The organism is Acinetobacter sp. YH12043, from assembly GCF_013419915.1.
In the GTDB taxonomy this organism is placed as follows: Bacteria; Pseudomonadota; Gammaproteobacteria; order Pseudomonadales; family Moraxellaceae; genus Acinetobacter.
Genome location: NZ_VOZD01000008.1, coordinates 1 through 57671 on the forward strand (window position 1 = coordinate 1; position 57671 = coordinate 57671).

The window sequence follows — 57671 nt, forward strand, 5'->3', positions numbered from 1 at the left end:
TGGTGGGGTATTGACTGTTGAGGGCGCAGGGGCTTATCTAGTCAATCAGCGATTCATTGATTTCAGCAATAATATGTACTTCCGAGCTTTAAACTCTAATAATGTTTTTAGCGAGTGGATTAAGATTGCAAGTGAATCAAATCCAAAAATCAAAACTAAATCAATCACTAATGCTATTGACTTCGATACTTACAAAACTGAAGGCTCTTATGCAATTGCTCATGATTTAATAGCAACTTCTACAAACAAACCTATAGGTGCTGTTGGTGGGGTATTGACTGTTGAGGGCGCAGGGGCTTATCTAGTCAATCAGCGATTCATTGATTTCAGCAATAATATGTACTTCCGAGCTTTAAACTCTAATAATGTTTTTAGCGAGTGGATTAAGATTGAAAATCCTATTTCACCATTAAAAAACAAAAAATGGCTTGCAATTGGTGACTCGATAACAGTCGGCTACGGTTCAAATAATAAAAGTTATGCTGATATTCTTGCTACGAAACATAATGCAATTTTGACAAAACTTGCAAGCAGTGGTTCGACTATTAACGGCGGAATTAATATGCCAGATAATCAGACTTTATCTAAGCTCATAGATAGTTTAACGTCTGATCAAAACTTTGATTTAATCACAATTGCGGCAGGTACAAATGATCCGTTTGACAGAGCGTTTGGAGTTTTTGAAGATAGAACGAGGGATACATTTTACGGCTCTCTTCACTATATGATGATTCAACTAAAATCAAAATTCCCGAATGCTCGGATGCTTTTTATTAGTCAAATTCCGCGAGTAAATTTACGTTCACTGCATGACAAAACGAGTGCTTTAGATATTAAATTCAAAGCAATTTCAGAAGTTTGTGATTATTATTCTGTACCCATTTTTGTTGGTCACAGAAACTTTGGATTTCATCCTGATGATAATACTGAGTTCAAAAACAAATACATGCCAGATGGCCTACATCCGAATGATGCAGGTCAGATCTGGTACGCGAACAGGCTAGAAAATTCAATTTTGCAAGCTTCAAAATAATAAAAGAGTTTTGCTTATGAAAAACCAAAAAGCCGTTGAAGAGGCTAAAACTTGGCTCGGCACACCATACCATCATCAAGGACGTGTCAAAGGCGTGGGTGTCGATTGTGGAACGCTGATCTGTGAAGTCTATGAAAAAGTGGGCTTGATGGATCACTTAGATCCACGGCCATATCCACCAGATTGGCACATGCATCAGCTTGGTCAACGATATTTAGAGCACGTTTTATCCGTGTGCTATGAAGTCGATGAACCACAGCCTGGAGACATTGTTTTATACCACTTTGGCAAATGCATCAGTCATGGTGCAATTGTCGTCGAATGGCCAACGATTATTCACTCCTATATTCATCAAGGAGTAATACTCCAAGATGGCACAAAAGGAAGTCTAGCTCGCAGAATTGCGGGCTTTTTTCGTATGAAGAGGCTAAAAGAATAATGGGCGGAATATTTGGGACTACGACAGTCAGTACATCTGATAAGCGCATCAATTCGATGCGCATTCAGCAATCTGCTTATGGTCTGACACAGCCATTGGTCTATGGCAAAAACCGTGTCGCAGCCAATATGTTTTGGTACGGGGATTTTAAATCCACTGCTCATACTACGACGACTAAATCTGGTGGTAAAGGGGGTAAAACCAAGACCAAGAACACGACATATACGTATTCAGCATCTTTGATGTTGGGTCTATGTGAAAACAAAATCAAAGATATTGGGATTGTATGGCGTGATAAAGAACAGATCGTCACCAAAACTGAAGGCGGTGTGCAACTCAAGCCAATTGATCAGATCGGCTTTGAATTGTTCGATGGTGATCACAATCCTGTTTGGGGATATTTAGCATCAAAACATCCAGATGAGGCGGTGCATTATCCGTTCCTTGGATATGTGGCATGTGCCAATTATGATTTGGGTGGTAGTGCAGCATTATCGAATCATAATTTTGAAGTGATCAGCAATACTACATTTTCAGAAACAATTCATGATGCCAATCCAGCTGACGTGATTGAAGACTTCATCACTAATCCACGTTATGGTGCAGCACCAAGTCTGAATATGGCAGATTTATCTGAATTTCGAACCTATTGTGCAGCCACTAATTTGTTGATCAGTCCCGCTTTGACAGAACAACGTGAAGCATTTGAAATCATCAGTGAAATTGTGGAAGCTGTGAATTGTGCAGTGGTACCAAGTCCAGATGGTTTAAAAATCCGTTCTTACGGTGACAGTGCAGTGACAGGAAATGGCGTGACATTTACGCCAAATCTTGAACCTGTATATCACCTCACTGATGATGATTTCTTGGGTGAAGATCAGCCAGTACGTGTGCGTCGAAGCCGTGATACCGATGCATACAATCATTGCCAGATTGAGTACGTGAATCGCTTCAACCAGTACAACACTGAAACGGTTGAAGCCAAGGACCAAGCAAATATTGAAATGTTTGGGCTGCGTACACAAGATCCCGTTAAGTTCGACTTTTTCTGTGAACCAAAAATTGCACGTCATGCGGTGCAATTGCTATTACAGCGAAAACTTTATGTTCGAAATGAGTATGAGTTTGAACTAGGTTGGAAGTACTGCCGACTTGAGCCGATGGATATTGTGACCATTACAGATGAATCCTTAGGTTTAAATCAGTTTGCAGTACGAATCACACGAGTTGAAGAAGATGAAGAGGGTGTACTTTCGATTACCGCTGAAGAGTTAGCAGTCGGATCTCGTTCAGCAGTTGAATATGACCTGCAATCATCGAATGGGTATCAAGGTGGCAATGAAGAACCAGGAAACGTGAATGCACCGGCAATTTTTGAGCCTCCTTTAGAATTAACCGGTGGCAAAAATCAGATCTGGGTAGCTGCGTCAGGTGGGATCAATTGGGGTGGCTGTAACGTCTGGGCGAGTATAGATAACACGACTTATGAAATGATCGGGACCATTTATGGTTCAGCGCGTTACGGTACATTAGTTTCAGCCATTGATGCGGATGACACATCGATGCAAGTCCAATTGAATACTTCTAGCCAGATCTTTGGCGGGACTTTGCAGGATGCTGAAGTTGATGCAACCTTGTGTAAAGTCGGTGATGAATATATCAACTACATCGATGCAACCTTGGATGGATCAGGGCGTTATACATTAAGTGGCATGCTTCGTGGCCGTTTTGATGATGCAAGTACACATAATGCAGGTGAATCATTTGTTCGTATTGACCGAGCCATTTTTGAATATGACTTCAACTCAAATATGGTGGGAAAACAGATTTGTTTGAAGTTCACAAGCTTCAATGGTCTTGAGCAAAAAGAAGAAACTTTGGATGAGGTGACGGCATACAGTTACACAATCAATGGTGGTCGTCCTGCAGGTGTCAAAGGTTTATCTCTGCAGTCTGCATTTGAAGGCACAAGCTTTAAAGTTCAATGGCAAAGTGCAGCTGGGGCGACAGGTTATATTGTTCAGATTTGGTCGAATGGTGTATTGCTTAGAACTGTTGATACAACGAATACCGATTATTCATACAGCATGGATGAAGCAAAAATCGACGGTATTCAACGTGCTTATACAGTACGTGTTGCAAGTAAAAACGGTTCGATTGTCAGCACTTTTGCAGAGCTGAATATCAGTAATCCAGTGCCACCACAATTGTTGAACGTGTATACATCGGCAACTGCAGATTCGATCACAGTGACTTGGATTCCAAGTGAAGTACCGGATCTGAAAGATTACCAGGTGTGGATCAGTACCAATGCGAACTTTGATCCTGATGCAACGGCAGCACGTTGGACGGGTACTGAAAATGCTTGCACGATTACGGGCTTGCAATCAACGACCACATATTATGTGCGTGTTGCTGCGCGGGACGTGTGGAAGCCGACCTCGTGGAATTATTCATCACGGATCACACAGGCAACTGCTGATAGTTAAAATCTTCAACTATATAGCACCTTCGGGTGCTTTTTTAATGTCAATTTTATAGGGGGGTGTATGCCTGAAAATAGGCCGTACAACAATAATGGATGGGAGGGAAAAATTGATTCCATTCATAAAGACATTCGATTGATCCTGGAACATGTTGCACGCCAAACCTTTATTAACGAACACCATGAGAACGCAATTGCCAAAATCCAAAAAGAACTTGATGCCCTTGAGTTAAAAGTATCAAGTCTTGAAAACAAGTCTGCAACTCAGGATGGAGGCCTTGGGGTTTTAAGGGTTTTGCTCGGCCTTTGTGGTGGTTCGATTCTCGGCGCATGTATTTGGGTTGGTGCATCAATCATTCAAATCAATCAAACACAATCACTAATGAAAGAGAAAGTCACTCGACTTGAGGAAACCTTAAAATGAAACTAATCCAAGAAAGTGCACTTCAGTACTTATCCGTAAAGCTCCCACTACTGGGGGCTTTTTTAATGCTTGCAGTTTTAGTTATTCAGTGGGCATTAGACTTTAATTTTATCCCTGAGCAATATGCGCCTTTTATTATCGGTACTGTGTTGCCAGCTTTGAGTTGGATAGGTCGTAAAATTGCACAGCCACAATTACACAATCAGCCTTTAGGCTTAGCCACCATTACGGCAGGGCATAGTAATACAGATCCTGGTGCAGTAAATGACAAGATAAAAGAATCTGAGCTTATGACAAATTTCCGCAATGCAGTGGCTTTTTATTTGCGAGAAGCAGGAATTACGACTCGAACGGATGGCACTGGTACCCAAAATGATCCGTTATCGTCAGCGTTAAAACTGATTAAAGGATCATCCACGGCTGTTGAGTTTCACATGAATGCAGCAGCTTCAAAGCAGGCAAACGGAATTGAAACAATTGCACTGCCACAAGATAAAAAATTGGCTCAGGACTTGTCGGCAGCTGTGGCTACAGCCTTGGGTAGTCGTTTGCGTGGGGATAATGGCTGGATTGATCAGAGCAAATCGGCTCGTGGCAGTTTGGCATACATCAATGCTGGCGGTTTGATTGTCGAATTGGGTTTTATCTCAAATGAAGCTGAGTTGGCAGCATTCCAGGCACGTTATTGGATTGCAGCAAAAGCAGTGGCCAAGGTTCTAATCGAATATGACAAGGGGGCATAACCATGGCAGCATTAAGTATCGCTGGTGCAGTTTCAAATATTGTTGATGCAGTAGATGTTGGTCGTGAAATCTATGAAACAACAGTGAATGCAATGGATGCAGCGGAAAAAGAGCGTGATTCAGGTGCTGATAAAAAGGCATGGGTATTGGCTTTCGTTAAATCATTCGTGGCTGATTTAGGTCAAAATTGGGAACGTTGGGCGAAGGTGATTATCACGTTTATTGACTTCGCAAAGTCCGTCTTTAACAGCAAGCGTTATAAGTAAGTGGTCCAATTTTATAGATGCCCTTGGTCTTCGGACTGAGGGCATCTTTTTTGTTTGTCTTGCAACTATTTTGCAACTATTGGTTTTTATAAAAATTATAAATTATTGAATAAATTAAAATTATTTTATATTTACTGCCAATCCATCATCGGCGCAACACTGATGCGAGGTTGAAGTTTGTTTTCAATGGTGCTGAGATCAGTCATTCAAAATCACGCCTTAAATGAAATGGAAGAGAAATAGCAGTACTAGAATAAGCAGGAGTTGCTGGAAATCTGCTCAAAAAAAAGCAGTACTGCAAAAATAGGGCGTAATACTAGCATAAAATTTGCATGACCAAAGGCTGAACTGCATGAGGATCTATAACTGTCATTCCAATAAAGATATTTAACAAGAGAAATTGTGGGAATTGAAAAAATAAACTCCCAGTCATTCTGCAATGCTATATTTTGAGATAATTAAGATTAAGATAAAGAAAACGAGATAAATAAGGAGAATAACGATGTTCATGTTGGAGGAGATTTATAAAAGCAAAAAACCTCAACATTCAAACTATTTTAATTTACGGATTCAACGGGGACTTAGCTGGTTTAAAAAAGCATTAGAGCTGGATGAGGAATTAGAGTTTAAGTTTATTAGCCTGTGGATCAGTTTTAATTCGATCTATGCACAAGAAACAGAGGTTCGTCAGGATCAACAAAGCCTGCATCAATTTCTGGAAACCCTCTGTCAAAAAGATGTGGAACAAAAACTTCAGCATATTGTCTGGGAAAAATACAGCCAGCCAATTTCTGCGCTACTGGATAGCCCCTATACCGATCAAGGTTTCTGGGATTATCGCCATCATAAAGTCAGTCTGGAAAGCTGTCGTGAAGCATTAGATCAGCAAAAGCAGAAAATACAAAAGGCTGTACAGGAACGGAATTTAAGTGAAATCTTATTGGTGATTTTTAACCGTCTTTCCACCTTGCATTATCAGCTTATGCAGGGCGGTGCGACTTATCAGAGCTCATTTAACGTCAAACAGCTCCAAGACAGTTGCCGGGTTCTGGCCGGGTTACTGCCCACTTTTATCTGCATTCTTTTGGAAAATGCAGCGACTTGGGATTCGGGTAAACCTTACTATCCCGTGGTACAAGTCAGCTAAATCTGCTTAAGCTTTTGCTCGATATTGTTGCCATTGATCCATCAGCGCAAACAGGGTGGCACATAATGCCAAGCCAAGTCCAAACAGACAGGTCATGCTCCAGCCACCATGATGCCAGGCATATACCCCCAGAGCTGAACCACAGGCACCACCAATAAAATACAGCGTCATGTAAATAGAGTTCAGGCGTGATTTGGCATCCGGGCGCAAGCGGAAAATCACGTTCTGATTACAGCTATGAGTAATCGCCAGACCTAAGTTAATCAGGGCATAACCCAGAATATAACTGAGCAGGGACACGCCACCAAAATATAAGAATAGCCAGCTTCCTGCCAGAATTGAACAGCCAATCCAGGTCAGGATCTTGATATAACCACGATCTGCCCATTTACCTATAACTTGAGTCGATAGCGCACCGAAAACACCAACTAGGGTTACTAGGCCCACCATCACATCAGAAAGATGAAAAGGTTTTTGGGTCAGCAGCAGGGCAATGGTTGAAAAGAGCATGCTCATGGCTGCAAAGGCACATGCACCAATCAGGGAGCGTAAGCCCAGTCGCGGTTCCTCACGCATTAGCATACCCATGGATTTAAAAATTGCTGCATAGCTGATACGCATACGCGGCATGCTGGGTAATTGTCCTTTTAAATAAAAGCCCAAAACCAGCAGTGCCATACTACTGAGCGTATAAATCGTTTTCCAGTGAAACAGATCTGAAAGCAATCCGGCAATACTGGTCGACAATAAGATACCGACTAATAAGCCACTCATGAGAAAACCGACCACTTCTCCGGTTTTTTCAGGTCGGACAGCCATCGTAGCTAAAGGAATCAGAATCTGGGCAGCAACAGAAAATAGCCCAGCAATAATAGTCCCCACCCAGAGCATCGGCAGGTTGACTGCTGTGGCACAGATCAGCAAGCCTAATGCGGCACCAAACATCAAGAAAGGAATGAGTCTGGACTTATTCAGCATGTCTCCCAAAGGCACAATAAACAGCAGGCCCAAGGCATAAGACACCTGCGCAAAGGTCACGGTCAGCGCCACTTGGGATTCTGGTACCTGATAATATTGCTGAATTGAGGAGATAAGCGGTTGGCAATAATAGTTTGCACCTGCACATAAACCACATGCGATCGCCATCAGCCATAACAGGGATTTATTTTGACTGATATCGAGAGGAGGAGACATGGCAAGTACCTTAAGCTCAGAGAGAATTTTTATAAAGAACATCAAAGATGATGCAGAAGTTGCAGGCACTATAGGCGAAAACCCGTCAGGATAAAAGTAGAAAAATAGTGCAAAGTACTCAAACTCATACAAGAGAAATGCCACAAAAAAGTACTTTTCTGGATGGAGAAGAGATGAAAATTCGCTAGAAATTTAACTTTTTCACTTAAGAAAATGTACGTGGAAGCGCTTTGTATTAAGTCATCTCATTTAAGACCAAGTGACAGAGATCAATCTGAATCAGTGATTGCCCAAAATTGGTGCAAAATGAAGAGTTCGTAAATCTAACAGTGGACTGAGTATTAATATAATAAATGTTGCAGAATATTTTTTTCACCTATTTCAGGCAAGTCTTAAGACTTGAGCTGAATAAGTCAAGTAAGAGAATCCCAAATCAATTTTTTCATCATCAATTCATATTTTTTATGAGTGAAAAATGAAAAAGTTATAGGAAAACAGTATTTTTTGATCTTAAAAATGAATATTCCAAAGTAGATTAAATTTGTCAAAAAGGTCAAAAACAGAAAACTGCCCTAGAAAAGTGCCTTAATTTAGGCTTTATCAGTTCATTTGAAATAAAGATTTGCTGAGCAGAAAAAATGAAATATCTGTCAGAATGATCAATGTAACAAAATAAAACAAAAAGTAATCTAATAAAAAATAACCAAGAAAACAGTCATCGTTCAAGAGAATGAATATCGTTTATAAATTCAGCAAATCAAAATAATCAGGCTCAACTAATAAATGCTATATGACAGCATCATTTTTATGAATCGTCAGTTCAAAATATGGGTATTTATTAAATAAATAATAGGTAGTAATTTCTAGAAGTTTAATTAGAATCCAAAAATTCAACAAAAACACATCCTGAGGGGAAGCACCGTAAATCACGGTGTTTACTTAAGAAAAAATTAGCTTGAGGGACGCTCATGCAGATTGGAATTCCAGCCGAAACTGTCGTCGGTGAAAATCGCGTCGCTGCGACGCCTGAGACAGTAAAGAAATTGATCAGCGCTGGTCATAGTGTGGTGATCGAACGTGGAGCAGGTGTTAAAGCTGCTTACATCGACAGTGCCTATGAGCAAGTTGGTGCCAAAATTACGGATGATGCCTACACCGGTAGCCAGATAGTTTTGAAAGTTCGTGCACCGAAGGGTGAGGAAATTCAAAAGCTGTCAGCCAACACCACGGTTGTAGCGATGTTTGACCCATACCGCAATACCGAGCTTGACCAGTTCGCGGCACAGAATGTGTCTGCATTTGCTCTTGAGCTTTTGCCACGTACTCTATCACGTGCGCAAAACATGGACGTATTGTCTTCGCAAGCGAACCTTGCAGGTTATAAATCAGTGCTTTTAGCTGCTGCTGAATATCAGCGCATGTTCCCTATGCTGATGACAGCGGCAGGTACGGTAAAACCGGCTCGTGTCGTGATCATGGGTGTCGGGGTAGCAGGCCTTCAAGCAATTGCAACAGCGAAACGCCTGGGTGCAGTCGTAGAAGCAACTGACCTTCGTCCGACTGCCAAAGATCAGGTTGAGTCTTTGGGTGGTAAATGGCTAGACGTGCCAATGTCTCCTGAAGAGCAGGCACGTGCTGATGAAGCAGCTAAAAACGGTTATGGCTGGATGCCAGGTGAACAGTACATCAAGGATCAGGCAGCGATTGTCGATAAAGCGGTATCGAATGCCGATATCGTGATTACCACTGCATTGTTACCAGGTCGTGATGCACCACGCTTAATCCGTGCTGAAACTGTAGCCAAGATGAAACCAGGCTCAGTGATTCTGGATATGGCAGTGGAATCAGGCGGTAACGTGGAAGGTTCTAAGTGCGGCGAAACTGTTGTGACTGAAAATGGTGTGAAGATTCTGGGTGTTCCAAATATTCCATCAACGGTGTCGACTGAAGCTTCAGCGCTATATGCACGTAACGTCTATAACTTTGTTGAAACACTTTTTGATGCAGACAAGAACTTTGTCCTGAATCAGGAAGATGAAATTCAAAAAGCCCTACTTGTCACTCACGGCGGCCAAGTGCTGTTAAAACGTGGTTAAGGAGCAGACTCATGGTTGAAACAATTACGATTTTCGTCCTGGCCATCTTCGTGGGTTACTACGTGGTTTGGGGGGTAACACCAGCACTACATACGCCATTGATGGCGGTGACCAATGCCTTGTCTTCGATCATTATCGTGGGCGCAATGATTCAGACTGTTGGCCTGCCAATGGTGGGCGTTGAAGGCAGCGTGGATTTCCAGACCATTAACGTGGTGAGTGTACTGGGGGCAATCGCAGTATTTCTGGCGAGCATTAATATTTTCGGTGGCTTTGCCGTGACTGCACGTATGCTGGAAATGTTCAAACCTAAGCAAAAGAAAAAAGAGGGTTAAACCATGGAATTTATTCGAGAGTATGCGGATTGGTTCTACCTGATTGGCGCCGTTCTTTTTATCTTAACGCTACGTGGTTTATCTGGTCCTAAAACTGCAATTGCAGGTAACCGCTACGGTATGATCGCCATGGCGATTGCTGTAGTGACCACATTCTTTGTTGCTGAAAATCCAGTAGTCTGGATGATTCTTGCAGCAATGGCTGCGGGTGCAGTGGTGGGTATTGCGCGTGCACGTACTGTACCAATGACCCAGATGCCAGAAACAGTAGCACTCATGCACTCACTGGTGGGTCTGGCTGCGGTACTGATTGCAGTTGCGGCAATTATCCATAACAACAAGCTGGTTGAATTGGGCCCGGACCTGTTAGCTGCAAATGGTGTGACTTTCCATGAAATGAGCAAGGTTCACCTGTTTGAACTGTTTGTGGGCTGTTTTGTTGGTGCGATTACCTTTACTGCTTCTGTATTTGCATACGGTAAGCTGGCTGCAAAGAAATGGGCAAAAACCATTTCAGGTGGCTGGGTAAAACCGGTTCAGGCTCTGATCTTTATTGCAATGCTGGCAGCAGGGATTCACTTCTTCCTGACAGGTAGCATGACATCTTTCTGGGCAATGACTGGTCTTGCACTAGCATTTGGCTGGGTATGGATTGCGCCAGTAGGCGGCGGTGATATGCCGGTTGTGGTTTCGCTGTTGAACTCATTCTCAGGCTGGGCAGCAGCAGGGATTGGTTTCACACTCGAAAACAACATGCTGATCGTTGCGGGTTCGCTGGTCGGTTCTTCAGGTGCGATTCTGTCTTACATCATGTGTAAAGCGATGAACCGTTCAATCATCAATGTATTGTTTGGTGGTGCGATGGGCGGTGCAGCTGCACCGACAGCAGCTACGGGTGCACAAGTGCAACGTAACTACCGTTCAGGTTCTGCAGATGACGCTGGCTTCCTGATGTCAAATGCAGACAGCGTTGTCATTGTACCGGGTTATGGTATGGCACAAGGCCGTGCACAAAACGCAGTAAAAGAGCTGGCAAACTTGCTGAAAGAGCAGGGCGTGACTGTACGTTTTGCGATTCACCCGGTAGCTGGTCGTATGCCAGGTCATATGAACGTATTGCTTGCAGAAGCTGATGTTCCTTATGAAGACATTCTGGAAATGGACGAGATCAACTCGGACTTCCCGGCAACTGACGTAGTGCTGGTCATTGGTGCAAACGATGTCGTAAACCCGGCTGCAAAAGACGATCCGAACTCACCAATCTATGGCATGCCAATTCTGGAAGCTCATAAGGCACGCACCATCATGGTCATCAAGCGTTCTATGGCGACCGGTTATGCAGGTCTGGACAATGACTTGTTCTATAACGACAAGACCATGATGATTTTCGGTGATGCGAAGAAAGTTGTGGAAGATATGACTAAAGCGATTAATGGTACAGGTCACTAAGACTTTCCATTCGCTGGATCATCTTAAATCCTCCTTTTAAAAGGAGGATTTTTCTATTTAAATAAGAGAGAAATTTTCCCTCCTATATAAAAGATTAAAAGATGAATCGGGAAGAATTACAAAATAAAATTAGCTACGGTGTTTTATTTTTAGAAAATTGGTCTGGATAAAATTGCAACAAAACGTTTAAAAAATAGGCTGACTAATTAAATCTGATCGAAAAGCGAATTTCATTAAAGTTGCTGATCCATGAATTTCCTTTTTGATTTAAATCAAAGGATATAAAAAAAGCGACCTACATAGGTCGCTTTTTTTGAATATTCGATGTTTATGCTACAGAATCTGCAGGATTGCGCCATAGGCTTTCTAGGTCATAGAATTTACGCGCTGTAGGCAGCATGCAGTGCACTACAACAAAACCTAGATCAATCAGGATCCATTCTGCATCACGTTCGCCTTCGATACCAAGCGGACGGAAACCTGCTTTACGTGCTTCTTCAGCAACATTATCTGCAAGTGATTTAATATGACGGGTTGATGTACCGCTTGCAATCACCATGGCATCTGCCACGTTACTGATGCTAGCAACATCAAGCTGAACAACTTCTTTAGCCTTTACATCTTCGAGGGCTGCATGTACAACTTTCAAGCATGCGTTTACTGCTTGTGCATGAGAATTCATAGTGTGATCGTGAGAATTAGAAGCGCTGGGCGATGGTTCTAAATTCATAGGGAGTATAATTTCCTAACAATTATGCATGATCTAATATAGCGGTTTTAGCCCAAAATTTCAAATGCACCTTCCGCCGCTTTAGTCATACTCCGGGAAGAACTGTTCTTTCCAGCCAAAGGATTCTTCCGAAGTCCCCAGAGGTTTATATTCGGCTGCGACATAACCATTGTATTGGCTATTCTCTAACCATTGAAAAATCTCATAATATGGAATGGAAGCGGTATTGGGTTGATGACGCCCCGGGCAGTCTGCAAACTGGATATGACCAATCTCAGCAATATTTTCTTTTAAAGCTTCAAGCACATCTTCACCCATCATGGCCATGTGATAACAGTCATATTGCATTTTCAAGGCAGAATGATTGACAGCTTCCAGCATCTCCTGAGCTTGAGCCACATTCTGAATCAGGAAACGTGGCATGTCCTGACCGTTGATCATTTCAAAGACTGGCTGAATCTGATAATCAGAGAGCATGGAGCAGGCAATTTTCAGATTACTCGCCAAGGTGTTCAGGCAAGGAAGCAGGTCACAATCCAGTGGCTGTTTGCCGGCCAGAATATTGACACTCGGCACATTCAGAGCAGTCGCATATCGAATGGCCTGCTCTACAGCATGACGAAACTCGATTTCCTGTCCAGGAATACCGGCCAGACCGTGTCCACCTTGCATCAGATCACCAGCAGGCACATTAATCAGGCAGATGTCCAGATCATGCAACTGAAGCTGCTGCTGAATCTGCTCAATGCTCAGTTCATAGGGAAACTGGATTTCCACATGTTTAAAACCGTGCGCATGAGCCAAGGCAAAACGTTCTAACAAAGGTACTTCCGTAAAAATCATGGAGAGGTTAACGGCGAGTTTGGTCATGGACTTTTCCTTGCTCAAGGCAGAATATTGAAATGAAATATTTAATGGTCTACGTGCTTGATTACAGTAGCCAGATCGGCCTCAGCAAATCCGTCTTGCTGATGGGCTTTGAGCTGAGACAGGGCCTGGCTTGCCACAGGGATATCCAAAGATAAAGTAGCAGCCAGTTGCACCGCATTGTTCAGGTCTTTAGACAGTGTCTGCACTTTCCATTGCACGGGTTCAAACGTCTGGCTGGCCATACGTGGGGCCAGAATCTGAAAAGGCTTGGAGTCAGCAAAACCACCGGCTAATGCTGGTGCAAGCAGGGCAGTATCTACACCGGCACGATCGGCCAAAACTACTGCTTCAGCGATCAGGGTACTATTCGCTGCCACAATCAGCTGGTTACAGATTTTAGTCGCCTGACCGGTTCCCGTATCACCCATGCGAGTGACACGTTGTGAAAGCACGGTATAGATGAGATCAAGTGCGGTAATAGTTTTTGCATCACCACCCGCGAAGATGACTAGCGTGCCTTGTTCTGCACCGGCTGTACCGCCAGACACAGGAGAGTCAATCCAGATCGCTTGTTTAGCTTGGGCCTGTTCAGCTAGAGTTTTGGTTTGATATACGGAAAGACTGGAAAAATCGACAATAACCTGTCCAGCCACCAGATAGGGCTGAATCTGCTCAAAGACCGATTGCACTGCGGCATCATCTGCCAGACAAGTCAGAATAACCGGATAATTTGCAATTTGATCTAGAGATAGCGGAGTGGCTCCAAGAGCAAACAAAGGATCGCAGGCACTGGCCGTACGGTTCCAGACTGCAACTTGAAAACCTGCTTTTAGCAAGCGGGTTGCCATACGACTGCCCATGAGTCCCATACCTAAAAAGGCAATTTTGCTATCATGATCGAATTGCATTTTATCTCTCATCTTTTGATTTTGCTTCAGCCATAATTAATTATATTGGCGTGGTACAAACTGCACGTCCGGATTTTTATCCTTCTTGCGTGCCAGTTGACTGTTTTTACCGAGTAACAGTTTAAGCTGCCAGATTTTTTCCATACGCAGTGACTTGTTGGGTTTGTGTTCCATCGCATCCAGCACAAATTTAGAGGCCATCAAGGCATCTGGAGAGCGTTGTAACATTTCTTCAGCCAAAGCTTGTGCTTTTGCTAATGGCTGTTCATCAACATGGGTGATCAGGCCAATTTCTTTGGCATAGGCACCTTCAAAAATACGTGCGGTTAAGGTCAGCTCTTTGGCCAGATCAATCCCGATCAGACCTTTGAGTGAACGCGTTAATCCCATGTCTGGTACTAGGCCCCAACGAGTTTCCATAATTGACATTTTGGTCGCAGGGTGAGCGATCCGGATATCCGCAGCCAGCGCAAGTTGCATACCTGCACCAAAGCAGAAACCTTCAATGGCTGCAATGACGGGGACAGGCAGTTCCTGCCAGACCAGAAAAGCTTTCTGGAATAAGCTCTGTCCAGGACGGATCAGTTCCCAAGCCGCATAGGCCCGATTTTTAGGATTATTTAAATCGGCCAAGTCAATGCCGGCACTAAAGACCTGCGCTTCACCGGTTAAAATGACACAACGCACTGACTTGTCTTTTTTAATCCGGTTCGCAATCTGCACCAGTTCACGCAGCAGGGCAAAGCTCATAGCATTACGTTTGTCTGGACGGCTGAGAGTAACCGTGGCAATTCCATTATTTTTTTCAAAGCGCACAAGTGACATGGTATTCATCCTTAATTTTTCTGTAAGCGAGCATAGCATGAGCAATCTGTGCTTGCATGACAGCGCAGTCATACAGATATGAGTGATTAAAACAACAATGATTTAACCACTATGCTTGTTTAAGATTTGCTGGGCTGCCTGTTCTACCTGCTCAATTACGGCTTTCAGTTCATCCAGATATTTCAATACTTCCTGAACAAAACTGTCATCGGCCTTACGGCGTTCCTTACGCAAGGTCGAGACAAACTGCTCAAAACTTCCGGTAACTTTTTGCAGAGTCGGTGTGCCGACATAACGAGTAGCCCCATAGAGACGGTGCAAAACATGTTCCAGCTGCGGAAAATCTTCCAGCTCAATTAATTGCTCAATTTCATCCAGCTCTTTTTCAAAACTGTCGACCAGCATGCTGAGCAGATCGACGGCCAGATCTTCTTTATTGGCCGCCAGTTGCAGGCTTTGCTGCCAGTCCAGAATATTCGGATCCAGCGCATCAATGACATTGGCACGTTCCAGCACCGGAATCTTTTTAAAACTCTCAGTCGTCCAATGCGTCAGGATCTGCACGATCTGATCAATCTGAATAGGCTTAGTGACATAATCATCCATACCATTTTGTAGCAGTTTCTGTTTCTCATCGGAAAGGGCATGTGCCGTCAGGGCAATAATCGGCAGACGCTGATGATTTTCAAAAGTTGATTCCAGTGAACGGATTGCACGCGTGGTATCGATACCGGACATCACTGGCATCTGGATATCCATAAACACCAGGTCAAAGGATGGCAGGCCCTGTTCATAACGGCTCTGGATGATATCAATCGCTTCCTGTCCGCTAATGGCTTTGGTCGTGGTGACATTCAGTTCGGCCAGTAAAGCTTCCAGAACAATCAGGTTGGGCAAATGATCATCCACGGCCAGAATATGCAGTCCCTGACCATTAAAGTCTTCATGCTGTTCCTGATCGAAGACAGGTTGATTACCAAGTAGCTGAATCAGAGCACTACGACTCAGTGGCTGATGCAGGGCACGGGCACGATGATCATTCAGCATGCTCGGATCAAGCTGCATTTGATAACCATACACAGCCAGATGTCCCTGATAGCGAGAGCGAATCTCTGTCAGGAGAGCCTGGCTATCGCCACTATGGTCAACAATTAGCCAGGTATTCTCGATATTTTGTAAATGGTTCAGACGACTGAACAGATCCAGAATGGACGTCGATTCAATATGTTTAACGCGATAATTTTCCAGATAATGTCTCAAGACATTCGCTGTTGCCGGATGGGCAAGATAAGACACAACGGTCAGATCACTGAAGTCCGGATGTTCATGAACAATATCTTCATCCACCGGGAATTGGGCGGTAAACCAGAAGGTTGAGCCTTTTTCTGTTGGTGCACGTTCCTGGTTATCTTCAAAGCCGATTTGACCATGCATCAGGTGAACCAGCTGTTTAGAAATGGCCAGTCCTAGACCTGTACCACCGAATTGGCGGGTGACCGAGGTATCGCCTTGCGAGAACGATTCAAACAGTTTCTTGCGGTCAGTTCCGCTCAGGCCAATGCCGCTGTCCTGAACACTAAAATGCAGCAGACATTGTCCGATATCATCATGCTCCATGCGTGCCCGAACAATGATTTCGCCATCTGGAGTAAACTTGATCGCATTGGAAATCAGGTTGGTCAGAATCTGCTTGAAGCGTAGTACATCACCAATCACATGTTTTGGCACATTGTCTGCAAAGTAGAACGCCATATCGATATGCTTCTGTGCAGCCAGTGGTGAGAGCATGTCCATCACATCGAAAATGGCTTCTTCCAGATCAAAAGGTGCGGTTTCCAGTTCCAGTTTGCCGGCATCGATCTTGGAGAAATCCAGTACATCATTGATTAGGGCCAGCAGATGCGCAGAAGATTTGCGGATGGTCTGTAAATACAGGCTTTGCTCATTGCTAAGATTGCCTTGACGCAGCAGCAGGTGAATAAAACCATCAATACTATTTAAGGGTGTGCGTAATTCATGGGAAATATTGGCCAGAAACACCGACTTGGCCTGGTTGGCCGAAATCGCCTGATCACGTGCCTGACGATAAGTAATATTTTGAACTTCTAAAGTATCTAGAGTACGGCGCAAATCATCTTCAGTCTGTTCGGTATGCTCGCGCAATTCCAGAAAACTGAAATGCAGACGTTTCACCACATTGGCAATATCACGCTGCAAAAGACGCAGTTCACCGGTACTGTTAATCACCATATGCTGATCTAGGGTGTCGGCATTCAGGCGTTGTAGCTGCATGCGAATCTCATACATCGGTGCAATCCAGCGACGAGAATAGAAATTCAGACATAACAACAAGAGCAATAAGGTCAATAAGCCGGTCGCAATCAAAACGATCAGGACCCGGTAGCGGGCAATTTCTAAGGGCTGATTGTCCAGTTCGATCGCCAGCCAGCCTGCATTCATGCCATTTTCATTTACTTTGACTGCATAAATATGATTGTTTTTATCTAAGATTGGGCCAACAAAATTGCCGTCTTTTTTAAAGTCCGGCCAAGGCGCCTGTTCCTGAAACCCAATACCGAGTTTACTTTTACCATTTTCATCCAGAATAGCCGCACGAACCAGATGCTTTTCATTCAGCATATTTTGCATGGCGTCATGAGCTTGTTCATATTGCCATGGATAAAGGCTCAAAATGTCCAGCGCATATTCAGAAGTGGCCTGAAAACGGGTCAGAATCGCAATGGCCATCTGCTTTTGCTGGGCACGGGCCGCATTGGAAGTTTCCGAGATGGCCAGAGCAGCACCAACACAGGCCAGAATAGTAATGGGTACAAAAATCAGTGCAATCAGCTGTCCATAAGCATGATTTAAGTGTAGGCGTTTAAACAGCTTTTTGTTGATATTTGACATGATTCAAGCAGTATTTTCCTTATGCTTTGCATATTAGCATGCTTTAAATCTACTGTTAAAATTTCAGTATTATTTTTCTAAAGCTCCAGATTAAGGCAGAAAATAAGAACCATTGCGCTGAACAGTCATTATGGGTGTTTGAGCAAACCTTTTCAGGAGTAGAGGTGAGCTAAGTCACTGTCACGATTGAGGAGTTTTATCAAGCTAAAACGGGATGAATTGGCCATGCCGATTGTGATTTATACAGTTTTATGCAAAAGCACTGCTATAAATGGGTGCAGGGAAATGCATTTTTTCATACAATAGCCGCACCTCGATATAGGTGCAAATAATGAGTAATACCACCCCTGATTTTCAAGCAGACGAATTTTTACTGGACCATTATGTAGGCAAAACGCCACTGGTGCGTTTGCAGCGTCTGGCTAGTCACACTCAAGCCACAGTACTCGCAAAACTCGAAGGAAATAATCCGGCAGGCTCGGTCAAGGACCGTCCAGCGTATAACATGATCATGCAGGCGGAAAAGCGCGGACAGATCAAACCGGGTGATACCTTGATTGAGGCGACCAGCGGAAATACAGGGATTGCATTGGCGATGGTTGCGGCCATGCGTGGTTACAAGATGCAGCTGATTATGCCGAATAACATGAGTCAGGAACGTAAGGACGCAATGCGTGCTTATGGTGCTGAACTGATTGAAGTGACCAAAGAGCAGGGCATGGAAGGTGCACGTGATCTGGCCTTGCAAATGCAGGCTGAAGGTAAAGGTCTGGTGTTAAACCAATTTGGTAACCCGGACAATGTCGAAGCGCATTACCTGACCACAGGTCCTGAAATCTGGCAGCAAACAGGTGGCAAAATTACACACTTTGTCAGCTCAATGGGTACGACTGGTACGATCATGGGCGTATCTAAATATCTGAAAGAAATGAATCCGGATATTCAGATTGTGGGCCTACAGCCATCTGATGGTTCTAGTATTGCCGGTATCCGCCGCTGGCCAGAAGAATATTTGCCAACGATTTTTGATCGTAGCCGTATCGACCGTATTATTGATATTCCACAGATTGAAGCGGAACGCACCATGCGTAAACTGGCGCAAAAAGAAGGTATCAGTGCCGGTACATCTTCTGGCGGTGCAGTTTGGGCATCCATCAAGCTCGCAGAAGAAAATCCGGATGCAGTAATTGTATGTATTATCTGTGACCGTGGTGACCGTTACCTGTCTACAGGCTTATTCTCTGTACAAGACCCTGAATAATTTTTGAGAAATCTTTTATGCGCCTGCCTGTTTTAACTTTCGATATTGAAACCCAAACCGATCTTAAATCAGGCGCGCATCTGTTTGGTCTGGATCTGCCCGAGGCTGATCTGGATCAGGCCCTGACCAAGTTACGCCGTCAGGAATCAGGCTCGGACTTTCAGCGTCTGCCTTTGCATGAGATTGTCTGTATTTCCGGTTTATGGATGGATGAACAGGGTATGCGCCTGTTTTCTTTCAGCCGTGAACAATACAGTGAAGCAGAGATTTTAAAAAAATTCTTATCCATTTTTGAAAAGCGTCATCCAACTCTAGTCAGTTGGAATGGCTCACAATTTGACCTGCCGGTTATTCTTTATCGGGCCATGTATCATGGTTTATCTGCCCCAAGTCTGTTCGATCAGGGCGAAATCGATACGCAAAAGCGTTATAATAACTACCAGAATCGTTACCATCAGCGTCATGTTGATTTGATGGATGTTATGGCCATGTTTCATGCCCGTCATTTTCAGAAACTGGATGATGTTGCTCATTTACTGGGTTATCCAGGCAAGCGTGGTGATGGTGGCTATCATGTACCTGAATATGTACGTAACCAGCAATGGAACGCACTCACCAGCTATTGCGAAGGTGATGTGCTCAATACCTGGTTGGTCTATATTCGCTGGCTGTTGCTAAAAGGCCAGTTGATGTTGCCTGATTATCAGCATCTGGTGCAGAGTACGATTCAATACCTGCATACCCAGCCGCAACATGCAGATTTTTTATCAGTCTGGCGTGAAACCTCACAAAGAACTGAATTTACCCGTTTTGATTTTCCCATCTCCACATCCTAGGTTTTCATGAAACGTCGAGTACAACCACGTCCAGCGCCGCAATCCGAGTATATTTTTCAGGTTGAATCACTCTCACATGAAGGACGTGGCATCGCTCACTATGGTTCACATCCGGATCATCCACTTGAAAAGCATGGTAAGAAAGTCTTTATCCGCTATGCCTTGCCGGGTGAAACCGTACGTGCCCGCATTACCCGTGAAGTCAAAAAACTGGAAGAGGCGGATAGCCTTGAGTTGCTCAGTGAGGCTTCCGAGATCAGGGTCAAACCTGTGTGTCCACATTTTGGCGTATGCGGCGGCTGCAATATGCAGCATATCCATCCAGATGCCCAAATTGAACTTAAGCAGAATGTTCTGAAATCACATTTGCAGCATTTTGCCGGGATTCAGCCTGTAGAATGGCTGCCACCGTTACGTTCACAACGTGAAGATTACCGTCGTAAAGCCCGGATTGGGGTGCGTTATCTGCCTCAAAAAGAAAAGTTGGTGGTTGGTTTTCGTGAAAACCAGTCCAATAAGCTGACCTCGATTGACCGCTGCATGATTCTAGATCGCGAGTTTGGATCGGTTACACGTCTTAAACAATTGCTCCAAAGTCTCGATGGTCAGGCAGATATTGGTCATATAGAATTGGCTATGGGTGATCATGACATTGCGTTGCTCATTCGTGAAACCGCAGAATTATCGGTAACAGATGTCAACCGATTGCGCCAATTTACGTTAGAGAAAGGTTGGCAGCTTTATTTGCAGCCTGCAGGCCAAGATTATTTGAAGCGGATTGATGAGCCTGAACAGGCAGCACGCTTACACTATGGTCTTGATGACTTTGATGTGGAATTCGGTTTTAATCCATTGGACTTCACTCAGGTCAATTCAACGATCAATCCGCAAATGGTGCGCTTGGCATGTGATTTGCTTCAATTACAGCAGGGCGAACGCGTTCTGGATCTGTTTTCTGGATTAGGAAACTTTTCTTTGCCACTGGCGCGCTGTGTTGGTGCGTCTGGTCAGGTGGTTGCGGTTGAGGGAAGTGAGGAAATGGTGCAACGCGGTGCGGAAAATGCTAACAATAATGGTATTGCACAAGTTTCGTTCTATTCACAAGATTTAACCAAAGATTTTTCGCACCAGTCTTGGGCAAATCAAGGATTTGATGCATTATTAATCGACCCGCCACGTGCTGGAGCAGAAGAAGTCATGCATTATATTCCTCAGTTTGGTGCCAAAAGAATCGTTTATGTGTCATGTAATCCTGCTACGCTTGCAAGAGATGCAGGGCTACTGGTACAACAGGGTTATCAGCTAACGAAAGCCGGTGTGATGGATATGTTTACGCATACCGGACATGTCGAGTCGATTGCCTTGTTCGAAAAAGAAAATTAAATAAACGATCAAAGAGATGATGTATCTAAAAGTAGGAGAAGGGTATGGTCACAGTACGTGAGCAACTGCCTGGGCGGCTCACTGAGTTGTCACAGGAGGCGACTGTAGAACATGCCGAACAAGCACAGCAGGATCTGACTGAATGGTTAGATCGGGTTCGTGGCATATTAGACGGGGCTCCCCTGAAGCAGCTCGAAGAAGTTGCCCGTTTAACCTTAGAAAAAGAGCTACAAAGTACGATTCAGCATCGCTCTAATACCTTCTATACCGGTATTGAAATGGCGGATATTCTCGCGCATCTCTATGTCGATGAAGATACCTTATCCGCTGCCATGCTTTACCGCGCAGTACGTGAAGGCGTCATGCCACTGGCAGAAGTGCAGGAAAAATTCGGTGAACAGGTCTACAGTCTGGTCAAAGGCACGCTGTCCATGGGTAAGCTGTCTGAGCTGATTGAAAAAAATAAACGCCTGGAAGATCACTTTAATAATAACCAGCGTGAACATCTGTCTGGCATTTACAAGATGCTGATTTCGGTGACAGAAGATGTCCGCGTCGTGTTAATCAAGCTGGCAGAACGTACCTATGCACTGCGTGAGCTGGCCAATTCTTCACGTGAACGGCAAGAACGGGTCGCACGAGAAATTCTCACCATTTATTCTCCTCTAGCGCATCGTCTCGGGATTGCCCAGCTGAAATGGGAACTCGAAGATCTGGCCTTCCGCTATCTGGCACCAGAACGCTATAAAGAAATTGCCTCTTTGCTGAATGAAAAGCGGCTGGAACGCGAACAATATATTCAGTTTGTGATTGATAAATTGCGTGAAGAGCTGGCAGAACACGGCATTGAAGCTGAAATTAACGGCCGGGTGAAGCACATTTATTCGATCTATCGGAAAATGAAAAGCAAAAGCCTGAGCTTCGACCAGCTGTATGACATCCGTGCGCTGCGTGTACTGGTGAAAAGCGTGCCTGAGTGCTATCACACGCTCGGGATCGTACATCAATTGTGGCGACATATTCCGCATCAATTTGATGATTATATTACCAATCCAAAAGCCAATGGCTATCGCTCTTTACATACAGCTGTGATTGCGGAAAACAAGTCACTTGAAGTGCAGATTCGTACTTATACGATGCATGAAGAGGCCGAGCTTGGCGTATGCTCGCATTTCAACTATAAGGAAGGTTCGAAAAATACCGATACTTCCTTTAATCATCGTCTGCATTCCTTGCGTGCAGTGATTGAGCATTATCAAGAACGCAATGAAGCCAGTGCACATAAGGATGAAGAAGAGGAAGTTGAAAATTTTGAGCATATTCAAGATTTTGAAGGCTTCGAAAAAATCTATGTGTTCAGCCGTGATGGTGATATTAAAGAGTTACCACGAGGTTCAACCGTACTCGACTTTGCCTATCATGTGCATACGGAAGTCGGCAACAAATGCTATGCAGCCCGGGTCAACCAGCGCTATGTACCTTTAACCTATGCCTTGAAAACTGGTGAACAGGTTGAGATTCTGACCAAGAAAGACCGTGAACCAAATCGGGACTGGTTGGTTAATTCACTGGGTTATATCAAGACTGCACGTGCCCGTGACAAGTTACGTCACTGGTTCCGTCAGCAGGATCGCAGTAAGAATCTGGAAGTGGGTCGTGAAATTCTGAATAAAGAATTGGCACGTCTAGCAATTCACCCGAAATCAATCGACTTGGGTGATTATTGCAACCATTTCAATGTGAAAAGTGGTGAAGACATTCTGATTGGTCTGGTGAATGGTGATATCAGCCTGCATGCCCTGATCAATCAGGTGAACCGTCATATGCATCTGGATCAGGATGAGCCTGAACTGGTGCTGAAACCGGCGTTGAATCCGCGTGCCAGCCATACCTTGTCTGCACATGGTATTCTGATTGATGGTCTGGATAACGTCGAACTGCATGTAGCCCAGTGCTGTCAGCCGGTGCATGGTGAATCGATTGCGGGTTATATTACGCTGAATCGCGGTGTAAGCATCCACAAGGTAGCTTGTCCGGATTATGTACGTATGATCAGCCAAGAACCGGAACGTGCAGTAGAAGCCGACTGGGAAATGCAGCCGACTCGCGGTCAGAGCGTACAGATTGTGGTGGAAGCCTATGACCGTCGTGGTTTACTTAAAGATCTGACTCAGGTGATTTTCTCAGATCAGATCAATATCCGTCAGGTAAACACCATTTCAGAAGCAGATGGTATTGCCAATATGAAATTATTGATCGAAGTTAAAGGCCTGGCTCAACTTTCCAAATTGCTGGCCCGTCTTGAACAGCAGCCGGGAATTATCAGTGCCCGCCGTCTGGTACAAGGCAACTGATTCTTTTTAGGCATGATTAGAAAAGCCCGCAATTCAATTGCGGGCTTTTTTGTTATAAGGTGTGCTGAAGAGAGAAAAGGGCAAATAATAGACATGAGTGCCACGGAAATATTTGAACTGAGACGAAATAATCTGGCCAAAGTGATTGATCAGTTGATTGATAGCCAGCAGTTTAAAAATGGCAAAGAGATTTGCGAGCACTTTGGTCTGTCTGCAGCTTATATTACCCAGCTATTGAACAGTAAACGCCAGATTGGAGAAAAGGCCGCACGCGAGCTGGAGCAGCAACTGGGCTTGGAAAGTTTAATATTGGATCGTGCTGAAGCACCTGTCATTGAAGTGGTATCTAGTCCTGTAAAAATAACTTTGTTCCAGATGCAGGTTGTTGAGCAGCAAGCCTTTAAAATAGAAGTTATAGATTCGGCAGAAAATCTTGTATCTTGGCTGAAATTGGAACCTCAGCATTATGCCATTCAGGTGACAGGACAGTATTATTTTCCGAGCCTAAAAGCAGGCTGGTGGTTGGTCTGTGATGAGCAAGCCGTATTACAGTCATCTGGCTTGGTGTGTCTTTATTTAATTAATGGACTGCAGCTCATTGTGGAGCTGATTTCGGAAAACCAGGACAGCTATCAGATCCAAAGTCTGGATGAAAGCCGCAAGGTTAGTTTCCAGAAATCTGATGTAGCTAGAATCCATCCTGTGATTGCCATAGTGCCTCAGCATTCAATTTTTTTAGACCAGAAATAATTCAGCCCATCATAAGATGGGCTGAATAGGGAAATCGAAAACGGATCGCTTATGGAAGCTGATTTTCGTCTTCAAATTCTGGTTTCACCTGAACAATAAAGTCCTGACGATTCAGACCACGCCATAGGGCGAAGGCTGTACCGATATAGATCGAAGAATAGGTACCAACAAAGACACCCACAAACATCGCAATCGAGAACCATTTTAGACCAGCACCGCCCATGATCATCATGGCAACTACAACCAGTAATAATGTCATAGAAGTATGAATGGTACGGCGTAAGGTTTCAGTCAAGGCAATATTGATAATTTCAACAGGTTCGGCACCCCGGATCTTACGGAAGTTCTCACGGATACGGTCAGAGACCACGATATTATCGTTGAGTGAGAAACCGATGATCGCCAGTAGTGCAGCCAGAACTGTAAGGTCAAATGGCCATTGCATCATGGCAAAGATACCAATCGTCACCACGATATCGTGGAACAATGACAGTACCGCACCCATCGCCAGTTTGAACTCAAAGCGGATGGTGACATAGACCAGCATCAGCAAGAGGGCAAGGGCAACTGCACCTGCAGAACGCACATACAGCTCGTTACCGACCTGTCCACCGACTACATCGACCTTAGGTACCTGAGCCGCATTGCCTGGCAGCTGAACTGCTGCAGTAACGGCTTTGGTAAGGTCTTCTGCTTCAATATCTTCCTGTACCGGCATACGTACCATCAGGTCACGTTCCGAGCCCAGCGTCTGCACGACAGCATCATCAAAGCCAGATTTGCTGAGTGCCTGAGTCACATCATCTGGTTTTACTGGATTCGTGTAGTTCAGCTCTGCTGATACACCACCGGTAAAGTCCAGACCGAGGTTCAAGCCTTTAGTCGCAATAAAGAAGATGCTGGCAACCGTCAGGATGATAGAGAACACTGCCGCAGGCAATGCAATCTTCATAAACGGAATGATACGTTCGTCTTCAGGACGACCATACTGTTTTTGATTCAGTTGAGTATTTTCAGTCATCATCGATCTCCTAAATGCTCAACTTTTTCAAGTTACGTTTTTTGCCATAGATGATCTGTACGATCGCACGGGTTACCGTAATCGCCGTAAACATCGAGCAGACAATACCAATCATCAGGGTCACAGCAAAGCCTTTGATCGGACCAGTACCAATTGCGAACAGAATGAACGCTACCAGGAAGGTAGTTAAGTTCGAGTCGAAAATGGTGTTATAGGCTCGATCATAACCGGCCACAATTGCCTGTTTCGGCGAGGCGCCCCATTTCATTTCTTCCCGTATCCGCTCACAGATCAGTACGTTGGCATCGACCGCCATACCAATGGTAATCACGATACCGGCAATACCCGGCAGGGTGAGGGAAGCGCCAATCCATGACATGACAGTCAGAATCATCGCCAGGTTAACAACCAGTGCGAAGTTGGCAATGACACCGAATAGACGGAAGAATACGACCATCCAGATTGCTACCAGAATGAAGCCGATTTGAGTAGAGAGTACGCCTTTATCAATATTTTCCTGACCCAGACTTGGACCAATCACACGTTCTTCAACGAAATACATTGGCGCGGCCAGAGCGCCGGCACGTAGCATCAAGGCAAGCTCAGAAGCTTCCTGAGGTGAGTCCAGACCGGTAATACGGAATTGAGAACCTAATACTGCCTGAATTGTTGCAGCGTTAATCACCACAGATTCAGTATATGGTGTACGCACTTCAGTTTGTGCACCAGTTGCCGGATCTTCTACGTAGCTGATCTTTTGCTTGTTCTCGATGAACAGTACCGCCATACGTTTGCCTACGGCATTACGTGTGGCATCTGCCATCAATTTACCGCCAGCGCTGTCCAAAGTAATATTAACTTCAGCACCGCCAGTATCCTGACTAAAGCCAGAAGATGCATTTTGTACGCGTTCACCAGTCAAAATACGGTTACGGTTCAGCAATAACTGACGACCACTGTCCAGAGATTCATAAGCAAATGCTTGAGTCCCTGCTGGAGCTGTACCACTTAATTGACCAGTATAAGGATCGATGTATTGATCATTCAGATCAGACACCAGACGGAATTCCAGGTTCGCCGTACGGCCCAAGACACGTTTTGCTTCTGCGGTATCCTGTACACCCGGAAGTTCAACCACAATACGGTTGCTGCCTTGGGTTTGTACCAGCGCTTCAGCCACACCTAACTCGTTAATACGATTACGTAAAGTAGTTAAGTTCTGGTTCACCGCATAAGATTCGATTTCCTGCTTACGCGTATCGGTATAGTTGAGGCGTAAAGTCGAACCGGTTTCAGTCGCCACGGCCTGCTGGTTGAATTCATTGCCATTACGGCGCAAGAAATCCATGACGGCAGCACGATCCTCATTATTGGCAAACTGCACAACAATGGTGTTATTGCTTAAATTCAGGCTATTGAATTTCAGGTTGTTATCACGCAGCTGACGGCGCAGGTCAGTTGCAGAGGTGTCCATGCGCTGTGCAATCGCCTTGTCCATATCCACTTCTAATAGGAAATGAACACCACCACGTAAGTCCAGACCCAGTTTCATTGGTTTGGCACCAATTTTCTGTAGCCATTCTGGAGTGGTTGGAGCAAGGTTAAGTGCTACGACGTATTCATCACCTAAACCACGGCGTAAAGCTTCTTTGGCTTTCAGCTGTGCTTCACTTGAATTTACACGTAATAAAGCAGCGTTATTACTAAAGCTATTGTCGTGAGTTGCAATATTTTCAGTTGTTAAAATCTGCTCTGCTTTTTGTACGATGCCTGCGTCAATCTGAGTACCGGCTTTGGCACCCGAAATCTGTACAGCAGGTTCATCTGGATACAAACTTGGCAGGGCATATAAAGTACTGACCACCAGGACAACCAGGATCAGCACATATTTCCATGCTGGGTAACGCATTCGTTTTCTTCTTAAAATGAAAAAGTCGTGCGGGGAGCACGACTAATTTTGATTAAATGTTATTTAAAGTGCCTTCAGGCAGAACTGAGATCACACTCGCACGTTGAACTTTGACTTCTACACCGCGGCTCAATTCAACGACTGCGAAATCACCTTCAATTTTAGTGATTTTGCCCATTAAGCCGCCTGCAAAAACGACTTCGCTGCCTACGCCAAGGCTGTCAACCAGAGCACGGTGCTCTTTGGCACGTTTTGATTGAGGGCGCCAGATCAAGAAATAGAAGATTGCAACAAAAACCGCAATCATCAAAAGGTTAGCCATCAAGCTTGGTTGTTGTGCAGCTTCACCTGCAGCGTGAGCAGTCGAAATAAATAGGCTCATTTCATTTTCCTAAAATAAAAAACTGGTGATCAACTTGATAATAAATTGACATATTCTTGCAATTTACCCTGTCTTTTTCCTCAGCGCAAATGCTGAAAGATTAATCTTGTGGACAAGGTGGAACTTCCAGGCCACGACGAGCGTAAAAGTCCTGAACAAATTCATCAAAAGTTCCGTTATCCAGCGCGTTGCGGATATCTTCAGTAAAACGCTGGTAATAACGCAGGTTATGGATGGTGCCGAGCATAGAACCCAGCATTTCTCCACATTTCTCTAAATGGAACAGATAAGCACGGGTAAAGTTCTGACAGGTATAACAATCGCAATGTGGATCAAGTGGGCTTTGATCATGACGGTATTGGCTATTACGGATACGCACTAGACCATCGGTCACGAAATAATGACCATTACGTGCATTTCGGGTTGGCATGACGCAGTCGAACATGTCTACACCACGGCGGATACCTTCAACAATATCTTCCGGTTTGCCGACACCCATCAGGTAACGCGGTTTATTTTCCGGCATTTTGTTCGGAAGATAATCCAGTACCTTGATCATTTCTTCTTTCGGTTCACCGACAGACAGACCGCCAATCGCATAGCCGTCGAAGTCAATCTCAAGCAGGCCTTTTAAGGATTCATCGCGCAGGTCTTCATACATCCCGCCCTGAATAATCCCGAACAGGGCATTTTTATTGTTGAGTTCATCATGATGATGTTTCTTGCAGCGCTCAGCCCAACGTAAAGACAGCTGCAAAGATTTCTGCGCTTCTTCATGGGTTGCAGGATAAGGCGTACATTCATCAAAAATCATCACGATATCGGAGTTCAACGTATGCTGAATTTCCATTGAAATTTCAGGTGAAAGGAAAACTTTTGAACCATCGATCGGGGAGCGGAAGGTCACGCCTTTTTCTTCAATCTTGCGCATTGCACCCAGACTGAAGACTTGGAAGCCGCCTGAGTCAGTCAGAATCGGTTTATCCCATTTCATGAAACCGTGCAGGCCACCATGCTGCTTGATGACTTCAAGGCCCGGACGCAGGTATAAGTGGAAAGTATTACCGAGGATAATCTGTGCTTTAATACCTTCAACATCACGTGGCAACATGCCTTTAACCGTGCCATAAGTACCAACTGGCATAAAGACGGGTGTCTCTACTACGCCATGTTCAAGCGTTAAACGACCACGACGGGCACGACCCGACTGACCTAATTTTTCAAACTTCATAAGAGTTCCAAATCAAGGCGAAAAAACAGTTCGCTGATTACTAATGCGAATTAAAGGGCGCTATTTTCCTTGATTCTGACCTTAAACGCCAGCATTGTAGAGAATTCACTCTGTAATTTTATTTATCGATGAATAGAGGAAATATCAGGTGAAAGAGGTAAGTTTGCAGAAAATTGCTGTAAACGCTGCATAATTTCTTCCCGGCTCAAGGCACAGCTACCATCAGGTTCAGCCGCCATGGCAGCAATATGCTGGATCAATTTTTGGATATAGATATTGCTGTCGACAAAATAAGATTCCAGCGTTAGTAAATAGGCATCCTGCGCCACTTGCAAATAGTCATAAGGCTCCATAGCCAGCATCTGTTCCAGATCAATCAGAATATCCTTATCACTTTGTGAGAGTTTTAAACGTTTATTGACTCTCGGTTGAGACAGGGTCTGTCTGAAAGCTAAAAAGTCCTGCAATAAGCGACTGTCAGAATTGAGTTCAAGTGCAGATCGGCATTCAAATTCGGTCTGGGTCGGAACGCTGAGGAAAAAGATAATCGAATCTAGATCCAGGCCATAAGCTTCAGATAATTTGCGTTTGGCTTGCTTAAAAGTTTCTAGCAATAAATCCAAGTGAGTAGCAGGAAGCTGTTTTTGTTGAGCTAAGACAGGATGGCCAAAACTATGCTGGGTTTTAAAATACTCTGCCAGCCAAGTTTTAAAAGGCACGAGTTTAGATTGTGAAGAGGCTTGAGTTCTATAGCGCCATTTTCGTACATTCCAGCGATCCTGTTCGGCCAGATATTGCAGTGGATCTTCAGGATCCTGGAAAATGCTACGTTCTGTGGAAATCGCCAGATCATCCAGCAGCAAAAATTCATCAAAGACCAGACTACAGGCATAGATGTGATCATCCTGATAGCGATCATACAGTTGATAAAATTCCTTGACCAGCGTCTGTTGCAAGTGTTCTAAATAATCCAGCATGATTTTTTATTCTTTTTATTGGGTTTTATAAGTGTATTGCTTTATCTCTCGCTATTTCATCATAAGCCAATGTATTGCAAATCAAAAACTATAAAATGTAATGATTTTTCTCAGTGGAAGTTCGGACGATAGTCAAAGTTTTGACTCACAGTCTGGTCACGGAAAGGGCGTACTGCTTTCTTTCTGAGGAACATGTTATTGATAATATTGTGCGGAAAAATCTGAATCTGGTTATTGAAGAGTTCAACATTGCGGTTGTAGATGGTAATCGCAGCACCGACATTTTCATTCTGTTCTTCAATTTCATTCATCATTTTCAGGTAAATGTCATTTGCTTTCAGTTCAGGATAGTTTTCAATCACCACATTCAGGCTGCGCATCAGTTCTTTATTCAGGTTTTCAACCCGTTGTAACTGGGCAATATCGGCATCCTGGATATTCAGGTTCATAATGTTCTGGCGCAGTTCAGTGACTTTCTCTAAAGTGCCTTTTTCAAAACTGGAATATTGCTCAACCAGAGGTTGCAGACCATCCAGGATTTTTAGTTTTTGCCGCTCATAGCTGGCGACATCGGACCATGCACGAATAGTGGAGTTATGATGACGCACAATGCTGTTACGAATCATGATAATGGCAATAATGACCAGAAGCGGGATAATGACAAAAACAAAAAATCCCATAAAAGTAGTCCCCAGAAAAAAATAATTATTTTAAAAATTGCGTCAGATCAGTATGTAACTTTTCCAATTCTATTAATTTAAACGTTCTGAGATGGCCACGCAATGTGGAAATATCGTTAATTTTATCGTGTTTACTGGATACCTGAAATAAATCATGTGGTCCCAGATAGCAGAGCATATGGCTTTCCGGGTGAAATAGTAAATTGCCCTGACGCTGCTCAAAAAAGTCCGCCAGTCGAAGTACAAAACCGGGTGTGAGTATTTTGGCCATTTGCATCGGATCACTGCCAAAGAAATTTAATTTCTGGTTGGTGCGAATGTCGCTGCTGTGCCAAGGATGAGCATAAGGATAATGAAATTTCTTTCTGGAGGTAGTCACGGCTAGCCCCTGAATCTGAACATCAAAAACAAATACCCCCCAAAGGTCTTTATGTACCTGGGTCAGTTTGACCGGCTGACCTTCCTTATTGCGTACCTGAACTTCGTGCACATAATGATATTGAAAGACCAGAACCTGATGTTGTTGACCATCTTCATCTTCCCAGACAGTGCTGGCATAGCGTGAAATCTCATTACTTAGAGAACCTTGATTAAATACCGGGAACAGACGTTTTAAATGGCTAATAAAATGTAGGGGATTGAGTGGAATAGAAATATGTTGTGGCTGTTTCTGAAAAGCCAGCTGGTATTTTTTGGCGAGCGCCTCATCTTCCAGATAGCGAATGACTTCATCTAGTGGCTGGCGATGTTCATAGCTGATATAAGCCCAGAATACCAGTAGGCATCCAAAGAAAACACCGCTTTGCATCCAGATATTGGCCGGTGCCACAAAGATGCAGCCAATCAGAAAGAGTCCGATTCCGGCCAGAGCAAACGGTAAATTATTTTCAAATTTTAAGCTAATTGGGCCGTTCCATGGATGCAAGCCATCCAATAATTCCTGATGGCTTTTGGCCTGACGACCCAGATCCCAGAGCCGGGCGATATTGCGAAACACCACTTCATTTTTCTTGCGTCGAATATGAATGGAGTGCTGCACAGACTCGATCGGCATGGGGAGGTTTCCTGCTGATTATTGCGCTTGATCAATCAGCATGGCATCGCCATAACTAAAGAAGCGGTATTTGCTTTCAACCGCGTGCTTGTAAGCATTCAGGATATTTTCGCGGTTAGATAGAGCTGAAACCAGCATGAGCAGGGTAGATTCTGGTAAATGGAAGTTGGTAATCAGACGATCCACCACTTTGAACTCATAACCCGGATAGATGAAGATTTGAGTATCACCGGTCCAGCCTTTCAGTTCACCACCATTGGCCTGAGCCGCACTTTCGGTCGCACGGGTTGCGGTCGTACCGACAGCAATCACTTTATTACCACGTGCTTTGGTGGCTTTGATCAATTCCATGGATTCATCCGATACCTGACACCATTCGCTGTGCATGATATGGTTTTCGATATCATTGGTACGAACTGGCAGGAAAGTACCTGCACCGACATGCAAGGTCACAAAGGTTTTCTGAATGCCTTTTTCTTCCAGTTTCTTCAGCAATTCTTCATCGAAGTGCAGGGAAGCGGTAGGAGCAGCAACGCTGGCCAGTTTTGTCGGATCATTGAAAACGGTTTGATAACGAACCGTATCAATCTCTTCCGCTTCACGGTTGAAATAGGGTGGAATTGGTAGCGCGCCGTATTTGTCTAAAACATCCAGAATCGGCTGAGAAAACTCGACAATAAACAGATTTTCATGACGGCCTTGAACGGTGACTTTGACTTCATCTGGACCAATAAATAATTCTGCACCAGCTTTAGGTGTATTGCTGGCCTTGATATGACAATGCGCAATGAACTGATCCATCATACGCTCAACCAGTACTTCAACTGCACCACCAGAGGCACGTTTACCTTTCAGGCGCGCTTTCATCACTTTGGTATCGTTCAGAACCAGCAAATCGCCTTCATTCAATAAATCCAGAATATCGGTGAACTGGTGATCGTGATATTGGCCATGTGCATCAAGGTGTAACAGGCGGGAAGCACTACGTTGTTCAAGAGGATAGCGAGCAATCAGCTCATCAGGGAGATCGAAACTAAAATCAGAAAGTTGCATGACAATTTACGATAAAAAAACTGCGGCTAGTATAAACTTTTTTCTTTTTTATGGCGGGAATTGCTCGATTATAAAACAAAAAAATAAGAATTGTTTTAAAATTAGGCAAATGTGTTTTTTCTGCGTTGACAAGTTTTTGAAACAGAGTAATATAGCCGTCATCCACTCCCGAGGTGGTGAAATTGGTAGACGCGGCGGACTCAAAATCCGCTGTCAGAGATGACGTGTCGGTTCGAGTCCGACCCTCGGGACCAAGATTCTGAAGAACCCCAAGCATATTAAGTCTTGGGGTTTTTTATTGCCTAAAAATAAGCACGTAGATGTGGACCTCATTGATTGATCGCATTCTGTATCTTTAATTTGGTAAGGCATCTTTCAGGATAAGAACCTTAATCAGCACTTAAATAAACTAATTGCCTTTATTCTGAATATAAAAAAAACCCACTCACCAAATTTTTCTTTTTTCACTATTAAAAATAAAATTCAGGAGTGGAGCTAGATATTACAGTCTTAATAAATTAAGAAAATTCACCCGTTGAGCGTTCTTTGGCCCAGTCACGCAGGATAAATTTCTGCAATTTCCCGGTTGAAGTTTTTGGAATCTCGGTAATCACTACATCTTTAGGTACTTTAAAACGCGCCAGATGTTGCTTGCAGAATTCGATAATCTCTTCTGCTGTGGCAGTTTGTCCTGCTTTCAGTTCGACAAAGGCACATGGTACTTCCTGCCAGCGTGGATCTGGTTTTGCCACCACGGCTGCCGTAAGAATGGCAGGATGCTGATAGAGAACTTCTTCCACTTCCAGCGATGAAATATTCTCACCACCCGAAATAATCACGTCTTTAGAGCGGTCGGTAATTTTTGCATAACCATCAGGTTGGCATACTGCCAGATCGCCAGTATGGAACCAGCCACCGGCAAAGGCTTCAGCAGTTGCTTCCGGATTCTTTAAATAACCTTTCATGACGATGTTGCCACGGAACATGATTTCACCCATGGTCTGACCATCATGTGGCACTTCCTGCATGGTGTCAGGATCAAGCACTTTCATGCCATCTTGCAGTGGATATGGTACACCTTGACGAGAATGCAGTTGTGCCTGTTCCTGAATCGACAGGTCTGACCAGCCTGCCTGAGACGCACAGAGCGCAGAAGGGCCGTAGGTCTCGGTCAAGCCATAGACGTGAGTCACATTAATACCGATATTGCGCATGCCCTCAATGATTGCAGCAGGAGGCGCAGCACCGGCTACCATCACTTCGACGCGGTGATCAAACTTGGTCTTTTTCTCTTCAGGGGTATTGATCAACATAGACAGCACAATCGGTGCACCACAGAAATAATCCACTTTATGTTCAGCAATCAGCTTAAAGATCAGTTCCGGATCAACTTTACGTAAGCAGACGTTCGTACCGCCATTGGCTGCCATGGTCCAGGCAAAACACCAGCCATTACAGTGGAACAGTGGTAAGGTCCATAAGTAAGTGGCACGCGGCATCATGCCACAGGCAATGATATTACTGGCTGCGTTAATATAGGCACCACGGTGATGATAAACCACGCCTTTCGGATTGCCTGTGGTTCCAGAAGTGTAGTTCAGGCTGATTGCATTCCACTCATCATCCGGTAAATGCCATTCAAAATTGGCATCGCCTTGAGCTAGCCAGTCTTCATATTCAATCTGGCCGATACGGGTATCTTCACCCTCAAATTCCTCATCAGCCACATCAATCACATAAATGTCTTGCTGTGGAACCAGAGCCAAAGCTTCTGTTGCAACTGCAGAAAATTCTGGATCGACCAGCAGTACTTTGGTCTCAGCATGTTCCAGCATGAAGGCCAATGTTTTGGCATCCAGACGGGTATTTAAGGTATTCAGGACCGCACCCGCCATTGGCACAGCAAAGTGTGCTTCGATCATCGCAGGTACGTTTGGCAGTAAAACTGAAACGGTGTCATTTTTACCGATGCCTAAATTCTGGAGCTGGTGGGCAAACTGACGGCAACGATTGTATTTTTCACGCCAGGTAATACGACGCTTACCATGAATGATCGCATTTTGATTCGGGTAGATATAAGCCGCGCGATCGAGATAGCGTAAAGGTGACAGCGCTACAAAATTGGCAGGGGTGCGCGGTAATTCATCGTATGCCTTAACCATTGTAAAACTCCGTTCTATATTTATTTTTCATATCCTGTTAAAAAAGATATGCAATTCTTGGAAGTCTTGCAGTTATGCTTTAGTCGAGTGCGAATGTATAATTTTAAAAATTTAAATAATTGAATATTAATAAAATTATTTTTAAGCACCGATTTTTTTGAACCTATGGGTTCCCATATTTGCCTTTTTAGGTATTTTACTCTAAATGGGTGTTAAATATAGCCTCAGCCAAGGAATAATAATGAAAATACAACAGGCGGATGCAACATGGCGCAACTGGTCAGGAAGCCAGTACAGTTCTCCTCAAATTTTTGAGCCTAAAGAAATTAATGAATTGCAAAATCTGGTGAAGTCACATGCGCAGATTCGTGTGGTGGGTGCAGGACATTCATTCAGTGCACTAGCCAAAACCGATGAGGTCTTGATTCGTCTGGATCATTTCAAAGGCGTGATAGATGCAGATGAAGCGACAGCTCAATGTACTGTACAGGCAGGTACGCGTTTATATGAGTTGGGTGAATATCTAGCCCCTCTTAATCAGGCTTTGATCAATCAAGGCGATATTGATCAGCAAAGTCTGGCGGGTGCAGTCTCGACCGGTACGCATGGCACGGGAATTGATTTGCCGTGTTTATCTGCTTTCGTTCAAGGCTTTGAATTACTGACTGCAGATGGCGAATTATTGCAATGTGATGAGCAGCAAAATACGGAAATTTTTCAGGCAGGGCGGGTAGCACTGGGCAGTCTCGGAATACTCACCAAAATCACCCTGCAAAATCGGCCGCGTTATAAATTAAAAGAACAGATCCGGTTGTGTCCGTTAAAAGACATATTTTCCAATATCGATCAATGGAAACATCAGTATCGGCATATTGAGTTTTGGGCTTTTCTGCATGCTGATCAGGTCATGTTGAAAACACTAGATGAAACTGATGACCGCATTCAGCCGAGAAAAGAAAGCTGGCCATCAGAAGATAGTTTATTGACGTTATGCTCAGAATTGACACGGTTATTGCCGTCTACCAATCCTTATCTGCAAAAGCTGCTCGGTGTTTTTGTCAAACCCACCTGTTTTGTGGATTGGTCCAGTCAGATTTTCCCCACACCGCGTAATACCCGATTTAATGAAATGGAATACCAGATTCCGGTCGAACTAGGCTTGCAGTGTCTGGAAGAAGTGCTGCATTGTTTAAGGCAGCATCGTGTGCCGATGTTCTTTCCGATCGAGTTTCGTTATGTCAAAGCGGATGATATCTGGCTTAGTCCGTTCTATCAGCGGGATTCAGTTTCAATTTCTATCCATCAGTTTTATAAGCAGGATTATCATGTCATTTTTAATCTAATTGAACCGATTTTTCAGAAATATCAGGGGCGACCGCATTGGGGCAAATTACATAGCATGCATGCTGCATCACTGCGCGATTTATATCCAAAATGGCCTGAATTTATAGCGCTACGTCAGCAGCTGGATCCGCAGCAAAAATGGCTGAATCCCTACTTGAAACAACTGTTTCTGGCTAAGTAGCAGGAGTAGAAGATGCGATCAACTTATTTTCAGCAACTGACTCAAGACCTAAAACAGCAGGGTACAGGTACACCACAACTGATTCTGGATTTGGTTCAGTATCAGCATAATCTGGATGTTGTGCAGGCAAAACTACCTCCGCAGTTAAAGCCTCGTCTGGTGGTGAAATCTCTGTCCAGTACTGAGTTGCTTCAATTCGCTAGTGAAAAGCTGAATACCCAGCGTTTTATGGTATTTCATCTGCCACATCTTCGGGAAATTATCGGAGCATTTGAGCAAGCGGACATTCTACTCGGTAAGCCAATGCCGGTTCATGCAGCGCAGCGCTTTTATCAAAGCTGGTTTGGTCAAATGGACTTAAATACTCAAGCAAAAATTCAATGGCTGATCGATAGTCAGGCACGTCTGGAGCAGTATCTGCAACTCGCCCAAAGCCTGAATCTTTGCCTGAATGTGAATATTGAAATTGATGTGGGGCTGCATCGCGGAGGGGTGAACAGTCAGGAGCAGTTTATAGCCCTACTCAAGCTGATTCAGCAGCATCCTTTGTCTCTAAAATTCTCCGGATTAATGGGCTACGATGCGCATGTAGCTAAACTGCCAAAAATTCTCAAAAGTCCTGAAAAAAGTTATCAACAATCACAGCAGATTTATCAAAAATTCAAGATGACGCTGCAACAGCAATTTCCTGATTTATGGCATGAAAATCTTTGTTTTAACGGTGGCGGCAGTCCGACCTTTATGCAGCATTGCCAGCAGAGTATTTGTAATGATCTGGCTTTTGGTTCCATGCTACTTAAACCCAGCGATTTTGATCTAGACAATCTCTCAGCTTTAAAATGTGCCTTGTGGATCGCCACACCAATTTTAAAAGTGCTGCCTTATAGCCAGATTCCTGGACTGGAAATGCTGAATCATCTACCACATCAGCATAAAGCGCTATTTGTGTATGGTGGCTACTGGCAGGCGGACTATTATTTTCCAGAAAAAAGCCAGCCGCATGTTTTATATGGACGCAGTAGCAATCAGGAAATGGTTCTGGTACCGAAATCTTGCGAACTGAAAGTCGATGATTATGTGTTTTTAAGGCCGACCCAAAGTGAGGCCATCATTCCCCAGTTTTCTCACTTGTATGTCTATGCTGAAAGGCAATTTGAAGCGTGGCAAACCTTTAGAGAATAAATAATTCTTGAGCGAATAATGATCTTAACTCGTTGCAGCTCAAAAGAACTTTTTGGTGATAAATCCTATTTTTATTAGGGAAAAGGTTTAATCATTGGCTCAAGCCGTGTAAAATTCTAGGCGATTTTTTATTTATCCACCGTTTTTATCTTTTGAGGTTCTCCCTCGATCATAATCTCGCGGTGACATGCTCCATGGTACGGGGCATCACTCCTTAAGGATTTCATATGCCAATTATCACTTTGCCAAATGGCGATCAAAAACAGTTTGATCACGCCGTATCTGTGATGGAAGTTGCTCAAAGCATCGGTCCTGGTCTTGCAAAAAATACCGTTGCAGGTCGTGTAAACGATCGTCTAGTGGACGCGTGCGATCTGATTACTGAAGACGCAACCTTACACATCATCACGCCTAAAGATGAAGAAGGTGTCGAAATTATTCGTCACTCTTGCGCACACTTGGTGGGTCATGCCGTTAAGCAATTGTTCCCAGAAGCAAAGATGGTCATTGGTCCAGTCATTGAAGAAGGTTTCTACTATGACATCTGGATGCCACGTCCATTTACTTTAGATGACATGGCTGCGATTGAAGAGCGTATGAAAAAGCTCATCGATCAAGACTATGACGTCGTGAAAAAAATGACTCCACGTGATGAAGTGATTGCAGAATTCACTGCACGTGGCGAAGAATACAAATTGCGCCTGATCGCAGACATGCCTGAAGAAACTCAAATGGGCCTGTACTACCATCAGGACTATCTGGATATGTGCCGTGGTCCGCACGTACCAAATACCAAATTCCTAAAATCGTTCAAACTGACTAAAATTTCTGGTGCTTACTGGCGCGGTGATGCGAAGAATGAACAGCTACAACGGATCTATGGTACAGCTTGGGCGGATAAGAAACAGCTCGCAGCTTATATCAAGCGTATTGAAGAAGCTGAAAAACGCGATCACCGTAAAATTGGTAAAGCCTTAGACTTGTTCCATATGCAGGAAGAAGCACCAGGTATGGTGTTCTGGCATCCAAACGGCTGGACCATTTACCAAGTGCTTGAACAATACATGCGTAAAGTTCAGCAAGAAAATGGTTACCTTGAAATCCGTACACCACAAGTGGTGGATTTCACGCTTTGGGAAAAATCAGGTCACGCAGCGAACTATGCTGAAAACATGTTTACGACTCATTCAGAGAACCGTAACTACGCTGTAAAACCGATGAACTGTCCTTGTCACGTGCAAGTGTTCAACCAGGGCTTAAAATCATATCGTGATCTTCCAATCCGTTTAGCGGAGTTTGGTTCATGTCACCGTAACGAGCCATCGGGTTCTTTACACGGCATCATGCGTGTACGTGGTTTTACCCAAGATGATGCGCATATTTTCTGTACTAAAGAACAAATCGGTACTGAAGTTGCAGACTTTATCAAATTGACACTAGACGTATACAAAGATTTTGGCTTTGAAGAAGTACAAATGAAGTTATCTACACGTCCTGAAAAACGTGTGGGTGATGATGCACTTTGGGATATGGCAGAAAAATCTTTGGCAGATGCTTTAGATGCTGCTGGCCTAGATTGGGATTTACAACCAGGTGAAGGTGCATTCTACGGTCCGAAGATCGAATTCTCATTGAAAGACTGCTTAGGCCGAATCTGGCAGTGTGGTACCATTCAATGTGACTTCAATCTTCCAGAACGTCTGGATGCCTCTTATGTTACTGAAGACAACGATCGTGATCAGCCTGTGATGTTGCACCGTGCAATTCTTGGCAGTTTCGAACGTTTTATTGGTATACTGATTGAACACTACGCGGGCTTTATGCCACCTTGGTTATCACCAGTGCAAGCGTGTGTCATGAATATTACTGATGCTCAAGCCGAGGCTTGTGAGTCAGTCGTCGCGAAACTTAAAGAAAACGGAATTCGTGCAATTTCTGACTTGAGAAATGAGAAAATCGGCTTTAAGATTCGTGAACGTACTTTAGAGCGTATTCCTTACTTATTGGTACTTGGGGACCGTGAGGTAGAGGAAGGTACTGTGAATGTCCGTACCCGCTCAGGAAAAAATTTGGGTACTATGTCAATCGATGCTTTCGTTGACTTAGTAAAAGCAGCCGTTGCCGAACGCGGCCGGTACATTGTGGAGTAACAGCGATTAAACAGCCTGACCGTAATCAACAGGGCGGTAATAAATCAAACCGTCCTGCCTTGAATGATGAAATTCGTGCTAAAGAAGTTCGTCTTGTAGACGAAAATGGTGAGCAAAAAGGTATTGTAAGCCTTGCGGAAGCATTGCGCGCAGCAGAAAATGTTGAGCTTGATCTTGTTGAGATCGTAGCCAATGCTGAGCCACCTGTTTGCAAAATCATGGACTTCAATAAGCATTTGTTTGATCTGAAACAAAAGCAGAAAGAAGCGAAGAAAAAACAACATCAAGTCCAGGTGAAAGAAATCAAGCTACGTCCTGCGACAGATGTAGGTGATTACAACGTAAAATTACGTGCAATCATCAAATTCCTTGAAGAAGGAAACAAGGTTAAAATTACCCTGCGTTTCCGTGGTCGTGAAATGGCTCACCAGCAACTGGGTCTGGCTCAACTGCAAAAAGTTGAAGCAGACGTCGTTGAATATGGTGTTGTTGAACAAGCACCAAAAATGGAAGGTCGTCAAATGGGTATGCTGCTTGGTCCTAAAAAGAAAAAGTAAGCATCTCTTGATGAAAAAAGCCCTGCATTTGCAGGGCTTTTTTATGAGGTAACTTAATTTTTTATTGAGTAGGGTAGGATTTTCCTGCTTCTACAATCGGAATATTGGCCTCAGTGGGTACATAAATTATTTGTTGAATACGACCTTCACGTAGGGCTTCACCAAATGCACCAATAAATTCCTGCTTGCGATATTCAGGATAATCTTTAGCTGCCTGCCCAACGAGTTTAATAGCTTCTGCACGCAGTTTGGCACTTTCCAGTTCCGCTTTTGCAACTTGCACTTGAATCATTTTAGATTGTTCTGCTTCAGCCAATGCTGCCTGACCATCCATCCCTTGTTTCCAAACTTTATAATGTGGCCAGCCAAACAATAGCAGTAAAATGACAATCAATAAAAAGAAGAGCAAGCCCAATAGCATGAATGGACTTAGGGCGTTGCGACGGACATAATTCATAGTGCACCTACGGCAGATTTTTTTATCTATGGTATTTATTGAATGTTTTATTCTGTTTCAGAAAAGCATAGCCGAAATTTTATGTAAATCAACTATATGTGGTGATAGGGGAAAGTCCCAACCAGAACACCATTTTTTAATAACTGCTTTTTGTCCTTTGAAATCTGATGAGATAAATTTCTTTCAGCTTAAACTTCATGATTAAAATTGCTTTTGAATCAGCTTTTATGATCTTAAATTCCAAGCACTGTGCATGGCCTGAATAATTTCTTTAGCTTGCTGACGGGAAAACATCGATAAATGAATCCGGAATAATCTTAAACAGAGCCGGTCGCGCCAACTGGACTGACAAAGAATAAAATCGAGAGTGCCATCTCGCTGATTAATTTGATGAGCGGGAAGTCTGGTTAGCCAGCGTTTGGTACGTGCCTTAATTGAATCATATTGAGGATTGATAAAGCTATAATGGACGGCTTCACGATATAAACACAGGCTGATCCGGTATCCTGCCAAAGTATAATAAATTGTCCGCGAGGTGATTTTTAGTTTAATGCTATATACCAAGAGCGATAGCATTAGGAAACCCAGCATATAGCCATAAAAGCTTGGAGACTCCTGCCATAAAAATACCAATCCTCGAATAAAACTGGAAGGAGGATCTGGAGTATGAAGGTATAAGGTCATCAAAATCCCAATGGGATAGCAAAGAAGGAGAAGTCCCATATGTTTCATCGTCTGGGCACTTTGATGAAACAGAATAATGTCTGATGTGTTCATATTATTATTTTTATAAGGAGTGAAAATTGAACACTTTCAAGCTTAAGGATTCTGTCCTAAAAAAGAAAGACCCATTCGGGCCTTTCTTTTCGTTGAGGATCAGCTTTGCTGCTCGTTAGATTCATTTTTTTCAGCTAACAGCTTTTTGCCAATCGGAATCTGACGAGGCAATTTTTCTTCTGGCACATTGCGCTGCAATTCGATTTTCAATAAACCATTTTCAAATTCAGCTTGTTGTACCTCTACATGTTCATCCAGTCTTAAAGACAATTTGAATGAACGGTGGGCGATGCCTTTATGCAGGAATTCCACAGTCGTATCTGAATTTTCTTCCACCGCTTTACCGCTAATGGTCAGAACCTGATTTTCCAGATTGATCTCTAGCTGGTCTTCATTGAATCCGGCAGCAGAAACCACAATGCGGTAATTGTTGTCGCCGGTTTTTTCAATGTTGTAATGTGGATAGTTCGGTGCCTCACTTTGCATTGCATAATCAAAAAGGTCATTAAAGCGGTCAAAACCGATACTACGACGGAATAGTGGGCTAAGACTGAAATTGCTCATTGATCTTACCTCCTGATCTCAGAAAAGTTTTTTAAACAACATGCAATTCTTCAATATGAACTCAGTGATTAGAAACAATCTCCTGAATAGATCATTGCTCTATTTCTAATATAGGATTGAGGCGAAGCTTTTCAAGCCTCAAGATTTAAAAATATTTGAACCCATCTTGAGCTAAAAATAATGCTTTGAATTTAGCGATTTTACTGCTGAATCTATAACAAAATATGCGGAAGTAAGGCTTTAAATCATGCTATAACTAGATCAAATTTCAATAATGTCATGTAAAAACGAAAAGGTAACAGGTAATAACATGATTGATCTCTATTATTGGGGAACGCCCAATGGCCATAAAATTACCATCGCATTAGAAGAAATGGGCTTGGAGTATAAAATTTTCCCGATCAATATTCTGGAAAATGACCAGTTTCAACCTGATTTTTTACGTATCTCTCCAAATAACAAAATTCCTGCGATTGTGGATCAGGATGGCCCGCGTGGTGAACCGATTTCAGTCTTTGAATCTGGCGCGATTCTGCAATATTTGGGTCGTAAAACCGGCCTGTTTTATCCGGATGATGAGCAGCAACGTGTTGAAGTTGAGCAATGGCTGATGTGGCAAATGGGTGGCTTGGGTCCGATGCTGGGGCAGAATCATCACTTTAGCCGTTTTGCTCCTGAGCGTATCCCATATGCTACTGATCGCTATGTCAATGAAACCAAGCGTCTATACGGGGTTCTGAACAAACAGCTGATTGGTCAGAAATATGTAGCTGGTGAGTATTCGATTGCGGATATGGCTATTTTGCCATGGGTGCTACGTCATGAATGGCAGCAGATTGATCTGGCTGATTATCCGGAAGTACAGGAATATGTGACACGCCTGACTGCGCGTCCAGCGGTGCAAAGAGCGTTAGCAATACAGGTCAGATAAGTCTGGCCTTTGTGCTAAACTAGATAAAAGTAGATTAAACCACCTTTGGGTGGTTTTTTATTGGGTGAGTATATGAAAGATTTTTTCCTGAACTTTACTAAAATCGTGGAAACGAATCCTCGAATTTACTGGAGTATTATTTTCGGTATCGCAGCTTGTCTGCTGCTGTTCGTTGCTGAAATTGTGCATGTGGATCAGGTGATCAGTGCCTTGAATACCAAAGATCGTCAGATTTTAAATACAGCTCTTGAGCCGATCACCCAGAAATATCAATGGTCACGTATTTTGGTCATGGTTATGGCTATAGTCTGGGCGAATTGGGAATATCTTAAAGCCAAGAAAAAACTGGGTTTAAGCCGCTAGTCTCGGGATGTCCCTGTTTCTGCTCTTTCTTGCCGCTTTTGGTGCAGCCACTTTATTACCGCTGCAGTCGGAAGCGGTTTTGCTGGGTTTATTATGGCAAGGGAGCTATTCGGCGGCCTTGCTCATCATGATTGCAAGTGCTGGAAATATCTTGGGTTCCTGTGTGAACTGGTATCTGGGGTTCAAGATTGAGCAATATAAGCATAAAAAATGGTTTCCAGTCTCTGAGCAGCAGATGCTGAAAGCCCAAAGTACCTATCAGAAATACGGCTATTGGTCATTATTGCTGAGCTGGGTGCCGATTATTGGCGATCCAATTACGTTAATTGCCGGTTTGCTTAAGGAAAATTTTACCCGTTTTATCTTGATAGTCAGTATTGCCAAAATTGCACGTTATCTGTTTGTCTATTGGGCTTATGCGATGTTTTAAAAAAGAGGCATAAAGCCTCTTTTTATTTGTATTCATTATTAGTGCGCAGGATTTTCCTGATTAAAGATCCTACGTGCATCAGAACTAAAAATTACTTTTCAGTCCCTTTGATAATATCAATTCCAAACAGATCCTTGGTTCTCGCCCAGCTGATGGCAACCACCAGTAGGGTCATGCTGCCACCAAACACTGTAGCCATAATCGTACCCATATATCTCGCAGCCAGACCAGACTCAAAAGCACCCAGTTCATTACTAGACGAGACAAACATGCCGTTTACTGCAGCAACCCGGCCACGCATATTATCGGGTGGATAAATCTGTAAAATCGTCTGACGAATCACCACTGAAATACTGTCACAAGCCCCGGTCATGGCAAGAGCAAACAGAGATAGCCACATCGAGTTGGAGAAAGCAAATAGTAAAGTAAAGACACCGAAACCTGCGACTGCAAGCAGCATATTACGCCAGGCATGTTGCGTAGGCGGAAAGCGGGTCAGGACAATCATGGTTATCAGCGCACCAATGGAAGGAGCAGCCCGTAAATAACCCAAACCCTCTGGACCAACTTTTAGAATATCTTCGGCAAAAATCGGTAAGAGGGCAATCACCCCACCAAACAGCACCGAAACTAGATCTAGGGAAATTGACCACAGTACAATTTTACTGTTCCAGATGAAGCGGAAACCATCGCCCAGACTATGCAGGACATTTTCAGTTTCAATTTTAGGAAAATCGCGCTTTTGCAATAAGTTAATCAGAACAAAACAGATGCTGACCAGTACTGCGACAGTTAGAAGACTGGTTTCCCGACCTAAAAACGCCAGCATAAAACCACCGAGCATCGGCCCGATAATTACACCACTTTGCCAGCCAATTGTGGTCCAAGTTGCACCATTGGCATAGAGTGCACGTGGAATCAGAAAGGGTTTTAGTGAAGTTGCTGAAGGATTATAAAAGCCACGAATGGTACCCAGACAGAAAATGACGGCATAAATTCCCCAAGATAATTGACTGGTGCTGAGGTTTCCCAAACCGTGATAATGAAACAGTGACCAGAGAATGACAGGCATCGGAATGGCAAAAAATAAACAGATTTTCATAATAGTCTGCTTATTAAAACGATCCGCAACATATCCACCCCATAAAGAAAGGGAAATAAATGGAATCGCCTCTGCCAGACCAATCAGTCCTAAGGTCAGCGGGTCTTTGGTAATCTGATATAGTGAATAGGCAACAATAATTTCCTGAATCAGAATGGCTAAAGTCAGGCAAAACTGATTTAAGGTAACAATAGAAAAGTCTCGATAACGGAGTGCGGCAAATGCATCGGGCTGAATGTGCATAAAGAGCTGTAACTGAAAAAATTGACAAATTATAAAGTGATATCGCAAGCAGTATATAAATTCATCATTCAATTCTTATCGTAAAAAATGCTAAGTTTGCAGATTCATCAAGAAAAAAAGACTAGTGCTTTTGTTTTAAGCAAAGATGCATTAGAATATCGGCTCCCTTACCTGCAGGGCGTTCTTGCAATGGTGCAGACGTGCCGAACAGGTGTTCAAAAGAGGTTGTTATGCCTAAGATGAAAACTCGCCGTGGTGCAGCTAAACGCTTCAAAGCGACTGCTAACGGTTTTAAGCGTAAACAAGCGTTCAAACGCCACATTTTGACCAAAAAATCTGCTAAGCGTATTCGTCAATTGCGCGGCTGTGTAATGGTTCACGTAAGTGACGTTGCTTCAGTTCGTCGTATGTGCCCGTACATCTAAGGAGATTATAAATGGCTCGTGTAAAACGTGGTGTACAGGCTCATCGCCGTCACAAAAAAATTCTTGCTCGCGCTAAAGGTTACTATGGTGCTCGTTCACGCGTTTACCGCGTAGCGTTCCAAGCGGTAATCAAAGCTGGTCAATACGCTTACCGTGACCGTCGTCAGAAGAAACGTCAATTCCGTGCTCTATGGATTGCGCGTATCAACGCTGGTGCACGTCAAAACGGTTTATCGTACAGCCGTATGATCGCTGGCTTGAAAAAAGCTCAGGTTATCATCGACCGTCGCGTACTTGCTGACATCGCTATGCATGACGCAGTTGCGTTTGCAGCTCTAGCTTCTAAAGCTAAAGATGCGTTGGCTGCATAAGTCTTTATGACTTAGAAAAAAGACCGCTTTTAGCGGTCTTTTTTTATCTCTGTCTTTTTTATTTTTTGACGTTCAAATCAGTCTTTAAAGCCCAAAATAATATCCAATCAAACAGATAATCACCGTAATAATAATCAGGGTAATCACATTGCCTGAATTGGATTTAGCTGCGTCATGGGGCTTATGTGCTTTAGAAACTTTGACCGCGCGATCCTCAGTATTCATGCCTGCAAAAGGATCAGGCGTCACTTTAGGAGTGAGTTGTGCGGTTTTATAATGATTGGCCACTTTCACAATGAACTTGGCACTGATTTCATCGATTTTTTGTGCAAAGTGGCGCAGATTTAATTGCTGCTCTGGATTCAGTACCTGACCATCATCGTTATAAGGGTGTTGAATCTTCGTCTGAATAAAATCACTTAATGCATCCAGACGGTACAAGGTCTGATGAGCATAATCAGATGAATAATCCGTTGGTATTAAAGCAAGATGACTCGGATTTTCTGCATGAGACTGAATCGTTGGGGTAGTACCGTAATAAGGCAAACCAGTATAAGCAGGCTCAGTGAATCCTTGAGCTAAATGATGTTCAAATAATTCCTGTTCGGTATAGGTATGAATATCATCCCAGTTTGGTTGTACCAGATCAGCATCAATTCTTTTGGCCAGTTTATTATTCAGTTCATAACGCCAGAATACTTCATGACGTAAAGGCGACTGTTGGGCTTCCGGTGCTTCATAATCATTATCAGCGGTATACCATTCAGCCAGTTCCTTACCGATCATCCAGGCGGTTTTACCTTGAGCATGATGACTGATAATCACATGAGCCAAAGGAACCAGTTCGACATTGGCATTAGGGTTATTTTCATCTTCCAGTAAATGTGAAGAATGCAGACTAATACGACGAACCCCTTGTTTTTTCAGTCCTTCTAGCCAGATTTGAAAGTGCTGTGCCAGTAAATGCTGGGAAATCAGATCACGGAAAGTTAAATGGTGCTGATTAAAAATGGAGTGATTCAGCCAGCGGCTGAAACTGAGATCCTGAGTTAAAAACTCATTGCCATAAGTGACGAGGGTCAGTTGCTGTTTCCAAATTTGATCGAGTGCCATAGTGATTTGATCTAATTGATATCCTGCTTATTTTATACTTTTTATTTTTCGCTATGCCAATCTAATTTTCATTAAAAGCGCACTTCATCAACTCGCCTAAAAACTGTTAGAATATGGGGTTTTTAAAAATATTTCTAACCTGTTGCTTTGAGAGTTACTATGTCACTGGAAGCCCTGACCACTGAAGCGCTCGCTGCGATTGCAGCAGCTCAAGACCTTGCTGCACTTGATCAAGTACGAGTGCAATTTACGGGGAAAAAAAGCCAGCTCGCGGAACAATCTAAGTCGCTGGGGAAAATGGATCCTGAACAACGTAAAGCGTTCGGGGCACAAATTCACGCAGTTCGTGAAGCCATCACAAGTGCTTTGACACAACGTCAGGCTGAACTGCAAAAAGCTGCACTAGAGCAGAAGCTTGCTAGTGAAACAATTGATATTACCTTGCCCGGTCGTGGCCAACAGGTGGGCAGCATCCACCCAGTGACCCAAGTACAAGAACGTATCTGTCAATTCTTTACCAAAGCAGGTTTTACAGTAGCGACTGGTCCAGAAGTTGAAGATGACTATCACAACTTCGAAGCATTGAATATTCCGGGCCATCACCCTGCACGTGCCATGCATGACACTTTCTACTTTGATGTAAACCATCTATTGCGTACGCATACTTCAGGTGTGCAGATTCGTACCATGGAAACCCAGCAGCCACCAATTCGTATCGTGTGCCCAGGCCGTGTATACCGTTGTGACTCTGACCAGACGCATTCCCCAATGTTCCATCAGATCGAAGGCCTATACGTTGCTGAAAATACCAGCTTCGCTGAGTTGAAAGGATTATTGGTAAACCTGCTAAACGAATTCTTCGAAAAAGATTTGAAAGTGCGTTTCCGTCCGTCTTATTTCCCGTTCACTGAGCCAAGTGCTGAAGTGGATATTATGGATGAGCGTGGCAAATGGTTAGAAGTTTTGGGTTGCGGTATGGTGCATCCAAATGTACTTCGCGCTGCGGGTATTGATCCAGACAAATACAAAGGCTTTGCATTTGGTTTAGGTGTAGAACGTTTTGCAATGTTGCGTTATGGCATTAATGACCTGCGTATGTTCTATCAAAACGATGTGCGTTTCTTACGCCAGTTTGCTTAAAACTTTTATTTAATCCTCTCCTAACCTCTCCTTTAAAAAAGGAGAGGGACTCCGCGAAAAGATAGGAGTTCTCTCCCTTTGAAGAAGGGGGAATCAGAGGGGGATTCTAGAGATTGAAATTACAGGTTTTTTATAAATGAAAATTAGCGAAAATTGGCTGCGCACATGGGTCAACCCAGCCATCGACAGTGACACACTCTCTGACCAGTTGACTATGCTGGGTCTGGAAGTTGACGAACTTGCACCTGCAGCGAAACCATTTACAGGTGTGGTTGTCGGTGAAGTTCTGACAGTCGAGCAACATCCTGATGCTGACCGTTTACGTGTTACTACTGTAAACATTGGTTCAGGTGAGCCTTTGCAAATCGTGTGTGGTGCACCTAACGTACGTGCCGGTATGAAAGCGCCTGTTGCGACCATCGGTGCAGTTCTGCCAGGCGATTTTAAAATCAAGAAAGGCAAACTGCGTGGTGTTGAATCACAAGGTATGTTATGCGGCGCTTCAGAAATCGATCTTGAAGACAAAATTGATGGTCTATTAGAGCTTCCTGCAGATGCACCAGTCGGTGTAAATGTTCGTGAATATTTAGACCTTGATGACAACGTGATTGATATCAGCATCACCCCGAACCGTGGTGACTGTTTCAGCATTCGCGGGATCGCACGTGAAATTGGTGTAATTAACCAATTGCCTGTCACTGCACCTGAAATTAAAGAAGTTGCAGCAACTCTTGCAGATAAGAAGAAAGTCGTTGTTGAAACTGAAGGTTGTGCACGTTACCTCGGTCGTGTGATCAAAAACGTCAATACCAAAGCACCAACCCCTGAGTGGATGGAACGAGCTTTAGTACGTGCCGGTATCCGTCAGCACAGTATTCTGGTCGATATTACCAACTATGTATTAATGGAACTGGGTCAACCTCTACATGCATTTGATGGCGGTAAGGTTCAGGGTTCAGTGCATGTGCGTCAAGCCAAAGCAGGTGAAAAACTGGTTCTATTAAATGAACAGGAAGTTGAACTGCAAGACGACGTGATGGTAATCGCAGATGATGAAAAAGCATTAGCGATTGCAGGGATTATGGGGGGCCTGTCTTCATCAGTAACTGATGAAACTACTGAAATCTTCCTGGAATCAGCATTTTTCGCGCCATTGCATATTGCTGGCCGTGCCCGTCGTTTCGGTCTACATACTGATGCGTCACAACGTTATGAACGTGGTGTCGATTTCGAATTGCCTATGATTGCAATGCATCGTGCTTCTCAGTTGATTGCTGAGCTTGCAGGCGGTGAGTTTGGTCCAATTATTGTAGCTGAAAAAACAGAGCTGTTACCAAAGCGTGAAGCGATTGAGTTAGAACAAGCGCAGGTCGATCAACTATTAGGTTATACAGTTGAATCAGATTTCATTACAGATGCTTTAACGCGTTTAGGCTGTAGCGTCACTGTAAAAGCTGAAGGTCAGTGGTCAGTGGTTCCTCCGTCACACCGTTATGACATGGCAATTTACCAAGACCTGATTGAAGAAGTTGCCCGTATTCACGGTTATGACAATATTCAAATCAGCTTACCGGTCATTGATGTGAAGTTGGCGAAATATGAAGATCAATTCGAACTGACTCAGCTTCGTCAAACAGCCGTGACCTTGGGTTATCAGGAAGCGATCAGCTTCAGTTTTGCTGACCTGAAACTGGAAAAACAGCTGAATCCAGCGGTGAATCCATTGGCTTTGGCGAACCCAATTTCAAGCGATTTGGCAGTGATGCGTTCAACTTTACTGTCTAGCCTGATTCCATGCGTACAGTACAACGTCAACCGCCAGCAGAACCGTGTACGTTTCTTCGAACTTGGTCTGCGTTTTGATTACCAGAATGCGGCTTCAATTCATGATCTGAAACAGATTCCAACTTTTGCATTGATTGCTACCGGTTCACGTACGCCTGAAACCTGGCATGGTAAAGCACAGCCAATGGATTTCTTTGACTTCAAAGGTGACATTGAGGAAATTCTGGCAGCTGCGCGTCTAAATGTGGAATATGTACGTTCTGAACGTAGCTGGTTACATCCTGGTCAATCTGCTGAAATTCTAGTTAATGGTCAGTCAATTGGCTACTTAGGTCGTTTACATCCGTCGCTGGAAGATGAGCTCGATTTGGCGACGACTTGGGTCGCTGAATTAGATCAATCGGCTGTTTTGCAAACTTATGTATCTAATTTTACAGAATTATCACGTTTTCCATCGGTTCGACGTGATATTGCGCTTTTAATTAGTGATAAGATTAATGTTAGCGAAATTCAGGGACTTATCGAAAAAACAGGTGGAGAGCTTCTAGGCTCGACATGGTTATTCGATGTGTACACTGGACAAGGAGTAGAAGAAGGGAAACGCTCACTGGCATTTGCACTTCTCTGGCAGCATCCAAGCCGTACACTGGAAGATGCTGAAATTAAATCAGGTATGGATAATATCCTTCAGGTGTTGGAAAACACTTACCAAGCGACATTGAGGGCTTCATGACAGCATTAACAAAAGCAGAAATGGCTGATCATTTAAGTGAGCTCACGAGTTTAAACCGTCGTGAAGCTAAACAAATGGTCGAGTTGTTTTTCGATGAGATTAGCCAAGCGCTAATCTCGGGCGAACAAGTAAAATTATCGGGTTTCGGTAACTTTGAATTACGTGATAAGCGCCAACGTCCAGGCCGTAATCCGAAGACGGGTGAAGAGATTCCGATTTCTGCACGCCGTGTTGTTACGTTCCGCGCGGGGCAGAAGTTCCGTCAACGTGTGGGGAATGAGCAGATCAATTGATCTGCTTTTTTTCATTTAAAAATTTTATTTTTTTAATCTTTTATATTTCTAAACAAAAAAAAGAGAGCCAAAGGCTCTCTTTTTTTGTACTGAATAATCGTAAAGATTATTGAGCAGCAGCTTCAGAAGCAGCAGTAGCTTGAGCAGCAGCGTCAGTAGCAACAGCAGCAGCAGCGTCAGCTTCAGCAACAGCAGCAGCGTCAGAAGCAGCAACTTCAGAAGTAGCTTCTACAGCAGCAGCGTCAGCAGCAGCTTCAGCTTCAGAAGCAGCTTCTACAGCTTCAGATGCAGCTTGGTTAGCGTCAGCAGCAGCGTCGTCAGCTTTTTTAGCACAACCAACGAAAGCTAAAGTAGTAGCAACTGCAGCAGCAATAGCGATTTTTTTGAATAACATGGCATCACTCTCTAAAAAATTGAGATTAAAAAAAACCAAAGTCAGGCTGTAATATGCTTTTATTATTCCTAATAGTGTTAGGGACTAACAACGCAGGAGCAGTCTAACTGGTCTGCAAATATGCTATCACTGCGCATTTTTAATTGCTACTAGGGGAGCATCAAAAACAGCGAAAAAACGATAAAAATTAAGGGTTTTTTAACAGAAAATAACAATTAATTGAAAGATATAGATTGGAGAAAGGCTTATTAAGCTTATAAAAATTATACAGTTATTTATTTGTTTATTTTAATAATCAAAAACTTAAAAATAAGTTTACAGATATCTCATTACATTGTTTCATTGTGTAACATGCGTCAACCATAAAAAAAGGCCACCTTGAATGGTGACCTTTCCGATAATTTTAGTTCGATGCTTTGCGTTTCATCTGATCGAAGAAATCATCATTGGTCTTGGTTTCTTTCATGCGGTCAAGCAAGAATTCCATCGCGACCAGTTCATCTTGGGTATGCAGAAGTTTACGTAGAATCCAGACTTTACGAAGTTTGTCTTCGGACATTAAACGTTCTTCACGACGCGTACCGGATTTCTTAATATTCATCGCAGGGAAGACGCGTTTTTCCGCAATACGGCGATCTAGCGTGATTTCCTGGTTACCTGTACCTTTGAATTCTTCGTAAATGACTTCATCCATTTTACTGCCGGTTTCAATCAGTGCAGTAGAAATGATAGTAAGAGAACCGCCTTCTTCGATATTACGTGCCGCACCGAAGAAACGTTTTGGACGTTCAAGTGCATGTGCATCTACACCACCAGTTAATACCTTACCTGATGAAGGAATCACAGTGTTATATGCACGTGCCAGACGGGTAATCGAATCCAGCAGAATCACCACATCTTTCTTGTGTTCAACTAAACGTTTGGCTTTTTCAATCACCATCTCAGCCACTTGAACGTGACGGGCAGGTGATTCATCAAAGGTAGAAGCGACCACTTCACCGCGAACGGTACGTTCCATTTCGGTGACTTCTTCAGGACGTTCATCAATCAGAAGGACAATCAGGAAACATTCAGGGTTATTACGAACAATCGATTGCGCGATGTTCTGTAATAGCATGGTTTTACCAGCTTTCGGTGGTGCAACGATAATTGAACGTTGACCTTTACCAATTGGTGCCACCAGATCGACGACACGTGCAGTTAAATCTTCAGTCGTACCATTACCAAGTTCCATCACTAATTGTTCAGTAGGGAACAATGGAGTTAAGTTTTCGAACAAGATCTTGTTACGTGAATTTTCCGGGGTATCGTAGTTAATCTGATTGACTTTCAGCAAAGCAAAATAACGCTCACCTTCTTTAGGCGGACGAATGGTTCCCGTAATGGTGTCACCGGTACGCAGGTTAAAGCGGCGAATTTGTGATGGGCTGACATAGATATCGTCAGGACCTGCCAAATAAGAGCCTGCTGCAGAGCGTAAGAAGCCAAAACCATCTGACAAAATTTCTAGAACGCCATCACCAAAAATCTCTTCACCATTCATCGCATGGCGTTTTAAGATGGCAAAAATAATGTCTTGCTTACGGTTACGAGCCATACCTTCAAGGCCCATAAACTCGGCAATCTTGATGAGTTCGCCAATCGGTTTTTTCTTGAGTTCGGTTAAATTCATAGGTGGTCAGATAGAATCAAAGTTCTAAGGTATAGGTTAGAAAGGGAGTAACATTCGGCCGCATATAAGCATTCAAACGAAAGCAATTGAATTTGCACAAGAACAATTCAGAGGTCTGTTTGATTGTTTCAAAGAGAAATGTGAAAACAATTTCTATTGCCGAGCGGCATGTTATGTAATGTGTCTTGTAAGAAACTGACAGGATTTAGCATCCTTTATCTCTTGAAGTTGAAATATAAGAGAGAAACAGGTTTTTGTCAATTTATAGACGAAAAAAATACGCAACCTTTGGTCGCGTATTTTTAGTTGAGCATTTTATGCTTAGATGTTTTGATCAATAAATGCAGTCAATTTAGATTTTGGTGCTGCACCGACTTGAGTCGCTACCACTTCACCATTTTTGAACATCAATAAAGCTGGAATGTTACGGATATTGAAATTCACCGCAGTTTGTTCGCAAGATGTTACGTCAACTTTAACAATTTTCACTTTGCCTTGATATTCATCAGCCAATACTTCAAGTACAGGGGCAATAGCTTTACATGGCGCACACCAGCCAGCCCAGAAATCAACCAGCACAGGAACGTCTGATTGAAGAACGTCTGCTTCGAAGTTTGCGTCAGTAGTGTTTACGATGTTGCCAGACATGGAGTGCTCCAGAATTAATTTTATAAAGATAACTATAATTATTAGTATTACATAGCCATCTTTAACAATGTAGGGGAATCTGTAAATTTTCAAGCTTTAATGTTGTTTTGTCTAATGGATGATCACGATAGTCACCATCGCCTCATACAATTGTCCTATAAATGAAAAAAATAATTACGCGAAATTGTCCTGACAAATGGCTTTTAAATTGCATGGTTGTGAATTACTCTAAGCACAATTCTTAAAAGGTTTATTTCTAGAATGTCTGATTTTTTGATTGATGAAGAATTACTCGCAGCCATCGATATGGGATCAAACAGTTTTCATTTGGCGATTGCCCGGGTGGATCATGGCGAAGTGAAAAAAGTCGCATCAATGTCAGAAAAGGTTCAACTTGCTGCGGGACTGGATGAAAATAAAAATTTGACTGAAGCCGCACAGCAGCGCGGTTTGGCTTGTCTGGCCCGTTTTGTCGGACGCTTGGGATCGGTACAACCGAACCGTTTACGGATTGTGGCAACGAATGCTTTGCGTCAGGCCAAAAATGGTCATGAATTTATTCAGAAAGCAGCTGAAATTTTACCAAAACCGATTGAAATTATTGCTGGTCGCGAAGAAGCGCGTCTAATTTATCTCGGTGTGTCACATACCATGGCCAATACTGGCCGTCGTCTGGTGGTAGATATCGGTGGGGGTTCGACTGAACTGATTATTGGGGAAGAATTCGAACCCATTCATACTGAATCTGTGCAGATGGGATGTGTGACTTTTACCAAGAAATTCTTTGCTGATGGTGAAATCACCCATAAAGCATTTGATAAGGCAGTGACTGCGGCACGTAAAGAAATTTCAGGCATTGCCAATACTTATAAATCTGCCGGTTGGGATGCAGTCGTTGGTTCGAGTGGTACGATCAAAGCCTGTCGTCAGATCTGTGTCAATATGGGCTGGAGCAATGATAAAGAACAGCTCACCCGTGAAGGTCTGGAAAAACTTAAAGATAAATTATTCAAATATAAGCATGTTTCGGACATGGAGTTTGAAGGTCTGAAAGATGACCGTCGTGCAGTTTTACCTGCAGGAATTGCCATTTTATATGCAGTATTTGATGTACTGAATATCCCACATCTGGTCTATTCAGATGGCGCATTGCGTGAAGGCGTGATGTATGACCTCTTGGGTCGTTTCAAGCATGAAGATATCCGTGATCGTTCTGTTCATGCCTTAATTGGTCGTTATAATGCCGATGCCAAACAGGCCGAACGTGTAGTGCAGACTGCGCAAAAACTGTTTGATGATGTGGCTGGTGATCTCGGCCTGTATAGTGAAGACAGTGATTTACTCCGTCGCGCCGCTTATTTGCATGAAATTGGTTTAGCGATCAGTCATAGTGGTTATCACCGCCACGGTGCCTATTTATTGCAACATTCTGACATTGCCGGTTTTTCGCAGGTAGATCAGAATTATTTGTCACATTTGGTCGCACACCATCGCCGTAAATTGCGCGCTGATGCTAAGCATGATGTGATGAAAGTCGGTGGAACTAAACTTTTACAGCTGTGTTTGCTGTTGCGTCTGGCGGTTTTGGTCAATCACAGTCGTAGTGATGAGATGCTTCCTGCCATTGAACTCAAGGTCAAGAATGCGCAACAATGGCAGCTCAGCATTTCTGGTGATGCCAAACAATGGCCATTATTGATTGCTGAACTGCATGATGAACAGGTGCAGTTTAAAAATTGGGAGATCGAGCTCTCGGTTCAATCTGAACAATTTGTTAATTAATACCTTTATAGGGATGAAAACGGTTGACCTATGAAAAATAAAGCTACCCCATCAAAAGCATGGACGACAGTACAGATTGCTCGTCATCCGGAACGTCCACAATTTCTGGACTACGTAGGTGAAATATTCACTGAATTTGATGCTTTGCATGGCGACCGTCTCTATGGTGATGATGGCGCAATGATCGGTGGTCTGGCACGTTTCGATGGACAACCAGTGATGATCGTGGGTCAGCACCGTGGTCGTAGTACCCGTGAAAAATTACAGCATAATTTTGGGATGAGTAACCCGGAAGGTTACCGTAAAGCTCAGCGTCTGCTGGATATGGCGGAACGTTTTAATCTGCCAGTCTTCACCTTTATTGATACCATGGGTGCATACCCAGGTGTGGGTGCGGAAGAGCGTGGTCAGGCTGAAGCGATTGCGTCAAGTTTGGCACAACTTTCTAATCTGAAAGTACCTGTAATTGCTACAGTTTTGGGTGAAGGTGGTTCAGGTGGCGCACTCGGCATTGGTGTTGCGGATCGTGTAGTGATGCTCTCTCACAGTATTTATTCAGTGATTTCACCAGAAGGTTGTGCATCTATTCTGTGGAAAACCGCAGAAAAAGCAGAACAGGCCAGTGAAGCTTTGGCATTGACTGCTGAAAAATTACAGAAGATGGGCATTGTTGAATACGTCGTTGATGAAGGTGAAGGCGCACATCTGGATCCGGATGAAGTCATGTACCAACTGAAAGCAGTCCTGAAAGAAGCTTTAAATGAACTGCAAGCAATGGAACCACAAGCACGATGCGAAGCACGTTACCAACGTTTAATGAAGTTTGGCAGCGACAATTTAGGTCTGGCATCTTAAAGCAACTGCAGGAATTTCCTGCAGAAACAAAATTTCTAATCGGATGCAGTGGCGGCGTAGATTCTATGCTGTTGCTGCATCTGATGTTTTTTTTGTACCCGAAAAAAATCCGCGCGATTTATGTTGATCATCAATTGCAAAGTATCAGCAATGAATGGGGCGCTTTTGTCCAGCAACAGTGTCAGCAACTAAATATTCCTTGCATCATTCAGCCTGTCCATGTTGCCAGCGGCAATCTGGAATCACAGGCTCGCCAATCGCGGTATCAAGCTTATTTACAGCATCTTCAGCCCGATGAAATTCTGGTCTTAGCCCATCATCAGCAAGATCAGGCAGAAACTTTAATGTTGCGCTTACTTTCTGGGGCAGGGATTGATGGTCTGGCTGCCATGAAAGCGATCGATATACGGACAGATTTAACCATCTGGCGGCCACTACTGGATATTTCCCGTGAGCAGATTTGCCAATGGGCAGCAGATTTAAATATCCAGAATATCGAAGATCCGACCAATCAGGATACTCATTATGACCGTGCCTGGGCACGTCAGGTGCTGTGGCCAGTATTAAGTCATCGCTATCCGAAAATGCAGTCTGCCTTGGCTCGTACCAGTGAACTGATGCAGGATGCACAAAACATTCTGCAAGACGTATTAGAGCAGGATCTGAAACTCTGTGGCAATGCCGAAATTCTCGATCTACCTTCATTCTCAAGTTTATCCAAAGCACGGCAGCGCCAGTTACTCTCGGTCTGGATGAAAGGCGAAGGACAATATCGTCCCTCTCTGAACATGGTTGAGCGTGTACAGGCTGAAGTAATTGGAGCGAAACCAGATGCTCAAGCAGCGCTGCATTGGTCGGGTTATTACTATGTGCGTTATCAGCAGCAGTTGCATCGCCTAAAAGCTGAAGTTTATCTGGTTGACCAACAATCGACTGTAGCCGAACAGCAGATCATTTTACAGAATAAAGATCAGGTTCATCTTCCTTCCGGTCAATTCAGGATTCAAAGGGCTGAGATAGGATTATCTCCCACTTTATTAGGACAACCCTTGTATTTACGGCAACGGAAGGGGGGTGAAAAAATCCATCTCTATGGACGGGTGGGACACTGGCCGCTCAAAAAAGCTATTCAGGAAGCGCAAATATTTCCCTGGACTCGGCATACTATTCAAATATTAAGCACAGATAATGTTATGCTAGGCGTGTTTACACCTAAAGGATTTTGGTTAGCTCAATCTGCATATTGTGAAGCAGGGGGATGGCTACCCATTT

At 43.6% G+C, this 57671-nt stretch carries 53 protein-coding genes and 1 tRNA gene (1 of these 54 running past the window's edge); 31 read left to right on the plus strand and 23 right to left on the minus strand.

The features are described from left to right. The 7 genes from FTU01_RS05430 to FTU01_RS05460 all read left to right on the plus strand — a co-directional run. A partial coding sequence (locus FTU01_RS05430; protein ID WP_180138469.1) for an SGNH/GDSL hydrolase family protein occupies positions 1-1033 on the plus strand: 1033 nt, incomplete at its 5' end. A gap of 16 nt (positions 1034-1049) precedes the next feature. Then, on the plus strand, positions 1050-1472 hold the full coding sequence (locus FTU01_RS05435; RefSeq protein WP_180138471.1) for an NlpC/P60 family protein: 423 nt from the start codon (positions 1050-1052) through the stop codon (positions 1470-1472). Further along, on the plus strand, positions 1472-3961 hold the full coding sequence (locus FTU01_RS05440) for a phage tail protein (RefSeq protein ID WP_180138473.1): 2490 nt from the start codon (positions 1472-1474) through the stop codon (positions 3959-3961). The genes FTU01_RS05435 and FTU01_RS05440 overlap by 1 nt, the downstream gene beginning before the upstream one ends. Positions 3962-4021: 60 nt before the next feature. Continuing rightward, on the plus strand, positions 4022-4381 hold the full coding sequence (locus FTU01_RS05445) for a hypothetical protein (protein WP_005103701.1): 360 nt from the start codon (positions 4022-4024) through the stop codon (positions 4379-4381). Further along, positions 4378-5124 (plus strand): N-acetylmuramoyl-L-alanine amidase, encoded by a 747-nt coding sequence (locus tag FTU01_RS05450; protein ID WP_180138475.1) that lies wholly within the window; start codon positions 4378-4380, stop codon positions 5122-5124. The genes FTU01_RS05445 and FTU01_RS05450 overlap by 4 nt, the downstream gene beginning before the upstream one ends. 2 nt (positions 5125-5126) lie before the next feature. After that, a complete protein-coding gene (locus FTU01_RS05455) occupies positions 5127-5390 on the plus strand; it encodes a hypothetical protein (RefSeq protein WP_180138476.1) in 264 nt (87 codons plus the stop codon). Positions 5391-5892: 502 nt separating this feature from the next. Next, positions 5893-6537 carry a HEPN domain-containing protein gene (locus tag FTU01_RS05460; protein ID WP_180138478.1) on the plus strand — a complete coding sequence of 215 codons (645 nt, stop codon included), beginning with the start codon at positions 5893-5895 and terminating at the stop codon, positions 6535-6537. 6 nt (positions 6538-6543) lie between these two features. Here the strand turns inward: FTU01_RS05460 and FTU01_RS05465 are convergent, their stop codons facing one another. Then, positions 6544-7731 carry an MFS transporter gene (locus FTU01_RS05465; protein ID WP_166135654.1) on the minus strand — a complete coding sequence of 396 codons (1188 nt, stop codon included), beginning with the start codon at positions 7729-7731 and terminating at the stop codon, positions 6544-6546. Between the two features lie 968 nt (positions 7732-8699). Between FTU01_RS05465 and FTU01_RS05470 the strand changes: the two genes are divergently transcribed. From FTU01_RS05470 to FTU01_RS05480, 3 genes are read left to right on the plus strand one after another with little or no spacing between them, the layout of a single operon-like run. Continuing rightward, positions 8700-9827, plus strand: coding sequence for a Re/Si-specific NAD(P)(+) transhydrogenase subunit alpha (locus FTU01_RS05470; RefSeq protein ID WP_034170850.1), 1128 nt, complete (start codon positions 8700-8702; stop codon positions 9825-9827). A gap of 11 nt (positions 9828-9838) precedes the next feature. Continuing rightward, positions 9839-10162, plus strand: a complete 324-nt coding sequence (locus tag FTU01_RS05475; RefSeq protein WP_004783638.1) for a proton-translocating transhydrogenase family protein — start codon at positions 9839-9841, stop codon at positions 10160-10162. A gap of 3 nt (positions 10163-10165) precedes the next feature. After that, entirely contained in the window at positions 10166-11611 is a 1446-nt protein-coding gene (locus tag FTU01_RS05480) for an NAD(P)(+) transhydrogenase (Re/Si-specific) subunit beta (RefSeq protein WP_004783635.1), read from the plus strand. A 328-nt stretch (positions 11612-11939) separates the two neighbouring features. Here the strand turns inward: FTU01_RS05480 and rsfS are convergent, their stop codons facing one another. From rsfS to FTU01_RS05505, 5 genes are all read right to left on the minus strand, one after another. Next, positions 11940-12341 carry a ribosome silencing factor gene (gene rsfS, locus FTU01_RS05485; protein ID WP_004783634.1) on the minus strand — a complete coding sequence of 134 codons (402 nt, stop codon included), beginning with the start codon at positions 12339-12341 and terminating at the stop codon, positions 11940-11942. Between the two features lie 81 nt (positions 12342-12422). Further along, a complete protein-coding gene (locus tag FTU01_RS05490) occupies positions 12423-13211 on the minus strand; it encodes a hydroxypyruvate isomerase family protein (RefSeq protein ID WP_179992989.1) in 789 nt (262 codons plus the stop codon). A gap of 41 nt (positions 13212-13252) precedes the next feature. Beyond that, positions 13253-14119 carry an NAD(P)-dependent oxidoreductase gene (locus tag FTU01_RS05495; protein WP_180138480.1) on the minus strand — a complete coding sequence of 289 codons (867 nt, stop codon included), beginning with the start codon at positions 14117-14119 and terminating at the stop codon, positions 13253-13255. A 36-nt stretch (positions 14120-14155) separates the two neighbouring features. Then, positions 14156-14944 carry a crotonase/enoyl-CoA hydratase family protein gene (locus FTU01_RS05500; protein WP_180017767.1) on the minus strand — a complete coding sequence of 263 codons (789 nt, stop codon included), beginning with the start codon at positions 14942-14944 and terminating at the stop codon, positions 14156-14158. Positions 14945-15046: 102 nt separating this feature from the next. Continuing rightward, positions 15047-17854, minus strand: coding sequence for an ATP-binding protein (locus FTU01_RS05505; protein WP_180138482.1), 2808 nt, complete (start codon positions 17852-17854; stop codon positions 15047-15049). 331 nt (positions 17855-18185) lie between these two features. On the opposite strand from FTU01_RS05505, the gene cysM reads away from it, so the two are divergent. The 5 genes from cysM (at position 18186) to FTU01_RS05530 (ending at position 24438) form a co-directional block, all read left to right on the plus strand. Further along, positions 18186-19115: a cysteine synthase CysM gene (gene cysM / locus FTU01_RS05510; RefSeq protein ID WP_034702431.1), complete on the plus strand. Its 930-nt coding sequence runs from the start codon at positions 18186-18188 to the stop codon at positions 19113-19115. A gap of 17 nt (positions 19116-19132) precedes the next feature. Beyond that, positions 19133-19951 carry a 3'-5' exonuclease gene (locus FTU01_RS05515; RefSeq protein WP_159123080.1) on the plus strand — a complete coding sequence of 273 codons (819 nt, stop codon included), beginning with the start codon at positions 19133-19135 and terminating at the stop codon, positions 19949-19951. A gap of 6 nt (positions 19952-19957) precedes the next feature. Continuing rightward, the gene (rlmD, locus tag FTU01_RS05520; RefSeq protein WP_180138484.1) at positions 19958-21334 is read left to right on the plus strand and encodes a 23S rRNA (uracil(1939)-C(5))-methyltransferase RlmD; all 1377 of its coding nucleotides are present in this window, start codon (positions 19958-19960) and stop codon (positions 21332-21334) included. A 44-nt stretch (positions 21335-21378) separates the two neighbouring features. Then, complete coding sequence (locus tag FTU01_RS05525) at positions 21379-23688, plus strand: bifunctional (p)ppGpp synthetase/guanosine-3',5'-bis(diphosphate) 3'-pyrophosphohydrolase (protein ID WP_179992984.1); 2310 nt, start codon at positions 21379-21381, stop codon at positions 23686-23688. 93 nt (positions 23689-23781) lie between these two features. Next, a complete protein-coding gene (locus FTU01_RS05530; RefSeq protein WP_180138486.1) occupies positions 23782-24438 on the plus strand; it encodes a hypothetical protein in 657 nt (218 codons plus the stop codon). A 49-nt stretch (positions 24439-24487) separates the two neighbouring features. Here FTU01_RS05530 and secF read toward each other — a convergent pair whose 3' ends face one another. The 8 genes from secF to queA all read right to left on the minus strand — a co-directional run bounded on the left by secF (position 24488) and on the right by queA (position 32745). Further along, the gene (secF, locus tag FTU01_RS05535; protein WP_180138488.1) at positions 24488-25462 is read right to left on the minus strand and encodes a protein translocase subunit SecF; all 975 of its coding nucleotides are present in this window, start codon (positions 25460-25462) and stop codon (positions 24488-24490) included. A gap of 7 nt (positions 25463-25469) precedes the next feature. Continuing rightward, positions 25470-27368 (minus strand): protein translocase subunit SecD, encoded by a 1899-nt coding sequence (gene secD, locus FTU01_RS05540; protein WP_180138490.1) that lies wholly within the window; start codon positions 27366-27368, stop codon positions 25470-25472. Between the two features lie 52 nt (positions 27369-27420). Further along, positions 27421-27750 (minus strand): preprotein translocase subunit YajC, encoded by a 330-nt coding sequence (yajC, locus tag FTU01_RS05545; RefSeq protein ID WP_004783613.1) that lies wholly within the window; start codon positions 27748-27750, stop codon positions 27421-27423. A gap of 100 nt (positions 27751-27850) precedes the next feature. After that, a complete protein-coding gene (gene tgt / locus FTU01_RS05550; protein ID WP_004783611.1) occupies positions 27851-28981 on the minus strand; it encodes a tRNA guanosine(34) transglycosylase Tgt in 1131 nt (376 codons plus the stop codon). A 122-nt stretch (positions 28982-29103) separates the two neighbouring features. After that, on the minus strand, positions 29104-29958 hold the full coding sequence (locus tag FTU01_RS05555; RefSeq protein WP_180048050.1) for a DUF4303 domain-containing protein: 855 nt from the start codon (positions 29956-29958) through the stop codon (positions 29104-29106). A 110-nt stretch (positions 29959-30068) separates the two neighbouring features. After that, positions 30069-30638: a LemA family protein gene (locus tag FTU01_RS05560; protein ID WP_034702415.1), complete on the minus strand. Its 570-nt coding sequence runs from the start codon at positions 30636-30638 to the stop codon at positions 30069-30071. A gap of 25 nt (positions 30639-30663) precedes the next feature. Next, positions 30664-31692, minus strand: coding sequence for a hypothetical protein (locus FTU01_RS05565; RefSeq protein ID WP_159123073.1), 1029 nt, complete (start codon positions 31690-31692; stop codon positions 30664-30666). Between the two features lie 18 nt (positions 31693-31710). Then, positions 31711-32745, minus strand: a complete 1035-nt coding sequence (queA, locus tag FTU01_RS05570; protein WP_180011730.1) for a tRNA preQ1(34) S-adenosylmethionine ribosyltransferase-isomerase QueA — start codon at positions 32743-32745, stop codon at positions 31711-31713. Positions 32746-32912: 167 nt separating this feature from the next. Between queA and FTU01_RS05575 the strand changes: the two genes are divergently transcribed. Beyond that, positions 32913-32999: transfer RNA gene (locus tag FTU01_RS05575), tRNA-Leu, on the plus strand. Between the two features lie 264 nt (positions 33000-33263). Here the strand turns inward: FTU01_RS05575 and FTU01_RS05580 are convergent. After that, positions 33264-34907, minus strand: a complete 1644-nt coding sequence (locus tag FTU01_RS05580) for an acyl-CoA synthetase (protein WP_180048046.1) — start codon at positions 34905-34907, stop codon at positions 33264-33266. A gap of 241 nt (positions 34908-35148) precedes the next feature. On the opposite strand from FTU01_RS05580, the gene FTU01_RS05585 reads away from it, so the two are divergent. The 4 genes from FTU01_RS05585 (at position 35149) to infC (ending at position 40321) form a co-directional block, all read left to right on the plus strand. After that, positions 35149-36432, plus strand: a complete 1284-nt coding sequence (locus tag FTU01_RS05585) for a D-arabinono-1,4-lactone oxidase (protein ID WP_180048044.1) — start codon at positions 35149-35151, stop codon at positions 36430-36432. Positions 36433-36444: 12 nt separating this feature from the next. Further along, positions 36445-37614 carry an alanine racemase gene (locus FTU01_RS05590; protein WP_159123059.1) on the plus strand — a complete coding sequence of 390 codons (1170 nt, stop codon included), beginning with the start codon at positions 36445-36447 and terminating at the stop codon, positions 37612-37614. 227 nt (positions 37615-37841) lie between these two features. After that, the gene (gene thrS / locus FTU01_RS05595; protein WP_159123058.1) at positions 37842-39764 is read left to right on the plus strand and encodes a threonine--tRNA ligase; all 1923 of its coding nucleotides are present in this window, start codon (positions 37842-37844) and stop codon (positions 39762-39764) included. Positions 39765-39769: 5 nt separating this feature from the next. Beyond that, a complete protein-coding gene (gene infC / locus FTU01_RS05600; RefSeq protein WP_081400954.1) occupies positions 39770-40321 on the plus strand; it encodes a translation initiation factor IF-3 in 552 nt (183 codons plus the stop codon). A 61-nt stretch (positions 40322-40382) separates the two neighbouring features. On the opposite strand, the gene FTU01_RS05605 is transcribed toward infC, so the two are convergent. The 3 genes from FTU01_RS05605 to FTU01_RS05615 form a co-directional block, all read right to left on the minus strand. After that, positions 40383-40778 (minus strand): hypothetical protein, encoded by a 396-nt coding sequence (locus FTU01_RS05605; RefSeq protein WP_004783587.1) that lies wholly within the window; start codon positions 40776-40778, stop codon positions 40383-40385. Between the two features lie 225 nt (positions 40779-41003). Further along, positions 41004-41555, minus strand: coding sequence for a hypothetical protein (locus FTU01_RS05610; RefSeq protein WP_159123057.1), 552 nt, complete (start codon positions 41553-41555; stop codon positions 41004-41006). A 99-nt stretch (positions 41556-41654) separates the two neighbouring features. Further along, the gene (locus FTU01_RS05615) at positions 41655-42119 is read right to left on the minus strand and encodes an Hsp20 family protein (protein WP_004783582.1); all 465 of its coding nucleotides are present in this window, start codon (positions 42117-42119) and stop codon (positions 41655-41657) included. Positions 42120-42429: 310 nt separating this feature from the next. On the opposite strand from FTU01_RS05615, the gene FTU01_RS05620 reads away from it, so the two are divergent. From FTU01_RS05620 to FTU01_RS05630, 3 genes are all read left to right on the plus strand, one after another. Continuing rightward, entirely contained in the window at positions 42430-43050 is a 621-nt protein-coding gene (locus FTU01_RS05620) for a glutathione S-transferase N-terminal domain-containing protein (RefSeq protein ID WP_004783581.1), read from the plus strand. A gap of 72 nt (positions 43051-43122) precedes the next feature. After that, the gene (locus tag FTU01_RS05625) at positions 43123-43413 is read left to right on the plus strand and encodes a hypothetical protein (RefSeq protein WP_159123055.1); all 291 of its coding nucleotides are present in this window, start codon (positions 43123-43125) and stop codon (positions 43411-43413) included. A 7-nt stretch (positions 43414-43420) separates the two neighbouring features. Then, positions 43421-43843, plus strand: a complete 423-nt coding sequence (locus FTU01_RS05630; RefSeq protein ID WP_180138491.1) for a YqaA family protein — start codon at positions 43421-43423, stop codon at positions 43841-43843. A gap of 91 nt (positions 43844-43934) precedes the next feature. Here the strand turns inward: FTU01_RS05630 and FTU01_RS05635 are convergent, their stop codons facing one another. Next, positions 43935-45188, minus strand: coding sequence for an MFS transporter (locus FTU01_RS05635; protein WP_180138492.1), 1254 nt, complete (start codon positions 45186-45188; stop codon positions 43935-43937). Between the two features lie 230 nt (positions 45189-45418). Here FTU01_RS05635 and rpmI point away from each other — a divergent pair, with 230 nt between their 5' ends. Both rpmI and rplT read left to right on the plus strand, forming a co-directional pair. Next, positions 45419-45613, plus strand: coding sequence for a 50S ribosomal protein L35 (gene rpmI, locus FTU01_RS05640; RefSeq protein WP_004278281.1), 195 nt, complete (start codon positions 45419-45421; stop codon positions 45611-45613). Positions 45614-45624: 11 nt separating this feature from the next. Then, positions 45625-45984: a 50S ribosomal protein L20 gene (gene rplT / locus FTU01_RS05645; protein WP_004647525.1), complete on the plus strand. Its 360-nt coding sequence runs from the start codon at positions 45625-45627 to the stop codon at positions 45982-45984. A gap of 84 nt (positions 45985-46068) precedes the next feature. Here the strand turns inward: rplT and FTU01_RS05650 are convergent, their stop codons facing one another. Further along, a complete protein-coding gene (locus tag FTU01_RS05650) occupies positions 46069-47097 on the minus strand; it encodes a hypothetical protein (protein ID WP_179992972.1) in 1029 nt (342 codons plus the stop codon). 159 nt (positions 47098-47256) lie between these two features. On the opposite strand from FTU01_RS05650, the gene pheS reads away from it, so the two are divergent. The 3 genes from pheS (at position 47257) to FTU01_RS05665 (ending at position 51048) form a co-directional block, all read left to right on the plus strand. After that, positions 47257-48237 (plus strand): phenylalanine--tRNA ligase subunit alpha, encoded by a 981-nt coding sequence (gene pheS / locus FTU01_RS05655; protein WP_034703065.1) that lies wholly within the window; start codon positions 47257-47259, stop codon positions 48235-48237. 136 nt (positions 48238-48373) lie between these two features. Then, the gene (pheT, locus tag FTU01_RS05660; RefSeq protein WP_180138493.1) at positions 48374-50755 is read left to right on the plus strand and encodes a phenylalanine--tRNA ligase subunit beta; all 2382 of its coding nucleotides are present in this window, start codon (positions 48374-48376) and stop codon (positions 50753-50755) included. Continuing rightward, positions 50752-51048 carry an integration host factor subunit alpha gene (locus FTU01_RS05665; RefSeq protein ID WP_004783565.1) on the plus strand — a complete coding sequence of 99 codons (297 nt, stop codon included), beginning with the start codon at positions 50752-50754 and terminating at the stop codon, positions 51046-51048. Before pheT ends, FTU01_RS05665 begins: the two co-directional genes overlap by 4 nt. Before the next feature lie 106 nt (positions 51049-51154). Here FTU01_RS05665 and FTU01_RS05670 read toward each other — a convergent pair whose 3' ends face one another. The 3 genes from FTU01_RS05670 to trxA all read right to left on the minus strand — a co-directional run bounded on the left by FTU01_RS05670 (position 51155) and on the right by trxA (position 53762). After that, positions 51155-51442, minus strand: a complete 288-nt coding sequence (locus FTU01_RS05670; protein WP_179992970.1) for a hypothetical protein — start codon at positions 51440-51442, stop codon at positions 51155-51157. Positions 51443-51845: 403 nt separating this feature from the next. Then, a complete protein-coding gene (gene rho / locus FTU01_RS05675) occupies positions 51846-53114 on the minus strand; it encodes a transcription termination factor Rho (RefSeq protein ID WP_004783562.1) in 1269 nt (422 codons plus the stop codon). Positions 53115-53435: 321 nt separating this feature from the next. Next, on the minus strand, positions 53436-53762 hold the full coding sequence (gene trxA / locus FTU01_RS05680) for a thioredoxin (RefSeq protein ID WP_005233946.1): 327 nt from the start codon (positions 53760-53762) through the stop codon (positions 53436-53438). Between the two features lie 261 nt (positions 53763-54023). Here trxA and ppx point away from each other — a divergent pair, with 261 nt between their 5' ends. The 3 genes in view from ppx to tilS are tightly spaced (at most 30 nt apart) and all read left to right on the plus strand, a layout consistent with a single transcriptional unit that may run on beyond the window. Continuing rightward, the gene (ppx, locus tag FTU01_RS05685) at positions 54024-55544 is read left to right on the plus strand and encodes an exopolyphosphatase (protein WP_179992969.1); all 1521 of its coding nucleotides are present in this window, start codon (positions 54024-54026) and stop codon (positions 55542-55544) included. A gap of 30 nt (positions 55545-55574) precedes the next feature. Next, positions 55575-56399, plus strand: coding sequence for an acetyl-CoA carboxylase carboxyltransferase subunit alpha (locus tag FTU01_RS05690; RefSeq protein ID WP_004783557.1), 825 nt, complete (start codon positions 55575-55577; stop codon positions 56397-56399). Further along, positions 56336-57671: the 5' portion of a tRNA lysidine(34) synthetase TilS gene (tilS, locus tag FTU01_RS05695; RefSeq protein ID WP_180138494.1), read on the plus strand. Its footprint extends 38 nt past the window's final position; 1336 of the gene's 1374 nt are visible here — the first part of the coding sequence; the start codon lies at positions 56336-56338; its stop codon lies beyond the right edge, outside the window. The genes FTU01_RS05690 and tilS overlap by 64 nt, the downstream gene beginning before the upstream one ends.

Excerpts from the sequence above, each read along its gene's own strand:
- FTU01_RS05475 (WP_004783638.1), top strand. The coding sequence starts at position 9,839 with ATGGTTGAAACAATTACGATTTTCGTCCTGGCCATCTTCGTGGGTTAC.
- pheS (WP_034703065.1), top strand. The coding sequence starts at position 47,257 with ATGTCACTGGAAGCCCTGACCACTGAAGCGCTCGCTGCGATTGCAGCA.
- FTU01_RS05555 (WP_180048050.1), bottom strand. The coding sequence starts at position 29,958 with ATGCTGGATTATTTAGAACACTTGCAACAGACGCTGGTCAAGGAATTT.
- secD (WP_180138490.1), bottom strand. The coding sequence starts at position 27,368 with ATGCGTTACCCAGCATGGAAATATGTGCTGATCCTGGTTGTCCTGGTG.
- queA (WP_180011730.1), bottom strand. The coding sequence starts at position 32,745 with ATGCAACTTTCTGATTTTAGTTTCGATCTCCCTGATGAGCTGATTGCT.
- FTU01_RS05445 (WP_005103701.1), top strand. The coding sequence starts at position 4,022 with ATGCCTGAAAATAGGCCGTACAACAATAATGGATGGGAGGGAAAAATT.
- FTU01_RS05615 (WP_004783582.1), bottom strand. The coding sequence starts at position 42,119 with ATGAGCAATTTCAGTCTTAGCCCACTATTCCGTCGTAGTATCGGTTTT.
- FTU01_RS05690 (WP_004783557.1), top strand. The coding sequence starts at position 55,575 with ATGAAAAATAAAGCTACCCCATCAAAAGCATGGACGACAGTACAGATT.
- FTU01_RS05500 (WP_180017767.1), bottom strand. The coding sequence starts at position 14,944 with ATGTCACTTGTGCGCTTTGAAAAAAATAATGGAATTGCCACGGTTACT.
- FTU01_RS05620 (WP_004783581.1), top strand. The coding sequence starts at position 42,430 with ATGATTGATCTCTATTATTGGGGAACGCCCAATGGCCATAAAATTACC.
- FTU01_RS05565 (WP_159123073.1), bottom strand. The coding sequence starts at position 31,692 with ATGCCGATCGAGTCTGTGCAGCACTCCATTCATATTCGACGCAAGAAA.
- FTU01_RS05610 (WP_159123057.1), bottom strand. The coding sequence starts at position 41,555 with ATGAACACATCAGACATTATTCTGTTTCATCAAAGTGCCCAGACGATG.
- FTU01_RS05505 (WP_180138482.1), bottom strand. The coding sequence starts at position 17,854 with ATGTCAAATATCAACAAAAAGCTGTTTAAACGCCTACACTTAAATCAT.
- FTU01_RS05440 (WP_180138473.1), top strand. The coding sequence starts at position 1,472 with ATGGGCGGAATATTTGGGACTACGACAGTCAGTACATCTGATAAGCGC.
- FTU01_RS05460 (WP_180138478.1), top strand. The coding sequence starts at position 5,893 with ATGTTCATGTTGGAGGAGATTTATAAAAGCAAAAAACCTCAACATTCA.
- rlmD (WP_180138484.1), top strand. The coding sequence starts at position 19,958 with ATGAAACGTCGAGTACAACCACGTCCAGCGCCGCAATCCGAGTATATT.
- pheT (WP_180138493.1), top strand. The coding sequence starts at position 48,374 with ATGAAAATTAGCGAAAATTGGCTGCGCACATGGGTCAACCCAGCCATC.
- tgt (WP_004783611.1), bottom strand. The coding sequence starts at position 28,981 with ATGAAGTTTGAAAAATTAGGTCAGTCGGGTCGTGCCCGTCGTGGTCGT.
- FTU01_RS05470 (WP_034170850.1), top strand. The coding sequence starts at position 8,700 with ATGCAGATTGGAATTCCAGCCGAAACTGTCGTCGGTGAAAATCGCGTC.
- FTU01_RS05585 (WP_180048044.1), top strand. The coding sequence starts at position 35,149 with ATGAAAATACAACAGGCGGATGCAACATGGCGCAACTGGTCAGGAAGC.
- FTU01_RS05530 (WP_180138486.1), top strand. The coding sequence starts at position 23,782 with ATGAGTGCCACGGAAATATTTGAACTGAGACGAAATAATCTGGCCAAA.
- FTU01_RS05605 (WP_004783587.1), bottom strand. The coding sequence starts at position 40,778 with ATGAATTATGTCCGTCGCAACGCCCTAAGTCCATTCATGCTATTGGGC.
- FTU01_RS05630 (WP_180138491.1), top strand. The coding sequence starts at position 43,421 with ATGTCCCTGTTTCTGCTCTTTCTTGCCGCTTTTGGTGCAGCCACTTTA.
- ppx (WP_179992969.1), top strand. The coding sequence starts at position 54,024 with ATGTCTGATTTTTTGATTGATGAAGAATTACTCGCAGCCATCGATATG.
- trxA (WP_005233946.1), bottom strand. The coding sequence starts at position 53,762 with ATGTCTGGCAACATCGTAAACACTACTGACGCAAACTTCGAAGCAGAC.
- rho (WP_004783562.1), bottom strand. The coding sequence starts at position 53,114 with ATGAATTTAACCGAACTCAAGAAAAAACCGATTGGCGAACTCATCAAG.
- thrS (WP_159123058.1), top strand. The coding sequence starts at position 37,842 with ATGCCAATTATCACTTTGCCAAATGGCGATCAAAAACAGTTTGATCAC.
- FTU01_RS05490 (WP_179992989.1), bottom strand. The coding sequence starts at position 13,211 with ATGACCAAACTCGCCGTTAACCTCTCCATGATTTTTACGGAAGTACCT.
- FTU01_RS05465 (WP_166135654.1), bottom strand. The coding sequence starts at position 7,731 with ATGTCTCCTCCTCTCGATATCAGTCAAAATAAATCCCTGTTATGGCTG.
- FTU01_RS05450 (WP_180138475.1), top strand. The coding sequence starts at position 4,378 with ATGAAACTAATCCAAGAAAGTGCACTTCAGTACTTATCCGTAAAGCTC.
- FTU01_RS05670 (WP_179992970.1), bottom strand. The coding sequence starts at position 51,442 with ATGTTATTCAAAAAAATCGCTATTGCTGCTGCAGTTGCTACTACTTTA.
- secF (WP_180138488.1), bottom strand. The coding sequence starts at position 25,462 with ATGATGACTGAAAATACTCAACTGAATCAAAAACAGTATGGTCGTCCT.
- FTU01_RS05525 (WP_179992984.1), top strand. The coding sequence starts at position 21,379 with ATGGTCACAGTACGTGAGCAACTGCCTGGGCGGCTCACTGAGTTGTCA.
- FTU01_RS05625 (WP_159123055.1), top strand. The coding sequence starts at position 43,123 with ATGAAAGATTTTTTCCTGAACTTTACTAAAATCGTGGAAACGAATCCT.
- rplT (WP_004647525.1), top strand. The coding sequence starts at position 45,625 with ATGGCTCGTGTAAAACGTGGTGTACAGGCTCATCGCCGTCACAAAAAA.
- FTU01_RS05480 (WP_004783635.1), top strand. The coding sequence starts at position 10,166 with ATGGAATTTATTCGAGAGTATGCGGATTGGTTCTACCTGATTGGCGCC.
- FTU01_RS05435 (WP_180138471.1), top strand. The coding sequence starts at position 1,050 with ATGAAAAACCAAAAAGCCGTTGAAGAGGCTAAAACTTGGCTCGGCACA.
- rpmI (WP_004278281.1), top strand. The coding sequence starts at position 45,419 with ATGCCTAAGATGAAAACTCGCCGTGGTGCAGCTAAACGCTTCAAAGCG.
- FTU01_RS05590 (WP_159123059.1), top strand. The coding sequence starts at position 36,445 with ATGCGATCAACTTATTTTCAGCAACTGACTCAAGACCTAAAACAGCAG.
- FTU01_RS05515 (WP_159123080.1), top strand. The coding sequence starts at position 19,133 with ATGCGCCTGCCTGTTTTAACTTTCGATATTGAAACCCAAACCGATCTT.
- FTU01_RS05560 (WP_034702415.1), bottom strand. The coding sequence starts at position 30,638 with ATGGGATTTTTTGTTTTTGTCATTATCCCGCTTCTGGTCATTATTGCC.
- cysM (WP_034702431.1), top strand. The coding sequence starts at position 18,186 with ATGAGTAATACCACCCCTGATTTTCAAGCAGACGAATTTTTACTGGAC.
- FTU01_RS05665 (WP_004783565.1), top strand. The coding sequence starts at position 50,752 with ATGACAGCATTAACAAAAGCAGAAATGGCTGATCATTTAAGTGAGCTC.
- FTU01_RS05495 (WP_180138480.1), bottom strand. The coding sequence starts at position 14,119 with ATGCAATTCGATCATGATAGCAAAATTGCCTTTTTAGGTATGGGACTC.
- FTU01_RS05635 (WP_180138492.1), bottom strand. The coding sequence starts at position 45,188 with ATGCACATTCAGCCCGATGCATTTGCCGCACTCCGTTATCGAGACTTT.
- FTU01_RS05650 (WP_179992972.1), bottom strand. The coding sequence starts at position 47,097 with ATGGCACTCGATCAAATTTGGAAACAGCAACTGACCCTCGTCACTTAT.
- yajC (WP_004783613.1), bottom strand. The coding sequence starts at position 27,750 with ATGAGCCTATTTATTTCGACTGCTCACGCTGCAGGTGAAGCTGCACAA.
- FTU01_RS05580 (WP_180048046.1), bottom strand. The coding sequence starts at position 34,907 with ATGGTTAAGGCATACGATGAATTACCGCGCACCCCTGCCAATTTTGTA.
- FTU01_RS05455 (WP_180138476.1), top strand. The coding sequence starts at position 5,127 with ATGGCAGCATTAAGTATCGCTGGTGCAGTTTCAAATATTGTTGATGCA.
- rsfS (WP_004783634.1), bottom strand. The coding sequence starts at position 12,341 with ATGAATTTAGAACCATCGCCCAGCGCTTCTAATTCTCACGATCACACT.